General features: G+C 67.9%; 54 protein-coding genes (2 of these 54 running past the window's edge). 20 read left to right on the top strand and 34 right to left on the bottom strand.

The annotated features are described in order from the left end of the window. A protein-coding gene (locus tag SJY11_RS19470) for an HU family DNA-binding protein (protein WP_376988395.1) crosses the window boundary here: on the bottom strand, nt 1-67 show its beginning. It extends 206 nt beyond the left edge of the window; only the first 67 of its 273 coding nucleotides appear in the window; its start codon is at nt 65-67; its stop codon lies beyond the left edge, outside the window. Between the two features lie 284 nt (nt 68-351). On the opposite strand from SJY11_RS19470, the gene SJY11_RS19465 reads away from it, so the two are divergent. Next, entirely contained in the window at nt 352-1,596 is a 1,245-nt protein-coding gene (locus SJY11_RS19465; protein ID WP_376988394.1) for a flavin-dependent oxidoreductase, read from the top strand. A gap of 5 nt (nt 1,597-1,601) precedes the next feature. On the opposite strand, the gene SJY11_RS19460 is transcribed toward SJY11_RS19465, so the two are convergent. The 16 genes from SJY11_RS19460 to xdhA form a co-directional block, all read right to left on the bottom strand. Beyond that, nucleotides 1,602-1,961 (bottom strand): PilZ domain-containing protein, encoded by a 360-nt coding sequence (locus SJY11_RS19460; RefSeq protein ID WP_376988393.1) that lies wholly within the window; start codon nt 1,959-1,961, stop codon nt 1,602-1,604. A 153-nt stretch (nt 1,962-2,114) separates the two neighbouring features. Then, complete coding sequence (locus SJY11_RS19455) at nt 2,115-2,483, bottom strand: PilZ domain-containing protein (protein WP_376988392.1); 369 nt, start codon at nt 2,481-2,483, stop codon at nt 2,115-2,117. A 136-nt stretch (nt 2,484-2,619) separates the two neighbouring features. Then, the gene (locus SJY11_RS19450; protein ID WP_376988391.1) at nt 2,620-2,946 is read right to left on the bottom strand and encodes a PilZ domain-containing protein; all 327 of its coding nucleotides are present in this window, start codon (nt 2,944-2,946) and stop codon (nt 2,620-2,622) included. 113 nt (nt 2,947-3,059) lie between these two features. Continuing rightward, nucleotides 3,060-3,518, bottom strand: a complete 459-nt coding sequence (locus tag SJY11_RS19445) for a cupin domain-containing protein (RefSeq protein ID WP_376988390.1) — start codon at nt 3,516-3,518, stop codon at nt 3,060-3,062. Nucleotides 3,519-3,536: 18 nt separating this feature from the next. Beyond that, a complete protein-coding gene (locus SJY11_RS19440) occupies nt 3,537-4,235 on the bottom strand; it encodes an ABC transporter ATP-binding protein (protein ID WP_376988389.1) in 699 nt (232 codons plus the stop codon). A gap of 126 nt (nt 4,236-4,361) precedes the next feature. Next, nucleotides 4,362-5,111, bottom strand: coding sequence for an ABC transporter ATP-binding protein (locus SJY11_RS19435; RefSeq protein ID WP_376988388.1), 750 nt, complete (start codon nt 5,109-5,111; stop codon nt 4,362-4,364). Then, the gene (locus SJY11_RS19430) at nt 5,104-6,105 is read right to left on the bottom strand and encodes a branched-chain amino acid ABC transporter permease (protein WP_376988387.1); all 1,002 of its coding nucleotides are present in this window, start codon (nt 6,103-6,105) and stop codon (nt 5,104-5,106) included. The genes SJY11_RS19435 and SJY11_RS19430 overlap by 8 nt, the downstream gene beginning before the upstream one ends. Further along, nucleotides 6,102-7,028 carry a branched-chain amino acid ABC transporter permease gene (locus tag SJY11_RS19425; RefSeq protein WP_376988386.1) on the bottom strand — a complete coding sequence of 309 codons (927 nt, stop codon included), beginning with the start codon at nt 7,026-7,028 and terminating at the stop codon, nt 6,102-6,104. Before SJY11_RS19425 ends, SJY11_RS19430 begins: the two co-directional genes overlap by 4 nt. A gap of 176 nt (nt 7,029-7,204) precedes the next feature. Next, nucleotides 7,205-8,374, bottom strand: coding sequence for an ABC transporter substrate-binding protein (locus SJY11_RS19420; RefSeq protein ID WP_376988385.1), 1,170 nt, complete (start codon nt 8,372-8,374; stop codon nt 7,205-7,207). Nucleotides 8,375-8,655: 281 nt separating this feature from the next. Continuing rightward, nucleotides 8,656-9,738, bottom strand: coding sequence for a BMP family ABC transporter substrate-binding protein (locus SJY11_RS19415; protein WP_376988383.1), 1,083 nt, complete (start codon nt 9,736-9,738; stop codon nt 8,656-8,658). Between the two features lie 28 nt (nt 9,739-9,766). After that, a complete protein-coding gene (locus SJY11_RS19410) occupies nt 9,767-10,690 on the bottom strand; it encodes an ABC transporter permease (RefSeq protein WP_376988382.1) in 924 nt (307 codons plus the stop codon). Between the two features lie 169 nt (nt 10,691-10,859). After that, nucleotides 10,860-11,924: an ABC transporter permease gene (locus SJY11_RS19405; protein WP_376988381.1), complete on the bottom strand. Its 1,065-nt coding sequence runs from the start codon at nt 11,922-11,924 to the stop codon at nt 10,860-10,862. After that, nucleotides 11,917-13,476: an ABC transporter ATP-binding protein gene (locus SJY11_RS19400; RefSeq protein WP_376988380.1), complete on the bottom strand. Its 1,560-nt coding sequence runs from the start codon at nt 13,474-13,476 to the stop codon at nt 11,917-11,919. The genes SJY11_RS19405 and SJY11_RS19400 overlap by 8 nt, the downstream gene beginning before the upstream one ends. After that, nucleotides 13,460-14,314: a xanthine dehydrogenase accessory protein XdhC gene (gene xdhC / locus SJY11_RS19395; RefSeq protein WP_376988379.1), complete on the bottom strand. Its 855-nt coding sequence runs from the start codon at nt 14,312-14,314 to the stop codon at nt 13,460-13,462. Before xdhC ends, SJY11_RS19400 begins: the two co-directional genes overlap by 17 nt. 172 nt (nt 14,315-14,486) lie before the next feature. After that, nucleotides 14,487-16,796 (bottom strand): xanthine dehydrogenase molybdopterin binding subunit, encoded by a 2,310-nt coding sequence (gene xdhB, locus SJY11_RS19390; protein ID WP_376989376.1) that lies wholly within the window; start codon nt 16,794-16,796, stop codon nt 14,487-14,489. A 34-nt stretch (nt 16,797-16,830) separates the two neighbouring features. Then, nucleotides 16,831-18,306 carry a xanthine dehydrogenase small subunit gene (gene xdhA / locus SJY11_RS19385; RefSeq protein WP_376988378.1) on the bottom strand — a complete coding sequence of 492 codons (1,476 nt, stop codon included), beginning with the start codon at nt 18,304-18,306 and terminating at the stop codon, nt 16,831-16,833. Nucleotides 18,307-18,587: 281 nt separating this feature from the next. On the opposite strand from xdhA, the gene guaD reads away from it, so the two are divergent. Continuing rightward, complete coding sequence (gene guaD, locus SJY11_RS19380; RefSeq protein ID WP_376988377.1) at nt 18,588-19,943, top strand: guanine deaminase; 1,356 nt, start codon at nt 18,588-18,590, stop codon at nt 19,941-19,943. 64 nt (nt 19,944-20,007) lie between these two features. On the opposite strand, the gene SJY11_RS19375 is transcribed toward guaD, so the two are convergent. From SJY11_RS19375 to SJY11_RS19350, 6 genes are all read right to left on the bottom strand, one after another. Next, nucleotides 20,008-20,865 (bottom strand): D-amino-acid transaminase, encoded by an 858-nt coding sequence (locus SJY11_RS19375; RefSeq protein ID WP_376988376.1) that lies wholly within the window; start codon nt 20,863-20,865, stop codon nt 20,008-20,010. A gap of 107 nt (nt 20,866-20,972) precedes the next feature. Further along, nucleotides 20,973-22,568, bottom strand: coding sequence for a peptide ABC transporter substrate-binding protein (locus tag SJY11_RS19370; RefSeq protein WP_376988375.1), 1,596 nt, complete (start codon nt 22,566-22,568; stop codon nt 20,973-20,975). A gap of 122 nt (nt 22,569-22,690) precedes the next feature. After that, nucleotides 22,691-23,806: an alpha/beta hydrolase family protein gene (locus SJY11_RS19365; protein WP_376989375.1), complete on the bottom strand. Its 1,116-nt coding sequence runs from the start codon at nt 23,804-23,806 to the stop codon at nt 22,691-22,693. Between the two features lie 108 nt (nt 23,807-23,914). After that, nucleotides 23,915-26,212 carry an NADP-dependent malic enzyme gene (locus SJY11_RS19360; RefSeq protein WP_376988374.1) on the bottom strand — a complete coding sequence of 766 codons (2,298 nt, stop codon included), beginning with the start codon at nt 26,210-26,212 and terminating at the stop codon, nt 23,915-23,917. Between the two features lie 261 nt (nt 26,213-26,473). Further along, on the bottom strand, nt 26,474-26,710 hold the full coding sequence (locus SJY11_RS19355; RefSeq protein ID WP_038361355.1) for an Lrp/AsnC ligand binding domain-containing protein: 237 nt from the start codon (nt 26,708-26,710) through the stop codon (nt 26,474-26,476). Between the two features lie 55 nt (nt 26,711-26,765). Beyond that, nucleotides 26,766-27,590 (bottom strand): alpha/beta hydrolase, encoded by an 825-nt coding sequence (locus tag SJY11_RS19350; RefSeq protein WP_376988373.1) that lies wholly within the window; start codon nt 27,588-27,590, stop codon nt 26,766-26,768. A gap of 169 nt (nt 27,591-27,759) precedes the next feature. Between SJY11_RS19350 and SJY11_RS19345 the strand changes: the two genes are divergently transcribed. Genes SJY11_RS19345 through SJY11_RS19335 form a run of 3 tightly spaced genes read left to right on the top strand, consistent with a single transcriptional unit; the run spans nt 27,760 to nt 29,353 of the window. Next, nucleotides 27,760-28,758: an asparaginase gene (locus SJY11_RS19345; RefSeq protein ID WP_376988372.1), complete on the top strand. Its 999-nt coding sequence runs from the start codon at nt 27,760-27,762 to the stop codon at nt 28,756-28,758. A 44-nt stretch (nt 28,759-28,802) separates the two neighbouring features. Further along, nucleotides 28,803-29,030 (top strand): antitoxin MazE-like protein, encoded by a 228-nt coding sequence (locus tag SJY11_RS19340; RefSeq protein WP_376988371.1) that lies wholly within the window; start codon nt 28,803-28,805, stop codon nt 29,028-29,030. Then, nucleotides 29,027-29,353: a type II toxin-antitoxin system PemK/MazF family toxin gene (locus SJY11_RS19335; RefSeq protein ID WP_376988370.1), complete on the top strand. Its 327-nt coding sequence runs from the start codon at nt 29,027-29,029 to the stop codon at nt 29,351-29,353. The genes SJY11_RS19340 and SJY11_RS19335 overlap by 4 nt, the downstream gene beginning before the upstream one ends. A gap of 2 nt (nt 29,354-29,355) precedes the next feature. Here the strand turns inward: SJY11_RS19335 and SJY11_RS19330 are convergent, their stop codons facing one another. From SJY11_RS19330 to meaB, 3 genes are read right to left on the bottom strand one after another with little or no spacing between them, the layout of a single operon-like run. Continuing rightward, entirely contained in the window at nt 29,356-30,747 is a 1,392-nt protein-coding gene (locus SJY11_RS19330; RefSeq protein WP_376988369.1) for a TIGR03808 family TAT-translocated repetitive protein, read from the bottom strand. A 56-nt stretch (nt 30,748-30,803) separates the two neighbouring features. Beyond that, entirely contained in the window at nt 30,804-31,445 is a 642-nt protein-coding gene (locus tag SJY11_RS19325; RefSeq protein WP_376988368.1) for a pyroglutamyl-peptidase I, read from the bottom strand. A gap of 4 nt (nt 31,446-31,449) precedes the next feature. Continuing rightward, on the bottom strand, nt 31,450-32,436 hold the full coding sequence (gene meaB, locus SJY11_RS19320; RefSeq protein WP_376988367.1) for a methylmalonyl Co-A mutase-associated GTPase MeaB: 987 nt from the start codon (nt 32,434-32,436) through the stop codon (nt 31,450-31,452). Between the two features lie 118 nt (nt 32,437-32,554). Here meaB and SJY11_RS19315 point away from each other — a divergent pair, with 118 nt between their 5' ends. The 3 genes from SJY11_RS19315 (at nt 32,555) to SJY11_RS19305 (ending at nt 35,817) form a co-directional block, all read left to right on the top strand. After that, nucleotides 32,555-33,730 (top strand): alpha/beta hydrolase, encoded by a 1,176-nt coding sequence (locus SJY11_RS19315; RefSeq protein ID WP_376988366.1) that lies wholly within the window; start codon nt 32,555-32,557, stop codon nt 33,728-33,730. Between the two features lie 122 nt (nt 33,731-33,852). After that, a complete protein-coding gene (locus SJY11_RS19310) occupies nt 33,853-34,863 on the top strand; it encodes an alpha/beta hydrolase (RefSeq protein WP_376988365.1) in 1,011 nt (336 codons plus the stop codon). A 57-nt stretch (nt 34,864-34,920) separates the two neighbouring features. Further along, entirely contained in the window at nt 34,921-35,817 is an 897-nt protein-coding gene (locus SJY11_RS19305; RefSeq protein ID WP_376988364.1) for an alpha/beta hydrolase family protein, read from the top strand. Between the two features lie 4 nt (nt 35,818-35,821). On the opposite strand, the gene SJY11_RS19300 is transcribed toward SJY11_RS19305, so the two are convergent. Continuing rightward, nucleotides 35,822-36,280, bottom strand: coding sequence for an Lrp/AsnC family transcriptional regulator (locus SJY11_RS19300; RefSeq protein WP_376988363.1), 459 nt, complete (start codon nt 36,278-36,280; stop codon nt 35,822-35,824). 150 nt (nt 36,281-36,430) lie between these two features. On the opposite strand from SJY11_RS19300, the gene SJY11_RS19295 reads away from it, so the two are divergent. Continuing rightward, nucleotides 36,431-37,714 carry a cystathionine gamma-synthase family protein gene (locus SJY11_RS19295; protein WP_376988362.1) on the top strand — a complete coding sequence of 428 codons (1,284 nt, stop codon included), beginning with the start codon at nt 36,431-36,433 and terminating at the stop codon, nt 37,712-37,714. A gap of 108 nt (nt 37,715-37,822) precedes the next feature. Here the strand turns inward: SJY11_RS19295 and SJY11_RS19290 are convergent, their stop codons facing one another. Further along, a complete protein-coding gene (locus SJY11_RS19290) occupies nt 37,823-38,560 on the bottom strand; it encodes a DUF3750 domain-containing protein (RefSeq protein ID WP_376988361.1) in 738 nt (245 codons plus the stop codon). A 129-nt stretch (nt 38,561-38,689) separates the two neighbouring features. Here SJY11_RS19290 and SJY11_RS19285 point away from each other — a divergent pair, with 129 nt between their 5' ends. From SJY11_RS19285 to SJY11_RS19265, 5 genes are all read left to right on the top strand, one after another. Continuing rightward, entirely contained in the window at nt 38,690-39,802 is a 1,113-nt protein-coding gene (locus tag SJY11_RS19285) for a polyamine ABC transporter substrate-binding protein (RefSeq protein ID WP_376988360.1), read from the top strand. A 76-nt stretch (nt 39,803-39,878) separates the two neighbouring features. Further along, on the top strand, nt 39,879-41,033 hold the full coding sequence (locus tag SJY11_RS19280) for an ABC transporter ATP-binding protein (protein ID WP_376988359.1): 1,155 nt from the start codon (nt 39,879-39,881) through the stop codon (nt 41,031-41,033). 192 nt (nt 41,034-41,225) lie between these two features. Next, on the top strand, nt 41,226-42,134 hold the full coding sequence (locus SJY11_RS19275; protein ID WP_376988358.1) for an ABC transporter permease: 909 nt from the start codon (nt 41,226-41,228) through the stop codon (nt 42,132-42,134). Then, complete coding sequence (locus tag SJY11_RS19270) at nt 42,131-42,919, top strand: ABC transporter permease (RefSeq protein ID WP_376988357.1); 789 nt, start codon at nt 42,131-42,133, stop codon at nt 42,917-42,919. Before SJY11_RS19275 ends, SJY11_RS19270 begins: the two co-directional genes overlap by 4 nt. A 138-nt stretch (nt 42,920-43,057) precedes the next feature. After that, the gene (locus SJY11_RS19265) at nt 43,058-43,327 is read left to right on the top strand and encodes a hypothetical protein (RefSeq protein ID WP_376988356.1); all 270 of its coding nucleotides are present in this window, start codon (nt 43,058-43,060) and stop codon (nt 43,325-43,327) included. 60 nt (nt 43,328-43,387) lie between these two features. On the opposite strand, the gene scpA is transcribed toward SJY11_RS19265, so the two are convergent. The 6 genes from scpA to SJY11_RS19235 all read right to left on the bottom strand — a co-directional run bounded on the left by scpA (nt 43,388) and on the right by SJY11_RS19235 (nt 49,557). Beyond that, nucleotides 43,388-45,553: a methylmalonyl-CoA mutase gene (gene scpA, locus SJY11_RS19260; RefSeq protein WP_376988354.1), complete on the bottom strand. Its 2,166-nt coding sequence runs from the start codon at nt 45,551-45,553 to the stop codon at nt 43,388-43,390. Further along, nucleotides 45,550-46,383, bottom strand: coding sequence for a bifunctional hydroxymethylpyrimidine kinase/phosphomethylpyrimidine kinase (gene thiD, locus SJY11_RS19255; protein ID WP_376988352.1), 834 nt, complete (start codon nt 46,381-46,383; stop codon nt 45,550-45,552). Before thiD ends, scpA begins: the two co-directional genes overlap by 4 nt. Then, nucleotides 46,380-46,661 (bottom strand): helix-turn-helix domain-containing protein, encoded by a 282-nt coding sequence (locus tag SJY11_RS19250; protein ID WP_305692395.1) that lies wholly within the window; start codon nt 46,659-46,661, stop codon nt 46,380-46,382. Before SJY11_RS19250 ends, thiD begins: the two co-directional genes overlap by 4 nt. Beyond that, nucleotides 46,661-46,960, bottom strand: a complete 300-nt coding sequence (locus SJY11_RS19245; protein ID WP_376988350.1) for a type II toxin-antitoxin system RelE/ParE family toxin — start codon at nt 46,958-46,960, stop codon at nt 46,661-46,663. Before SJY11_RS19245 ends, SJY11_RS19250 begins: the two co-directional genes overlap by 1 nt. Before the next feature lie 45 nt (nt 46,961-47,005). Beyond that, on the bottom strand, nt 47,006-48,991 hold the full coding sequence (locus SJY11_RS19240) for a methylmalonyl-CoA mutase subunit beta (RefSeq protein WP_376988348.1): 1,986 nt from the start codon (nt 48,989-48,991) through the stop codon (nt 47,006-47,008). Between the two features lie 179 nt (nt 48,992-49,170). Beyond that, entirely contained in the window at nt 49,171-49,557 is a 387-nt protein-coding gene (locus tag SJY11_RS19235; protein ID WP_376988347.1) for a DUF2267 domain-containing protein, read from the bottom strand. 157 nt (nt 49,558-49,714) lie between these two features. On the opposite strand from SJY11_RS19235, the gene SJY11_RS19230 reads away from it, so the two are divergent. The 6 genes from SJY11_RS19230 to SJY11_RS19205 all read left to right on the top strand — a co-directional run. Continuing rightward, nucleotides 49,715-51,256 (top strand): helicase HerA-like domain-containing protein, encoded by a 1,542-nt coding sequence (locus SJY11_RS19230; RefSeq protein ID WP_376988346.1) that lies wholly within the window; start codon nt 49,715-49,717, stop codon nt 51,254-51,256. A 217-nt stretch (nt 51,257-51,473) separates the two neighbouring features. Then, a complete protein-coding gene (locus SJY11_RS19225) occupies nt 51,474-52,865 on the top strand; it encodes a dipeptidase (protein WP_376988345.1) in 1,392 nt (463 codons plus the stop codon). A 4-nt stretch (nt 52,866-52,869) separates the two neighbouring features. Continuing rightward, entirely contained in the window at nt 52,870-53,451 is a 582-nt protein-coding gene (locus tag SJY11_RS19220) for an LOG family protein (protein WP_376988343.1), read from the top strand. 116 nt (nt 53,452-53,567) lie between these two features. Then, nucleotides 53,568-54,524, top strand: a complete 957-nt coding sequence (locus tag SJY11_RS19215) for a restriction endonuclease (protein ID WP_376988342.1) — start codon at nt 53,568-53,570, stop codon at nt 54,522-54,524. Between the two features lie 147 nt (nt 54,525-54,671). After that, nucleotides 54,672-55,067, top strand: coding sequence for a hypothetical protein (locus SJY11_RS19210; RefSeq protein ID WP_376988341.1), 396 nt, complete (start codon nt 54,672-54,674; stop codon nt 55,065-55,067). Beyond that, a protein-coding gene (locus tag SJY11_RS19205; RefSeq protein WP_465247445.1) for a DNA-packaging protein crosses the window boundary here: on the top strand, nt 55,009-55,213 show its start. 1,100 nt of this gene lie beyond the right edge of the window; only the first 205 of its 1,305 coding nucleotides appear in the window; its start codon is at nt 55,009-55,011; its stop codon lies beyond the right edge, outside the window. Before SJY11_RS19210 ends, SJY11_RS19205 begins: the two co-directional genes overlap by 59 nt.

Raw genomic sequence — 55,213 nt, 5'->3', positions numbered from 1 at the left:
CGGAGACGTCCGTCTTCGGCTTGCCGGTCTCATCGGCAATGGCGGCGATCAGTTCATTCTTGGTCATGAAATCCTCCATGGGGAGCGTTGTGGGGCATCACGCGACGCGAAGGGTCGTCCGGCCCGTCCGAAAACGCAGCGCGAAGGCCGCAGGCCACACGATGCGGCTGCGGCTGTTGCCACGACCACCGTCGAAAGGCGATGCCCGCGCGGCTAGATACGCACAGAATTCGCGTTCGTTCCGCGAATTGTGGCGCCGACGCAACCAAAGGGCGTCTCGATCCGGTGTGATTGACAAGGTTGCGCCTGTTATTTCAAGCTTGAAATAATCGAGGGTTCTGGGGAAGCGGCATGAAGGTCATCATCGTCGGAGGCGGCATCGGCGGCCTGACGCTCGCATTGATGCTGCAGGCGCGTGGGATCGGCGCGGTCGTCTACGAGCAGGCCAGCGAGATCCGGGAAGTCGGCGTCGGGATCAACACCCTGCCGCACGCCATCCGCGAACTGGCCGATCTCGGCCTGCTGCCGGCGCTCGACGCCGTCGCGATCCGCACCCGCGAACTGGTCTACATGAACCGCTTCGGCCAGACGGTCTGGCGCGAGCCGCGCGGTCTGCATGCGGGCGCCCCGACGCCGCAGTTCTCGATCCATCGCGGGCGCCTCCAGGCGGTGATCCGCGACGCCGTCGTGGCGCGGCTGGGCGACGGCGCGGTCCGGACCGGCCGACGGCTGCAGGGCTTCATCCAGGACGAGGGCGGCGTCACCGCTCACTTCGCCGATTCGCGTCGGGGCGAGACGGGCGAGACCGCACGCGGCGACATTCTCGTCGCGGCCGATGGCATCCACTCGATGGTGCGTGCCCATTACTTCCCCGACCAGGGGCCGCCGCGCTGGTACGGCGTGCAGATGTGGCGCGGCGCCTGCGACTGGCCCGTCTTCCTCGACGGGGAGAGCATGATCGTCGCCGGCGGCATGGCCGGCAAGCTGGTGCTCTACCCGATCGCCAAGGGCAAGACGGCCCAGACCCGGCTGACCAACTGGGTCGTCAACATCCGCACAGGCGATCCCGCGAAGCCGCCGCCGAAGGAGGCGTGGTCGAAGCCTGGGCGGCTCGAGGACGTGCTGCCCTTCGCGCGCCGCTTCACCGTGCCCGGCGTCGACATTCTCGGGCTGATCCAGGCGAGCCCCGGATTCTGGGATTACCCGATGTGCGACCGGGACCCGTTGCCGCGCTGGACCCATGGCCGCGTCACGCTGCTCGGCGATGCCGCCCATCCGATGTATCCGGTCGGCTCGAACGGGGCGTCCCAGGCGATCCTCGACGCGCGCTGCCTGTCCGATGCGCTGGTCCGTTCGGAGCATCCGCGCCACGCGCTTGCAGCCTATGAGGCACAGCGCCTGCCGGCGACGGCGGAGATCGTGGCGCTGAACCGCAAGGGCGGCCCCGAGCGCGTCATCGACGCCGTCGAGCAACTGGCGCCGAACGGCTTCGACGATGTCGAGCGAGTCCTGAGCTATGCCAAGCGCGAGGCGATCGTGAAGTCCTATGCCGGCAAGGCCGGGTTCTCGCAGGAGCAACTCGCGCGGCGGAGCTGAGCCGTTCAGCCGGCTTCGGTCAGTTGCCGGATGCGGCTCTTCAGCCGGGCGTTGTCCTGTTCGCAGTGCTTCAGGCGTCGCGCCATGTCGAGCGGCACGACTTCGCCGCTGGAAGGGGCCTCGAAGGCGACGCCGACGCGCTCGCCGTCGCGCCATCGGATCCGCGCGACATAGGAGCGCTGATGGCGCGCGATGTCGAGATCGAAGGCGATCGGCAGCGCGATGGAGTCGGAAATCACCAGCAGCGCCCCGTCATCTGAAACATTGCGGACGACACAGTCGAGTGTGCAGTTCTTTTGGTTGAAACTGATGCGACCTCCCAGCAGAGATCGGAGGCGTTGTTTCTTTCGTCGCTCAACAATCATAGTATTAAATTCCCTAACGTCATGTCGATTACTGCGATAAACAGTAACAGCGATCAGGGAATGAAGCCGGCTTAACCTTCTGTTAACCTTAACGCGCCGCGCGGTGGCGACGCGCCTCCTCGACCCGCCGAGTTGGCGGGCGAGTCCCGGCCGTCAGCCGGCTTCGGTCAGTTGCTGGATGCGGCTCTTCATGCGGGCATTGTCCCGCTCGGCCATGCGCAGCCGCATCGCGACGTCGGTTTCCGCAGGGTTTGCGGTCTCCGGAACCGTCTCGGACTCGAAGGAGACGCCGATGCGCGTGCCCGTCCGCCAACGGACATGGGCCCGGTAGCAGCACTGGCGCTGGGCGATCTCGAGTTCGAAATCGGAGGGCAGGAGCACCGAGTCCGGCACCACGATGAGGGCGCCCCCATCGGAGATGTTGCGGACGACGCAGTCCAGGGTCGCGCGCTTCTGGTTGTAGCGCGCTCGCGCGCCCAGAAGAGAGCGCAACCGTGGCGTCTGGCGCCGCTCCGTGGTCATGGCTCGATCCCGGCCGTCTTCATCGGGCGGCCCATGCCGCCTCGAAGTGACCATGCCAGAGTCCGCGCTGCGCTGCAGCAGCTGGCTCGTTCAATGTTTAACGATCAGTCGCCCGGATGCGCGAAAGACGGCGGGCTCAGGCCGGATCGCTGCGGCCAGCCCGGCGGGCACGGGCTTCCGCCAGCGAGATGACCTCGCTCGGCCGGGTCTCCTCGGGCGTCAGGAAGGCGACTCCGACATCGTCGCCGCGCCGCCAGCATTGGCGGACGCGACGGCTGTCGCCGGCCTGGATGTCGAGTTCGAAGGTGTCCGGCAGCTCGATCCAGTCCGCCATCCTCACCATCGCGCCGGTCTGCGAGCGATTGCGCACGGTGCAGGCCAGCACCGACTGCTCGCCGTTGAACACGAGCCGAGCCGGCTGGTGGAGGCGGCTGCGCGCCTGGAGGCGGCGATCGGCGATCATCGGCAGGCTCCCGCAAAAGACCTCCGGGAAATCGGAGGCGTCGTGCCGGTGAAACTGCCGCAAACCGGCCGTCCGTGCAGCCTTTACCCGCGCTTAACCTTACCCCGCACTCGTCAGGCGCCGTCGGGCGGCGGCGGCAGGAAATCGACCTCGTGCTTGGCCGAGAGCGCCACGACATCGGCAGGATTCTGCTCGGCCATGGAGTGGATGCCCCAGAACAGGTCGTAGAGCCGCGCCGTCGGCGCCACCCAGAACAGGCACTTCACGGTGGATTCGCTCTTGTTGAAGAGACCGTGCGGGACATTGCGCGGCAGCCGGATCAGGTCGCCCGGCAGGGCATGGCTCTCGGCCCCGTCGAGGACGAGGTCGAGCCGCCCCTCGAGCATGTAGATGAACTCATCCTGCGTAGTGTGGATATGCGGCGGTACGAAGGTGCCGGGCGGGAAGGTCGCGTGCCAGGAGAAGGAGTCCTCGCTCAGCGACTTCGGCACATAGGTCTGGCCGAGGATGTTCCAGGAAATCGAATCGAGCCCCTCATTGGCCCGGGTCACGCCGGCGGTCAGTGGCTTCATCGCAGATGTCCTCGCTCGTCAGAAATGCAGAAAGCGGTCCTTGACCGCGCTGTCGCTGCGCAGGTCGTCGCTGCTGCCGCGCCAGACGACGCGGCCCTTCTCCAGCACGACATGGCGGTCGGCGATCTTGGCCAGCGCATCGACATTCTTGTCGATCACCAGGATCGACTCGCCCTCGGCCTTGAGCGCGGCAAGGCAGGCCCAGATCTCCTGGCGGATGATCGGCGCCAGACCCTCCGTCGCCTCGTCCAGGATGATCAGCCGGGGATTGGTCATCAGGGCCCGGCCGATCGCCAGCATCTGCTGCTCGCCACCGGAGAGCTGGTTACCGCGGTTGGCGCGGCGCTCCTTCAGGCGCGGGAAGAAGGCGTAGATCCGCTCGATGTCCCAGCGGGCCTTGCCGAAGCGGCTGGCGGCGGTGGCGATCAGGTTCTCCTCGACGGAGAGCGTCGGGAAGATCATGCGCCCCTCGGGCACGAGGCCGATGCCGGCTTGCGCGATCCGGAAGGCGGGCGCGCCTGTCAGGTCACGCCCGGCGACGCTGACCCGGCCGGCCTTGGGCGGGATCAGCCCCATGATCGCGCGGATGGTCGTGGTCTTGCCCATGCCGTTGCGGCCGAGCAGCGTCACCACCTCGCCTTCGCCGATCGCGAGATCGACCCCGAACAGGATCTGCGCCTCGCCATAGCCGGCATCGAGCCCCTCGACGACGAGCATCCTACGTCTCCTCGCTGTTCGTCATTGCGAGGAGCGACAGCGACGAAACAATCCAGGGGGGCGTAGAGCTCTGCCGCCCCTGGATTGCTTCGCTTCGCTCGCAATGACGATTGAGGTGGTTGCTCATCACCTCTCCTCGCCGAGATAGGCTTCGCGGACCGCCGGGTCGGCGCGAACCGCCGCCGGCTCGCCCGAGGCGATGACGCGACCATAGACCAGCACGCTGACGCTGTCGGCCAGTGCGAAAACCGCCTCCATGTCGTGCTCGACCAGCAGCATGGCGTAGCGGCCTTTCAGGCTGGCGAGCAGCGCGATCAGCCGCTCGCCCTCCTCGCGGCCGACGCCGGCGAGCGGCTCGTCCAGCAGGATCGCGGCCGGCTCCAGCGTCAGCGCCATCGCGATCTCGAGCGCGCGCTTCTCGCCATGCGACAGCCGCCCGGCCAGGACATGGGCGCGCTCGGTGAGGCCGACGGCCTCGAGCGCCGCCCAGGCTGGCGCATTCAGCGCCTCGTCCCGGGCCGCGTGGCGAAACAGCGCCAGCGGATGGACCGCCCGCGCCTGCGCCCCGAGCGCGACATTCTCCAGCACCGAGAGCGACGGGATCGTCGAAGTGATCTGGAAGGTCCGGGCGAGCCCCGCCCGGGCTCGCCGTTCGGGCGAGAAGCCCGTGATGTCCTGCCCGCGGAAGCGGATGCTGCCGGTATCGGGCCGCAGCATCCCCGAGATCTGGTGGACCAGTGTTGTCTTGCCCGCGCCGTTGGGGCCGATCAGGGCGTGCAATTCGCCCGGCGAGACCGAGAGGCTGACGCCGTCGGTCACCTTGAGCGCGCCGAAGGCCTTCTGGATGCCGGAGAGGACGAGCACGGGCTCAGTCATCGCGGCCGGCCCCGAGCTTGCGCATCAGCCCGACCAGCCCGCCGCGCGTGAACAGCACGAAGAGCACGATCATCGGCCCGAAGATGACCTTCCAGTGCTCGGTCCAGCCGGCGAGGATGTCCTCGGCGAAGAGGAAGGCGAGCGCCCCGATGATGGCGCCGTGCAGCGAGCCGACGCCGCCGAGCACCACCATGAAGATGAGCTCGCCGGAGCGCGGCCAGGACATGAAGGCCGGGCTGACGAACTCGGTCTGGTTGGCGAGCAGGAAGCCGGACAGGCCCGCGATCAGCCCGCTGATCACATAGGCGACGAGCCGTACCTGCGAGACCTGGAACCCGGTGACGGAGACGCGCGTGGCGTTCTCACGCGCGGCGCGCAGGACACGGCCGAAGCGCGAGGCGACGATCACGCGGACGAGGAGGTAGCACGCCAGGAGCACGCCGAGCACGATGTAGAAGAAGCCGGTGCGGCTGCGGAACGCATCGAAGCCCAGCACCGTGCTGCGCTGGTAGAGCGTCAGCCCGTCGTCGCCGCCATAGGCGGACAGCGCCTGCGCCAGGAAATAGACCATCTGCCCGAAGGCCAGCGTGATCATGATGAAGGTGACGCCGCGCGTGCGCAGCGAGACATAGCCCGTGACCAGCCCGAAGAGACCACAGACCGCCAGCACCACGGGCAGGATCAGCAGGGTCTCCGCCAGACCTTCCGTGATCATGATCCCGGTCGCATAGGCCCCGATCCCGACGAAGGCGGCGTGGCCGAAGGAGACCAGCCCGCCAACGCCGAGGATGAGGTCGAGCGAAAGCGCCGCGATGGCAAAGATCATCGCCCGCGTCACTAGCGTCAGCCAGTGCGAAGGCAGGCCGAGCGCAACCGCGAGCGGCAGCAGCGCCAGCAGCCCGAAGAGCAGGACCGGGATCAGCAGGACACGCCGCGCGGGCAGGGGCAGCGCCCGTGCAGTTGGCCCGGGCAGGGTCGTGGTCGCCTCGCTCATGCCCGGCCCTTCGAGGGCAGGAGCCCCTCGGGTCGGACGAACAGCACGATCGCCATGACGAGATAGATCAGCATCGAGGACAGGGCTGCGCCCGCCGCCCGGGCCGAGGGGGCGCTCATGAACAGCCGCAGCAGGTCGTTCATGAAGGATCGGCCGAGCGTGTCGACGAGGCCGACGATCAGGGCCCCGACGAAGGCGCCCCGGATCGAGCCGATGCCGCCGACGACGATGACGACGAAGGCGAGGATCAGGATGTTGTCGCCCATGCCGGGCTCGACCGAGAGAATCGGGGCCGCCATGGCGCCGGCGAAGGCCGCCAGCATCGTGCCGAAGGCGAAGACGATCATGAAGAGCTTGTTGATGTCGACGCCGAGCGCCGAAACCATGGGCGCATTCGAGGCGCCGGCCCGCAGCAGCATGCCCGTGCGCGTCTTCTCGACGACGAACCAGAGCAGGGCGCCGACGGCGAGCCCTGAGCCGATCAGCGCGAAGCGGTAGGTCGGATAGAGGATGCCGTCGAGCAGCGCGACATTGCCCGACAGGAAGGACGGGACCGGCACCGAGAGCGGCGCGGCACCCCAGAGCATCTTCACGCCCTGGTTCAGCAGCAGGATCAGCCCGAAGGTCGCCAGCACCTGGTCGAGATGGTCGCGGGCGTAGAGATGTCGAAAGACAAGGAACTCGAGCGCGAGCCCGATCACCAGCGCGGCCGCCAGCGCCAGCACCAGCCCGAGCACGAAGCTGCCGGTGATGCCGACGAAGGTCACCGCAAGATAGGCGCCGAGCATGTACTGCACGCCATGCGCCAGATTGATGAAGTCCATCACGCCGAAGACGAGCGTCAGCCCGGCGGCGACCAGGAACAGCAGGATGCCGAGCTGGAGGCCGTTCAGGATCTGGACGATGAGGAGGCCGGTGGTCATGGGATCGGTGGCTCGCTGTGCCCTTGCGATCAACCTCGGCCGTCATTCCGGGCGCAGCGAAGCGGAGACCCGGAATCCATCGTCGAGTACGAGGCCCTTCGATGGATCCCGGATCGGCGCCGCTTCGCGGCTGGTCCGGGATGACGGCGGCGGATGTGTTGGTCCGCTGCGTCAGATCACTTCAGCGCGCAGTCCTTCGCGTGCGGGTCGGCATAGTCGGCGAAGACCTTCGAGACGATCTCGGTCTGGAACTTGCCATCGGCGCGCTTGGCGGCCTTGACCAGGTAGAAGTCCTGGATCGGGTAGCCGTTGGTGTTGAACTTGAACTTGCCGCGCAGAGAGGTGAAGTCGGCCTTCTTCAGGGCGGCCCGGATCTTGTCCTTGTCGGCCGTGCCGCCGGCTGCCTTGATGGCAGAGTCGATCAGCATGGCCGCGTCATAGGCCTGCATCGCGTAGGAACCCGGCACGATCTTGTAGGCCGCCTCATAGGCGCTGACGAATTTCTTGCTCTGCGGGTTGTCCATGTTGGGCGCCCAGGTCATGCCGCCGAACAGGCCAACCGCTGCATCCTGCTGCGCCGGCAGCGTCGATTCATCGACCGTGAAGGCTGAGAGGAAGGGAATTTTGCCCTGAAGGCCGGCCTGCGACCACTGCTTGACGAAGTTGACGCCCAACCCGCCCGGGAGGAAGGCGAAGACCACGTCGGGCTTGGTCGAGGCGATCTTGGCGAGGTCGGAGGCGAAATCCATCGAGGTCAGCGGCGCATAGACCTCGTCGACGATCTCGCCCTTGAAATAGCGCTTGAAGCCGGCGAGCGAGTCCTTACCGGCCTGGTAGTTCGGCGCGATGATGTAGGCGCGCTTGTAGCCCTGGTCCTGGGCATGCTTGCCGAGAACCTCGTGCACCTGGTCGTTCTGGTAGGAGGTGACGAAGAAGTTCTGGTGGCAGCCCTTGCCGGCCATGGTCGACGGGCCGGCATTGGGTGAGATCAGGAAGGCGCCGGAATCCAGCACGGGCTTGGCGATCGCGCCGAGGATGTTCGAAAACACCGGGCCGACCACGAAATCGGCCTTCGCGCTCTCGACATAGCCCTTGACCTTGCCGACCGCGACATCCGGCTTGAGTTCGTCATCGATCACCGTGATCTGCACCGGCACGCCGCCCAGCTTGCCGCCGTTCTGGTCGACCGCGAGCTGGAAGCCGTCGCGCACCTGCTGGCCGAGTGCTGCAGCCGGGCCGGTCAGCACGCTGACGACGCCGATCTTCAGCGGCTCCTGCGCCTGAGCGGAAGCGATGCCGAGTGCGAGCAGGCCGGCGCCGAGCGAAAGCGAGAATTTGAGCGTCATGTCGATGTCCTCCCGGGACGAACGAGAAAGCGACAGCGCGACAGGGGTCCCCTCGACCTCCTTGACCGCGCGATGAGGGCATATTGTTTCAAGCTTAAAATATCTGCAAGGGGGCCGCTGCAAGAATGTTGGACAGCCCCCTCGCCGTCATTCCGGGGCGGCCTGAAAGGCCGAACCCGGAACCTACTACGGGGTCAAACCCGTGCCGATAGCGTTCGCAAACGCTCGCCCGGTCGTGGGTTCCTGGTTCTTCGCTACGCGACGCCCCGGAATGACAGGCCTCACGCCTGCACGCCGTCCACATACCAGTCCATCTTGGACAGGATCGCGTCCGACGCGGTCTCGCCGGCCTTCAGGCGGACCTCGCCCTTCTGGTCCTTCAGCTCCCCGGTGAAAGGGTGGAGCGTGCCGGCGACGATGCCCTTCGTGACCGCGTCGGCGGCGGCGCGCGCAGCCGGCGTCACGGCGTCATTGTAGGGCGCGATCTTGACCATGCCGTCCTTGATGCCGTGCCAGACGTCGCCGCTCTTCCAGCTGCCGTCCATCACCTCCTTGACGCGCTTGATGTAGTAGCCGGACCAGTCGTCGACGATTGCGGTCAGATGCGCCTTGGGCGCGAAGGCCTTCATGTCGGAGGCCTGGCCGAAGGCGAAGACGCCGCGCTGCTCGGCCGCCTGCAGCGCCGCCGCCGAGTCGGTGTGCTGGGTGATGATGTCGCAACCCTGGTCGATGAGCGCCTTGGCGGCGTCGGCCTCCTTGGCCGGATCGTACCAGGTCGAGGCCCAGATCACCTTGGTCCTGAAGTTCGGGTTCACCTTGCGGGCAGCGAGCGTGAAGGCGTTGATGCCCATCACCACCTCGGGGATCGGGAAGGAGGCGATGTAGCCGGCCTGGCCCGACTTCGACATGTGCCCGGCGATCGTGCCGATGACCGCGCGGCCCTCGTAGAAGCGGGCATTGTAGGTCGCGACGTTATCGGCGCGCTGATAGCCGGTCGCGTGCTCGAATTTCAGCTTCGGAAACTGCTTGGCGACCTGGATCGTCGGATTCATGAAGCCGAACGAGGTCGTGAAGATCAGCTGGTTGCCGGCCTGGGCGAGCTGGCGGATCGCGCGCGCGGCGTCGGGGCCCTCAGCGACCTTCTCGATGAAGCTGGTCTTGATCTTCGCGCCGTATTCCTTCTCCAGCGCGAGCCGGCCCTGGTCATGCGTCCAGGTCCAGCCGTGGTCGCCGATGGGGCCGACATAGATGAAGCCGACGCCGAGCGGCGCCTGGGCCCGCGCGCCCGTGCCGAGCAGGGGCAGGGCGGCGGCGCTGGCGCCGGCACCGAAATTGAACCGGCGGCGGGTGATGATCGAGGTCATGAATGTGGTCTCCGGTTGCGGGGCGGCGTCACGACGCCGAGAAAGGCTTGCCGAGACAGGCCGGCGCGTTGAGCCGGCCCGATCTGCGGCCTAGCGACATCATGGTCAGAACCGCGACAGTCGCAAGATAGGGCGTCATCGCAAGAAGCTCGGGCGCGAGCCAGGTGATGCCGGCCGCCTTGGCCTGGAGCTCCAGCGTCATCACCGCACCGAACAGATAGGCGCCGAGCAGCAGGCGGCCCGGCCGCCAGGCGGCGAATACGACGAGCGCGAGTGCGATCCAGCCGCGGCCCGCGGTGAGCCCGTCGGCCCACATCGGTGTCAGCGCCAGCGAGAAATAGGCCCCGCCCAGCCCCGCCAGCGCCCCCCCGAAGGCGATCGCCGCGTAGCGGATGGCGATGACGGGGTAGCCGATCGCATGGGCCGAGGCGTCGTTCTCGCCGACGGCCCGCAGGATCAGGCCAGGCCGCGTCTTGCGCAGGAACAGGCTGACGCCGAGCACCAGCGCGAGCGAGAGATAGACCACCATATCGTGGCCGAAGACGGCGCGCAGCAGGGGATGCTCCGAGAGCGCGGCCGGAAACACCGGGCCGAGCCGCGTGATCGTCCGGCCGACGAAGCCCGCGCCGATCAGCGAGGAGGCGCCGATGCCGAAGATGGTCAGGGCGAGGCCGGTGGCGACCTGGTTGGCCGTCAGCGACAGCGTCAGCACGGCGAACACCATCGCGGTGGCCATGCCCGCCACCATCGCCGCCAGGAGGCCGAGCATCGTGCTGCCGGTGCTGAACGCGACCGCGAAGCCCGCCACCGCGCCACACAGCATCATGCCCTCGACGCCGAGATTGAGGACGCCGGCCTTTTCCGTGACGAGTTCCCCCAGCGCCGCCAGCAGGATCGGCGTCGAGGCGGCGACGAGGGTCATCAGGATCGAGACGAGGATGGCGGTGGTCATGCTCCGCCCCTCGTCATTCCGGGGCGCGCCAAAGGCGCGAACCCGGAAACCACGACCGGGTGAGCGTCTCGTCTTTCGTCCCGCCCAGCCGGGTGGTCTCGCCCGGTCGTGGGTTCCGGGTTCTTCGCTGCGCGAAGCCCCGGAATGACAAGCGTGCGTGCCCGCGCCCTCATGCCGCCCGCACCTTCCAGCCGATGCGGTATTTCACCAGCACGTCGGTTGCCAGCAGCACGAACAGCAGCAGCGCCTGGAACATGCCCGTCGCCGCCTGCGGCAGGCGCACGGTCGTCTGCGCGATCTCGCCGCCGACATAGGTCGCCGCCAGCACGATGCCGCCGAAGACGATGCCGAGCGGGTTCAGCCGGCCCAGGAAGGCCACGATGATCGCGGTGAAGCCGTAGCCGGTCGGGAATTGGGGTGTGAGCTGGCCGAAGGGGCCGGCCGCCTCGAACAGCCCGGCGAGCCCAGCGAGCCCGCCGCCCGCCAGCAGCGTCGCCCAGGTCACCCGGTCGGCGCTGAAGCCGCCATGGCGCGCGGCGGCGGGCGCGAGCCCCACGACCTTGACCGCATAGCCGGCGGTCGTCTTCTCCATCAAGAGCCATGCAACGAGCGCGATCAGGAGCGCAGCAGGGATGCCGAGATGGACGAGCGAGCCCTCCATCATCGCCGGCAGGGTCTGGTCGGCCCCGAACATCCGCGTCTGCGGAAAGTTGAAGCCGTCCGGGTCCTTCCAGGGACCGCGCACGAGGTAATAGAGGCCCTGTACCGCCACGTAGGTGAGCATCAGGCTGGTCAGGATCTCGCTGACCTGCAGGCGGACGCGCAGGAAGGCGGGCACCGCCGCCCAGGCCATGCCGCCGAGCACGCCGGCAAATGCCATCGCGGGCAGGATCCACCAGCCGGTCATCTCATGCGTCGCCAGCGCCACGCCCGTGCCGGCGATCGCGCCCATGATGTACTGGCCCTCGGCGCCGATGTTCCAGACATTGGCGCGAAAGCCGATGGCGAGTCCCAGCGCGATCATCACCAGAGGGGCGGCCTTGACGCCGAGATCGGGCCAGCGCTGCGGCTCGACGAAGGGCGTCACGAAGATGCTCTCCACCGCGTGGAAGCCGTCATAGCCCATCGCCGTGAAGACGATCATGCCGAGCAGCATCGTCAGCCCGATCGCGATCAGCGGGCTGAGCCAGAGCATCATCGTGCTCGGTTCGCGGCGGCGGCGCCATTCAAGCATGGGCCGGCGCTCCCGGCGCCGCCGCCGCCCCATGCACCCCGCCCATCATCAGGCCGATCTCGTCGATCCCGAGGCTGGCGACCGCGCGCGGGGCTGAGAGCCGGCCCTCGTTGATGACGCAGAGCCGGTCGGCGAGTTCGAGCAGCTCGTCGAGATCCTGCGAGATCACCACCACCGCCGAGCCGTTCGCGGCTAGATCGACCAGTTCCTGCCGGATCGCCGCAGCGGCCCCCGCATCCACGCCCCAGGTCGGCTGGCTGACGACGAGCACGGCCGGAGACTGGCCGATCTCGCGGCCCATGATGAACTTCTGGAGATTGCCGCCCGACAGCGAGCGGGCGAGCGCCGCGGTGCCGGTGGTGCGGACGTCGAAGCGCTTGATCACCGAGTCGGCGAAGCGGTTGACGTCTCCCGTGCTGATCAGCCCGAGCGGCGTCAGCGGGAGGCGGTGGCGCGCGGTCAGGATCGCATTGTCGGCGAGCGAGAAATCGGGGACCGCGGCATGGCCGTTGCGCTCTTCCGGCACGCAGCAGAGCCCGAGCGCCCGGCGCGCGCCCGCATCCAGCCGCCCCACGGGCTTGCCGTCGAGCATGATCGCATCCGCCCCGTTCGCTGGCCGTTCACCGGACAGGGCGGTCAGAAGCTCCGATTGGCCGTTGCCGGCGACGCCGGCGATGCCCAGGATCTCGCCGGCCCGCGCCTCGAAGGCCACCCCGCGCAGGTCGGTGCCGAAGGGCGGCTCGCCCGGCAGCGTCAGCCCGGACACCGACAGCCGCACCGGCCCGGCGCCGTCGCTTCCGCCATGCGCGATCTGGCGCAACTCGGCGCCGATCATCAGCTCGGCCATACGGTTCGTGCTCTCGATGCGCGGGTCGCAGGTCGCCACGACCCGGCCAGCCCGCAGGATCGTGGCGGCCTCGCACAGCGCCTTGATCTCATGGAGCTTGTGCGAAATGTAGAGGATCGCGCAGCCCTGCGAGGCGATCTGGCGCAGCGTGCCGAAGAGCTTGTCCACCTCCTGCGGCGTCAGCACCGAGGTCGGCTCGTCCATGATCAGCAGCCGGGGATTCTGGAGCAGGCAGCGCACGATCTCGATGCGCTGGCGCTCGCCGACCGATAGCGTATGGACCTCGCGCTCGGGGTCGAGCGGCAGCGAGTAGCTTTCCAGGATCGCCGCGACGCGGCCCTTCAACTCGTCGCTGTCGCAGGCCTCGTCGAGGCCGAGCGCAATGTTCTCGATCACCGTCATCGCGTCGAACAGCGAGAAGTGCTGGAAGACCATGCCGATGCCCAGCCGCCGCGCGACCTTGGGCGAGGCGATCGCGACCGGCGCGCCATCCCAGGCGATGGTCCCGGTGTCGGCCTGCTGCACGCCGTAGATGATCTTGACCAGGGTCGATTTGCCGGCACCGTTCTCGCCGAGCAGCGCATGGATCTCGCCCGGACGGACGCTGAGGCTGATGTCCTCGTTCGCCTTCACGCCGGGAAAACTCTTGGAGATGCCCGACAGGGCGAGCCGGGGGCGAACCTTCTGGTCAGGCGGTTGCGTCATGGCCGGCCCGTTCCTCCGCTCCGGCTCCGCGGGAAGCCTGTTGTTTCCGAAGCAAACTCCGCACCAGTTCGGCGGCCGTCAAGGCCGCGATGACCTCAGGCCGCTTGTCGTCCACATCGCTTCCGCCGATCGGGCAGGTGAGGCGCGACAGCGCCTCGCGTCGCCCCCCGGTGCGCAGGAAGCCGGCCTCGAAGCGCGCGCGCTTGGTCGCCGAGCCGATCATCCCGACATAAGAGGCATCGCCTCGCTGCAGCGCCGCCTCGGCCAGCCGGTAGTCGAGCGCGTGGCTATGCGTGAGCACGACATGGGCCGCGCCGGTCGGCGCCGTGGCGACGGCCGCGACCGGATCGGCCATGCGGATGCAGGTCACCGCCGCCGGCAGTCCGTCCATCACACCGTCGCGATCGTCGATCAGCGTCAACTGGAAGGGCAAAAGCGCCAGAGCCTGGACCAGGGCCCGCCCGGTATGCCCGGCGCCGAAGACCAGCACGGCCGGGCGCGCCTCGGCCTCGGCCCGCTCGCGCGCCACCTGCATCGCGAGGTCCGCCGATGTCGCGCGCCAGAGCGAAACCTCCACCCGCCCGCCGCAGCACTGGCCCATCTGGGGGCCGAGCGGGATGTCGAGACGGCGTTCGCGCTCGCCGCTCGCGAGCATCTCGCGCGCCGTGTCGATGGAATGAAACTCAAGTTGCCCGCCGCCGATCGTGCCAGCCGCGCCGGTCGCGGATACCGCCATCGCCGCGCCCGCCTCGCGAGGCGTCGAGCCGGCGGCGCGGGTGATCGTCGCGAGAATGACGCCGTCGCGGAGATGCTCCGAGAGGAAGGCGGAGAGGGTCATCTCGGGCTGTCGCTCGGCCGGCGAGGTCCCTCCCTTCCCCCTTGTGGGGAAGGGTTGGGGATGGGGGTGGTGCCGCTTGGCGAGCGCTCACCAGGCGGAGCGACCCCCACCCCTACCCCTCCCCACAAGGGGGAGGGGTTTGTCGAGTGCCAATGTGAGCGAAACGCTCTCATCATCCCGCCTCCGCCCGAACCCGCTCCACCGCCGCCAGCACGCGCTCGGGCGTGGCGGGCGCGTCGAGCCGCGGACACACCCGGTGGCCGCCGACGCTCGCCACAGCGTCCGACAGCGCATGCAGCACGCTGATCGCCAGCATCAGCGGCGGCTCGCCGACCGCCTTGGAGCGGTGGATCGTCGCCTCGCGATTGGGGGCGTTCTCGAGCAGCGTGACGTTGAAGATGCGCGGCCGGTCGGAGGCGACGGGTATCTTGTAGGTTGAGGGCGCATGCGTTTTCAGCACGCCCTTGGCATCCCAGACCAGTTCCTCGGTCGTCAGCCAGCCCATGCCCTGGATGAAGCCGCCCTCGATCTGGCCCTTGTCGATCGCCGGGTTCAGCGATGTCCCGCAATCATGAAGGATGTCGACGCGCTCGACCTTGTATTCGCCGGTCAGCGTATCGACAGCGACCTCGGCCGCCGCCGCCCCATAGGCGAAATAGTAGAAGGGCTGGCCGCGCCCGGCCTTGCGGTCCCAATGGATCTTCGGCGTCGCGTAGAAGCCCGTCGCCGAGAGCTGGACGCGCGCCATATAGGCCGCCTTGACCAGATCGACGAAGGCGATCTCGCGGGCGCCGACCTGCACGAAGCCCGGCCGGAAGGCGATCGCCTCCGGGCTTTCCTGCCAGTGCCGGGCGGCGAATTCGGTCATCCGCGCCTTGATCGTCTCGCAGGCGTCGAGCGCCGCCATGCCGTTGAGATCGGAGCCCGAGGAGGCGGCGGTCGCGGATGTGTTGGGGACCTTGCCGGTTGTCGTCGCGGTGATCTTGACCCGGTCGAGGCCGATCCCGAAGGCGTGGCCCACCACCTGCGCCACCTTGATATAGAGCCCCTGGCCCATCTCGGTGCCGCCATGGTTCAGCATCACCGAACCGTCGGTGTAGACATGCACCAGCGCGCCCGCCTGATTGTACCAGGTGGCGGTGAAGGAGATGCCGAACTTGACCGGTGTCAGCGCGATGCCGCGTTTAACGATCGGGCTTTTGGCATTGGCCTCCCGGATCGCCGCCTGCCTCGCGCGGTAGTCGCAGGAGCGCTCCAGCCGCCCGATCACCTCGCCCGCGATGTTGTCCGTCACCGTCTGGTGGTAGGGCGTCAGATCGCGGCCCGACCCGTCGCCGGGCCTGCCGCCATAGAGGTTGCGCCGGCGCACCTCCAGCGGGTCGAGCCCGGTCGCGAAGGCGACCTCCTCGATGAAGCGGTCGGCCCCGACCATGCCCTGCGGCCCCCCGAAACCGCGAAAGGCGGTGTTCGAGACGGTGTTCGTGAACAGCGGCTCGGAGCGGGCGCGCACCGCCGGGTAGAAATAGCAATTGTCCATGTGGAACAGCGCGCGGTCCGTCACCGGCCCCGAGAGATCCGCGTTCCAGCCGCAGCGCGCCGCATAGACCGCGTCGACCGCATGGATGCGTCCCTCGTTGTCGAAGCCGATCTCGTAATCGACGACGAAGTCGTGCCGCTTGCCAGTGACGATCATGTCGTCGTCACGGTCCGGCCTGAGCTTCACCGGCCGCTTGAGCTTGCTGGCGGCGAGCGCGGCGACGCAGGCGAAGAGATTGGATTGCGTTTCCTTGCCGCCGAAGCCGCCGCCCATGCGCCTGACCTCGACGGTGACGGCATGGGAGGCGACGCCCAGCACCTGCGCCACCATGTGCTGCACTTCGCTCGGATGCTGCGTCGAGGAGAAGACCTGCATGTCCTCCTCTTCGCCGGGGATGGCGAGCGCGATCTGGCTTTCGAGGTAGAAATGGTCTTGGCCCCCGATCGTCATCGAGCCCTTGAGCCGGCGCGGGCTTTCCGCCAGCGCGGCAGCGACATCGCCGCGCTCGAGCTTGAGCGGGTCGGTTACCAGCGTGCCGCCGGCCGCGCGGGCCGCCGCGACGTCGAGCACAGGCGGGGCCTCGTCATAGACCGCCTGCGCCAGCGCAGCAGCCTGCCGCGCCGCCTGGCGCGTCTGCGCGACCACAGCGAAGAGCGGCTGGCCGTGATGCAGGATCGTCTGCGTCGCGAAGACCGGCTCGTCATGGCGATGCGTCGAGGAGATGTCGTTGACGCCGGGAATATCGGCCGCCGTCAGCACCGTGACCACGCCGGGCGCCGCCAGCACGGGCGCGAGATCGAGCGAGACCAGCCGCCCATGGGCGATGCGGCTGAGACCAAGATAGGCGTGCAGAAGCCCCTCTGGCGCCGCGATGTCGTCGATATAGACCGCTTCGCCTGTGACATGGCGGGCAGCGGAATCGTGGATGCGCGGCGCTCCGACCATTGCGGAGGTTTCGCTCTCCAGTCGGCGGCGCGCATCAGCCATGGGCGGCCTCAGCGAGTTGGCCGGCCACGCGCGTCTCGACATCGGGCTGCGTCGTCTCGATCAGGAAGCGCCTAAGCAGGTTGCCCGCGACCGTCAGCCGGTAGCCGGCCGAGGCCCGCATGTCGCTGAGAGGGGTAAAATCGCTGGAAAGCGCGGCGATGGCGGCGCTCACGGCGGGCTCGTCCCAGCGCCGGCCGGTCAGCGCGGCTTCCGCGGCGGCGGCGCGTTTGGGCGTGCCCGCCATGCCGCCATAGGCCAGTCGGGCTTCCGCGATGCGGCCGGCGGAATCGCGCCGCAGCAGGAAGGCGCCGCAGACGGCGGAGATGTCCTCGTCGAAGCGCTTCGAGATCTTCGAGACATGGATGAGCGCATCCGGCCCCGGCCTGGGCACGATCACCGCCTCGACGAACTCGCCCTCGCGCCGGTCCTGCTTGCGGTAGTCGAGGAAGAAGGCTTCGAGCGGGATGTCGCGGCGAGCCAATCCGTCCGGCGCCGCCTTCGCCAGAACCAGCCTCGCTCCCAGCGCGATCAGCGCCGGCGGCAGGTCGCCGATCGGCGAGCCATTGGCGATGTTGCCGCCGATCGTGCCGGCATTGCGGACCTGCTCGCCGCCGAAGCGGCGCATCAGCTCGTCGAGTTGCGGCGAGAGCGACGCCAGCACGGGGCGGACCTCCGCATGGGTCGCCATCGCGCCGAAGACGAGGTGATCGCCCCGATGCGCGATCTCCCGCAGCGCCGCGACGCGCCCGAGCGAGATGACGGGATCGAGCCGCCGCATCCCCTTCGTCACCCAGAGCCCGACATCGGTCGCGCCCGCCACCAGCGTCGCCTGCGGATGGGCGGCCACCAGATCCGCCAACCCCGCGACGCTCGCTGGGGCGAAGAAGCGCCCTCGGGGTCCAGAGAGGGCGAGCGTCTCGTCACCGTCGAGATCGTGCAGCCTCGCGGTGACCGCCTCGTGGTCCGGCCGGTCGTGGCCGTCGGCCGACATGCGCTGCGCTGCCGCGATGATCGGCTCATAACCGGTGCAGCGGCAGAGATTGCCCGCCAGCGCATCCTCGATCCGCGCAACCGATGGCGCATCCTCGTTCAGCCAGAGCGCGAAGAGCGACATCACGATGCCCGGCGTGCAGAAGCCGCATTGCGAGCCGTGGCAATCGACCATCGCCTGCTGCACCGGGTGCAGGCTGCCGTCCGGACGTTTCAGATGCTCGACCGTCAGCAACTGGCAGCCGTCCAGCGTCGGCAGGAAGCGGATGCAGGCATTGATCGCCTCGTAGCGCAGCCGCCCACGATCGAGCCGGCCGACGACGACCGTGCAGGCGCCGCAATCGCCCTCGGCGCAGCCTTCCTTGCTGCCGGTCAGGCGCCGGTCAAGCCGCAGCCAGTCGAGCACCGTCAGCGTCGGGTCGCAGGCGGTGATCTCGACCAACTCGTCGCCGAGGAGGAAGCGGAGCGTGTCACGCATCGTGGACATGCTCCTCGATGCCGAGGATCTCCACCGTCATCCTGGACAAGCCGCGCAGCGGCGCCAGTCCGGGATCCATCGTAGAGTAGCGACGGCGCCTTATGATGGATCCCGGCGCTGCGCTTCGCTCCGGCCAGGATGACGGCGGAGGGAACGCGCGATGATCGAGCAAAGCAAACGACCGGACACAAATCATGCCCTCAGATTAGGCATGATCCCGCTTGGCCGGAAGCTTTGATTTGGTGCAGATGTGATGTGAATCCGAGCCGGAGTGCCAATCCTTGAGCCAGACCAGTCCCCTTCGTGCCCTGCGCGGCCGCCTTTTGTGGTTCGTGGCCGATCCGCACGACGTCGGCGATGCCGCGCATCGTTACGTCGCGGATGGGGTGCTGGTGATCGAGGGCGGGGTGATCCGTGCGGTGGGCCCGGCGGAGGCCATCCTGCCGACCCTGCCGGTGGGGGCGGAGATCACCGACCACCGCCCGCATCTGATCATGCCCGGCTTCATCGACGCCCATCTCCACATGCCGCAGACGCAGGTGATCGCCTCCTATGGCGCCCAGCTGATGGACTGGCTCAACCGCTACACCTTCGTCGAGGAGCAGCGGCTTGCGCAGCAGGGCCACCCGGAGAAGCTCGCGACCTTCCTGCTCGATGAATTGCTGGCCAACGGCACCACGACGGCGGTGATCTACTGCTCGGTCCATACGCAATCGGCCGAAGCGCTGTTTGCTGAATCCGAACGCCGCAACACCCGCATGATCGCCGGCAAGGTGATGATGGACCGCAATGCGCCCGAGGCGCTCACCGACACGGCGCAGAGCAGCTATGCCGACTCGAAGGCGTTGATCGAGCGCTGGCACGGCAAGGGCCGCCAGCTCTACGCCATCACCCCGCGCTTCGTGGTGACCTCGACGCCGGAGCAGATGGCGGCCGCGGGGCGGTTGGCGGCCGAGCATCCCGACTGCCATGTCCAAACCCATATCAACGAGAACCGGGCCGAGATCGCGCTCGCCAACGAACTCTATCCGGAGCCCGGCGACTATGCCGGCATCTACCAGCAATACGGTCTGCTGGGGCCCAGGAGCCTGCTCGGCCACTGCATCCACATGACCGACCGGGAATGGCGCCGTTTCGCCGAAACCGGCAGCGTCGCCGTCTTCTGTCCGACCTCGAACCTCTTCCTGGGATCGGGCCTGTTCGATTGGGCCCGCGCCCGGGCGGAGGGCCTGCCGGTCGCCGTCGCGACCGATATCGGCGGCGGCACCTCCTATTCGATGCTCAGGACGATGTCGGAGGCCTATAAGGTCCTGCAGTTGCAGGGGCAGTCACTCTCGGCTTTCGCGGCCCTGCACGCCATCACGCTCGGCAACGCCAGGGCGCTGAAGCTCGACCATCTGATCGGCTCGCTGGAACCCGGCCACGAGGCCGATATCGTCGTGCTCGACGCGGCCGCCCAGCGCGCCATGGCGCACCGGCTGGAGACGTCGCGCGATCTGGCGGAGGAGCTGTTCGTGCTGGTCACGCTCGGCGACGAGCGCAACGTCGTCGCGACCTATGTGATGGGGGAGCGGGTCAATGCTCCGTCATTCTCGGGCGGAGCGCTCGGGTCCGATCGTCGATCGGCCCAAGCGTAAACTCCGCGCAGACCCGAGAATCTCCGGCAAGAGATGCTCGGGTCAGGCCCGAGCATGACGCGCTTCACCCCAGCACGCCGCCCTTGCGGGCGAAGTCGATATAGATTTCGCGCAGGCGCAGCGCGGTCGGGCCCGGGGCGCCGTTATGGATGCTGTGGCCGTCGATCGTCGTGACCGGCATGACGAGGCTGGTCGCCGACGTGATGAAGGCCTCCTCGGCGTCCAGCGCCTCGGCCAGCGTGAATTCGCGCTCCTCGAAGGCGAAGCCGGTCTCTTCGATATAGGCCAGCACGGCCTTGCGGGTGATGCCGGGCAGGACTTTGTGCGAGAGCGGCCGCGAGATCAGCGTCTTGCCCTTGACGATCCAGGCGGTGGAGGAGGCGCCCTCGGTCACCACGCCGTCCTCGATCATCCAGGCCTCCTGCGCGCCGCTTTCGGCCGCGAACTGCTTGGCCAGCACGGGAGCGAGCAGGTTGACGCTCTTGATGTCGCGCCGGGCCCAGCGCAGATCCGGAGTCGAGACCACCTTGATGCCGGTCTTCGCCGCCGGGGCGTTCACGAAGTTGCGGGCCTGGGTGAACATCACCAGCGTCGGCATCACGTCCTTCGGGAAGGGGAAGTCGCGATCGGCCGCGCCGCGCGTGACCTCGAGATAGACGCCGCCCTCGTCAAGCGCGTTGCGGCGGATCAGTTCCTCGTGGATCGCCACCAGCTCAACGGTCGACCAGGGCAAAGCGAGCCGGATCTCGCCGCACGAGCGCGCGAGCCGCGCCAGATGCGCCTCGCAATCGACCAGTTTGCCGCCGATCACCGCCGAGACCTCGTAGATGCCGTCGCCGAAGATGAAGCCACGGTCGAAGACCGAGATCTTGGCGTCCTCCTCGGGGAGATAGGCGCCGTTCACATAGACAATGCGGGACATCGGTCGGTTCTCGCCAGCGGGTTTCCAACACCATCGCTCCTAGCCGAGACGCAGGCCGGGCGCGAGGGGTGAATCCCGGCGTCGATGCGGGGGCAGCCCCGCTTCTGTCAGGGGCGAAAGCTCAGGAAGCGCGACGGGATCGCGCCCTGCGGGTTCGGCGCGAAGCCGGCGAGCCGGTTCGAGACCAGGTTCCTGTGGGAGTAGTGCAGCACCGGGATCCAGGGCTGGTCGCGCACGATCAGGCTGTCGGCCTCGCGCAGGATCGCGGCGCGCCTGGCGAGATCGGCTTCGCCGGCCGCGAGCGTCATCAGCGCGTCGAACTGCGGATCGGCATAGCGCCCGACATTGAAGCCGGTGTTGTCGCTTCGGAACAGGAAGAGGAAGCTCTGCGGATCGGAATAGTCGCCGATCCAGCCATAGCGGGCGACGTCGAAATCGCCGCCCTCGCGCAGATGCGCGAAATGCGCCGCGCTGTCGGTCTCGATGAGGGAGGTCTCGATGCCGATCGCCGCCCATTGCTCCGCGATCGCCGCAATGGTGCGCCGGTTGTTGTCGCTGCGGTTGTAGCGCAACTCGAGCCGCAGCGGTATGCCGGGCCCATAGCCCGCGGCCGCCATCAGACGCTTCGCCTCGTCTTCGCGCTCGAGCGGGGAGGCGGCCTTGAAGTCGAGTTCGGCGCGCTCGCCGTAATTGCCGATATGAGGCGGGATCACGCCATAGGCCGGCAGCATCGTGCCGGCCCAGACGCGCTCGGCGATGAATTCCCGGTCGATCGCGAGCGACAGCGCCCGGCGCAGCCGCGCATCGGAGAAGGGGGCCTTGGCCGTGTTCAGCACCAGGAACCAGGTGCCGAGCGCCGGCGAGACGCGGAGCTGCGCGCCCAGCCGCCCGCGCAGGGCCGCGATCTCGTCCGTGGGGATGTCGGTCGTCAGGTGCAGTTCGCCGGCCAGGAAGCGCCGCGCCGCGACCGCAGCATCCGAGATGGGATAGGAGATCACCGTCTCGATGCGGACACCGGCGGCGGCGTGGAAGGAGGGGTTGCGGCCCAGCCGGATGTGCGAGCTGGGCACGAACTCCTTCAGCACATAGGGGCCGTTCGACACCCAGTCGGCCACGCGCGCCGCCAGCCGGCCGGGCCGGTCCGCGGTCGCTGGGTGGACCGGCAGGGCGGCCTGATGCGCCAGCAGTTCGAGCAGATGGGGCGTCGGGCGCTCCAGCCGGATTTCAAGCAGCCCGGGCTCCGGCGCCGACACGCCGAGATCCTCGACGCGCATGCCCTCGGCCCCTTTGTGGATGCGCTCGGCATGGAGGATCGGATAGAAGAGCGGCGCGTAGGGCGCGCCCGAGCGCGGATCGACCATGCGCCGCAGCGAGAACACGAAGTCGGACGCCGTCACCGGCTCGCCATTCGACCAAAGCGCGTCCCGACGCAGGGTGAAGCGCCAGAGCAGCCCGTCCTCGCTCGTCGTCCAGCTCTCGGCCACGCCCGGCGCAATCTCGCCCTTCATCGTGTGGATGACGAGACCCTCATAGAGATCGCGCAGCAGATGCGTTTCGGTGACGCTCGTCGTCCGCAGCGGATCGAGACTGCCGGGATCGCCGTCATGGCTGCGGTGGAGCATGCCCTGAGCAAGCGCCGCCCCCGCTGTCGCGAGGGCGAGCCCAATCGCGAGCCCGAAAGCGAGGCTCCGAAGTCCCGGCATCAGAAGCTCTCCCTGCTGCAACGGGCGAGACGGGCAGGGCCCGCTGGACCGCAGTAGAGCCCGGCTCGTCTGCGCCGCCAAGAGGGTGAGACGGATCGGCGCACGGCCGCCCCGCCGCTCCGTCACTCCAGCATGAACCGGTCGTTCTCGAAGGCGATCACGCAATCGGTTGCCAGCACCCCACAGTCGCGCAGTGCATTCGCCTTGGCCCTCTCCAGATCGGTGGTGCCGAACCAGTAACGGAACTGCTTCTTGCTGCGGCTCAGCGCCATCGCCCGCTCGCCGGGGCCCGAGAAATAGCGCTCGAAGACATCGAGCCGCGTGCTCAGGCCGAGCTTGGCATGGAAGGAGCGGCCGCGATCGCGGGGAATCGTCGGCAGGTCCCAGGCGCGCAGCGAGGCATCCATCTCGCGCAGCCAGAGATGCCTCGCCTGTCCGTGGAGGAACGCCATGTGGCCGCGCGGCTTGAGCTCCGGCAGGTCGATGAAGCGGACATCGGCCCCGGCATCGAGCGCCGCCTTGCGCATCCGCGCGACCAGAGCCGGCGGGAAGAGCTCGTCGTTGCGGGCATAGATCCAGAGTTGCGGCGCCGCGTCCGGCCCCTGCCAGGCGCTCATGGCCGCGACCAGCGCGTCCTGGCCGCGTTCGGTGCAGGCCTCGAGATTGAGCCCGCCGGCGACGTTGACGATGCCGCGCAGGCCCGCCGGCTTGCGGCGCATCAGGGCCAGTGCGGTGGCGCCGCCAGCCGATTCTCCGAGCAGGATCACCCGCTGCCCGTCGACATCCGGCCGCGCCTGGAGAGCGCGCAGCGCGCCCTCGATGTCATCAGCATCGTCTCCGAAAGCGCCGGCGATATCGGGGGACGGGCAGGAGGTCAGCGACGGCAGCGGTCCGTCCGACTGGCCGGCACCGCGGCGCATCACCACGGCGGCGAGCCAGCCCCGGCGGGCGAGATCACGCGCCAGCGTCGCGTAGCGGGCCGCCCGCAGGTCGCCCATGCTGAGCGAACTGCTGCTGCGGCCGTGGGTGATGATCGCCAGCGGCAGCGGCCCCGTCACGCCCTCCGGCCGGACGATCAGGCTTTCCAGCCGGACCTCGCGCCCTTTCGCCTGGATGCGGAGGAAGCCATTCTCCTGTCGCAGTGATGCGCCGACCGGCACGTCCTGGGCGGAGGCGTAAGGCACGGGCCAGACCGCCACGAAGGCCCCCAGCAGACAGAGCGCGCGCAGGATCTTCACGATGTTCAAGGCCCGTTTCCCCCGACCCGCACGGCGCGTCCCCGAGGGCCGGCACCGCCGCGATCATGGCAGAGCCGGTGTCCCGGCCGCAACGGCGACAGGCGGGTCTCAGCCGGCCGCGACCGCCGCCCGCTCCTGCGCCTCGACCACCGCCACTGCGGTCATGTTGACGACGCCGCGTGCGGTCACCGAGCCGGTGAGGATATGCACGGGCTTGGCCGCGCCGATCAGGATCGGCCCGACCGGCAAGGCGTCTGCCAGCACCTTCGCGAACTGATAGGCGATGTTGGCGGCGTCGAGATTGGGGAAGATCAGCACATTGGCGACGCCCTTCAGCCGCGAGGAGGGCAGCACCCGCTCGCGCACCATCGCCAGCAGCGCGGTGTCGGCCTCCATTTCGCCGTCGCATTCCAGATCCGGCGCGCGCTCGCGGATCAGGCCGAGCGCCTTGCGCATCTTGAGCGCCGAGGGCGTGTCCGCCGCGCCGAAATCCGAATGCGACAGCAAAGCGATCTTGGGCTCGATGCCGAAGCGGGCGACATGGCTCGCCGCCAGCACCGTCATGTCGGCGATCTCCTCGGCGCTGGGATCGTGCTTCACATGGGTGTCGGCGAGGAAGAAGGCGCCCTTGTTGGTGATGATCAGCGTCATCGCCGAGATGTCGCAGACGCCGGGCGCCAGCCCGATGATGTCCTTGATGTGCCGCAACCGCGACATGAACCGGCCCTCGAGGCCGGTGATCATCGCATCCGCCTCGCCGCGCGCCACCGCGAGCGCGGCGATCACCGTGTTGTTGGTGCGCACCAGCGAGCGTGCCGCCTCGGGCGTGATGCCGCGCCGGCCGGCGATGTCGAGATAGGTCTGGACGTAATCGCGATAGCGCGGGTCGTCCTCGGGGTTGATCACCTCGCAGTCGATGCCGGGCCGGATCGACAGGCCGAAGCGCTGCACGCGGCTTTCGATCACGCTGGGGCGCCCGATCAGGATCGGGATCGCCAGCCCTTCTTCGAGTGCGACCTGCGCGGCCCTCAGCACGCGCTCGTCCTCGCCCTCGGCATAGATCACGCGCTTGGGGTCGGCCTTCGCCTGGGCGAAGAGCGGCTTCATGATGAAACCGGAGCGGAAGACGAAGCGCGAGAGTTCCTCGCGATAGGCCTCGATATCGGGCAGCGGCTTGCGCGCCACGCCGGTCGCCATCGCCGCCTCGGCGACGGCCGGCGCGATCCGGATGATCAGTCGGGGATCGAACGGGTTGGGGATCAGAGAGGTCGCCCCGAAGGTCGAGGATTCGCCGCCATAGGCGCGCGCCGCGATGTCGGACGTCGCCTCGCGCGCCAGCGATGCGATGGCGCGCACGGCGGCGAGCTTCATCGCCTCGTTGATCGTCGTCGCCTGCACGTCGAGCGCGCCGCGGAAGATGTAGGGGAAGCAGAGGACGTTGTTGACCTGGTTGGGATAGTCCGAGCGCCCGGTGCAGATCATCGCGTCGGGCCGCACCGCCAGCGCGTCCTCGGGCGTGATCTCGGGATTGGGGTTGGCGAGCGCCAGGATCAGCGGCTTGGGACCCATCGCTTTGGCCATCTCGGGCTTCAGGACGCCGGCGGCCGAGAGACCCAGGAACACGTCGGCGCCGGGGATCACCTCCGCGAGCGTGCGGGCGTCGGTCTCCTGCGCATAGACCTCCTTCCAGCGGTCCATCAGGGTGTTGCGGCCCTTGTGGACGACGCCTTCCAGGTCGGTGACCCAGATGTTCTTGCGCTGCGCGCCGAGCTCGACCAGCAGGTTGAGGCAGGCCAGCGCCGCGGCACCCGCGCCGGACACGACGATCTTGACGTCGCCGATCTTCTTGCCCGACAGGTTGAGCCCGTTGAGGATCGCGGCCGAGACGATGATCGCCGTGCCATGCTGGTCGTCATGGAAGACCGGGATGTTCATCCGGGCCTTGAGCTGCTCCTCGATCTCGAAGCATTCCGGGCCCTTGATGTCCTCGAGATTGATGCCGCCGAAGGTCGGCTCCAGCGCCGCGACGACCTCGACGAATTTCTCGATGTTCTTCTGCTCGACCTCGATGTCGAAGCAGTCGATCCCGGCGAATTTCTTGAACAGGACCGCCTTGCCCTCCATCACCGGCTTGGAGGCGAGCGGGCCGATATCGCCCAGTCCCAGCACGGCGGTGCCGTTGGTGATGACGGCGACGAGGTTCTGCCGCGAGGTCAGCTCGGCGGCCTGAGAGGGATCGTCGACGATGGCCTCGCAGGCGGCAGCGACGCCCGGCGAATAGGCGAGCGCGAGGTCGCGCTGGTTGCCGAGCGGCTTGGTCGCCTGGATCTCGATCTTACCGGGGCGTGGCAGGCGGTGATAGACGAGCGCGCCGGAGCGAAGATCTTGGGACAGGTTGCTCTTCATCGCGGCGGCTCCGGCGGCGCAGGCTCAATGTCAGGAGCAGCCGAGGTCGCGCGAATGGGGCGAGGTCGTCAAGCGCGGTGGATGCATTAATCGCAGGCATGGATCGCGGCTTGCGGTCTTGCCGGGGGGCTGGGGCTGGCCGGCACGCTTGAATCAGGCTGTGAAGACGCTCGCGCGGCGGTTGAGCCGATCGATTCAAGCCGTTGGCTTGAATCATCTTCCCGGGTCGCCGACCATGGCGCGGCGGCGCCGCGACCCGGCTCAGAACGCCTTGAAGGTGATGATCGTGTGGGTGTCGGCGATCTCGGGGATCGACTGCACCTTCTGGGCGACGAAATGGCCGATATCGACGTCCGCGGCGACATGGAACTTCGCCAGGATGTCGTAATTGCCCGCCGTCGAGTAGATCTCCGAGGCGATCTCGCGGTCGGCGAGTTCGCTGGCGACCTCATAGGTCTTGCCGAGCTTGCATTTGATCTCGACGAAGAAGGTCTGCATCACGGGCTCCGGAGTGTGGCCGAGGGCTCTCGATAGAACCTCACAGCCCTTCAGATCAAGCGCCGGCGAGTTCGGCGATGCGGCGGATCATGATGCTCTCGGGATCGGCGAGGCCGGCGATCACCGTGAAATGGTTGGCGCCGACGATCTCCTCATAGCGCGTCTGCACGCCCGACAGGCCCCAGACATCGACGATACGGCGGCTCTGCTTGAAATACTCCTCACTCTCCTCGCCGCCGACCACGGCATCCATGACCAGCCCGGAGGGCGCGGGCCAGAACAGTGGGCTTTCGCGTTCGGCCGCCTCGAAGCTCAGTCCGAGCGCGCCGTTGATGCTCGTCTCCGTCAGCGGCTTGAGATTGTAGAGTCCGGAGATCCCGTAGGCCGCCGGCACGAGATGCTCCGGCAGATCGTCCTCGACGCCGGCCCAGTTGGTCGCGAGCAGGCAGGCGGCGAGGTGGCCGCCCGCCGAATGCCCCGTCGCGACCACCGGCAGAGAGAAGCGCCGCCACAGGGCGGCCGCCGCCTGCTGCATCTCCCAGACGATATGGCCGACCTCGACCTGCGGGCAGAGGTCATAGCCGACGACCGCCACCGGCACGCCCCGACCGTTCAGCCCGCGCGCCATATGCGAGAAGAAGCTCCGGTCGAGCGCCTGCCAGTAGCCGCCATGGATGAACAGGACGATGGCATTGCCGCTGCGCGTCTCCGGCTTGAACAGGTCGTAGCGCTGGCGCTCGCTCTCGCCATAGGAAACGCCCAATTCGCACAGGGCCTCGGCGCGATAGGCCTCGGCATCGCGGGCCCAGCTCGCGATCACCTGCGGATGCTCCGGCACGCGGGCGCGGTTGTTGTACTGGATCTCGTAGTCGCCCGACATTCCCTCGCTCCGGTTCGCCCGATCTGCGGATGCAGCCCCCTTTCGGGAGCGCGTCACCTTCCGCTTGGCAGGTGTCGCCACTGTGCGCCATCGCTTTTGACAGGTCGAGCCGTGGGCGGCACAAGGCTGCGCGCGTCTCGTGCAGGACGCTGTCGCAGTGGAGACGACGATGGACAACCCGATCCTGGCCGAGGTGACGCGCGGCGGCACGGTCGAATCGCGCCATCGCGGAGCCGCCATTGTCGTCGACGCCGATGGCGGCGTGGTCTTTTCCACCGGCGATGTCGAGCGCCCCGTCTTCCCGCGCTCGGCGGTGAAGGCGATCCAGGCGCTGCCGCTGCTCGAGAGCGGCGCCGCCGACCGCTACGGCCTGACCGAGGCCGAGATCGCGCTTGCCGTCTCCTCCCATTCCGGCGAGCCGCTGCACGCCGAGACCTCGCTGGCGATGCTGGCAAAGGCTGGGCGCGAGGCCGGCTGCCTCGAATGCGGCGCGCATTGGCCGATGAACGAAAACGCCGCGCGTGCGCTGGCCCGGGCCGGCCAAGAGCCGAGCGCGCTCAACAACAACTGCTCCGGCAAGCATGCTGGCTTCGTCTGCCTTGCCTGCGGGATCGACGAAGACCCGGCGGGGTATGTGAAGGCCGGCCATGCCGTGCAGAAGGCCGTGCGCGGCGCCCTCGAAGCAGTCACCGGAGCCTCTCATTCGTCCGAGCTGATGGGCACCGATGGCTGCTCGATCCCGACCTATGCCGTGCCTCTGAAGGCGCTGGCCCTCGGATTTGCCCGCTTCGGCACCGGCCGGGGTTTCGGCTCCGAGCGTGCGAAGGCCGCCGCCCGCATCCGCAAGGCCGCCGCCGCCCACCCCTTCATGGTCGCGGGCACCGGCCGCTTCGACACCCGCGCCATGGAACTGCTGCGCGAACGCATCTTCATCAAGACCGGCGCCGAGGGCGTCTATTGCGGGGCCCTGCCGGAGCTGGGCTATGGCATCGCGCTCAAATGCGACGATGGTGCCGGTCGCGCGGCGGAGGTCGTGATGGCCGACTTGATCGCGCGCTTCCTGCCGATGGCCGAGGCTGAGGTCGCCGCCTTCGCCCCGCTGCGCGAGAGCGTGATGACGAACTGGAACGGCATCGAGGTCGGCCGGGTGAGGGCGGCGCGGGTTTGACCGGCGAAAGGTCGCGCATTACCTTTCGTTGAAAGGAGACCGCCATGCCGCGTCCCGCCTTGAAGGATGGCCTGAGCAAGCAGGCCCGCTACCGCGCCGCCAAGAAGGCGGCGGGGTTGAAGGAGATCCGAGTCTGGGTGCCTGACCGCAACAATGCTGAGTTCATGGCGCGCCTCAAGCGCGACATGGATGCCGTCAGGAACAGCGAGAGTGAAGCGGAGGTGATGGCCTTCATCGAGGCGATCACTGATTGGCCGCCATACGAGGGATGACGCGCGGCGACGTCATAACCGTGGCTATCTCGGGCGATTTTGGAAAGCCTCGTCCGGCTGTTGTCGTTCAGAGCGACGACCTCTCGGCGATCGACACCACAATGGTCGCCATGATGACGACGACCGACGACCTTGTTTCGACGTTCCGTATCCCGATCGAACCGTCAGCAGAGAACGGTTTGCGGAGTAAGAGCATTCTCATGATGGACAAGATCATGGTGGTCTGGCGCGTCAAATGCGGGCCCGTCATAGGCCGTTTGCAGGCGGAGCAGATGGCTCAGGTCGATACCTGCATTGCCCTTGTGTTTGGCCTGAATCGTTGAACTCACCCGACCGCATTGTTCTCAACCCGCACGCCGCCAGCCCGTGCATCGGGCGCCTTCGTCAGATCCCCGGTGACGGCCTTCCCGTATTCGGTCCCGACGACGGCGCCGCGGCTCGCTTTGGCGATGACGTTGCCGGAGATCACCGCGTTGCGCTGCTTGGGCACGAGCGAGACGGAGATGCCGATGCCGGTTCGGCGCACCATGTTGCCGGTCGCGACGAGATTGCGCATGCCCCAGGACCAGCCCAGCGAGATGCCGATCTCGCTGGCATCCTCGATCACATTGCCGGTGACGGTGGCTTCGGCCTCGACATGCACGCCCATGCCGCCGATCGGCTCCTTGACGCCCGGATAGAGACCCCTGCGGGCGCGGCGGACGATGTTGTTGGCGAAGACGCTCAAGCGGCCGCCATGGTCGAGATTGGTGATGTTCGCGCCTTGTGCGCAATCCTCGACGAGGTTGTTGGCGATGACCGCGCCCTCGAAGGCGAACTCCGAATAGAGCCCGACCTCGCCGCAGCGCCGCCCCTGGTTCCCGAGAATCTGGACGCTGGCGCCGGAGTTGTTGCGGATGAAGGTCAGCGCGCAATCGCGCAACTGGTTGCCCTCGATGATGACGCCGCCGGCCCGATACAGGCTGATGCCGTTGCCGTTGGGGCCGTCGCCACCGGCATCGGCGCGGACGCGCTCGACGCGGTTGCCGCGCACGAAGGAGCGCTCGTCGCCCGCCTGGCCGCGCCAGAGCTGGATGCCGTTGTTGCCGCAATCCTCGACGGAGTTGCGCTCGATGCGAAGCCCCCGCGAGTCGAGGGAAAACAGCGCCGATTCCCGCATGGTGCGGAAGCTGCTGCTCTCGATGTCGCCGCCTGTGCGATGGATCACGAGCCCGACCGACCCGGCATCGGCAAAGGCGCAGTCGCGGATCTGGAGGACCTCGACATCCTCGGCCGTCAGCAGGCCCTGGCGGCCGGCCGCGCGCAGGCTGAGCCCGTCCAGCGTCACGCCGGTCAGCGACGATCGCTGGGTGCCACGTGCCTCGAGCAGCGGGCCGGGCTGCGCCGCCACCAGCGTCGTCGCGCCCGGCACGCCGATCAGGCTCGCTCCTTCCGGCAGTCTGACGCGGCCGATGCGGTAGCGCCCCGGCGCGATCACGAGCGGAACCTGGCGCCGCGCGGCCTCGGCGAGGGCGCCCTGCAGGCGCTGCGACTGATCCTCGGTGGCGCCCGGACGAAAGCCGAAATGGGTGGCCTCCAGGCCGAGCCCGCCGAGGGGCACTGGTTTCGCTGCGCGTGAAGACTGGCCGAGCCCGGGAGCGGCCGCGAGCGAGCCTGTCCCGAAAACGGCCATGGCCAGCAGTGAACGCCGCGAGATCGCGAGAGGGGTTTGCGCCATGACCGCGGCGGTTCAAGCGCCGTGCCGGCCGCGCCTGTGCCGTTCCGGCACGCCGATCAGCCGGCCCTGCGGCCCTGGCGCGCGAGCGCGGCCCCGATCTCGGCGAGGCTCGCCACCAGCACCGCCCGGGCTGGACGAAAGCCCGCGACGCGCTTTGCTGGGCGGGACCCGGGCGCCGGCCGCAGCCAAGGCACATGGATGAAGATGACCGGTACGCCGCTGCTGCGGTTGGGCCGGAGGGCGGCCGCATAGCAGGCGTCGCAGAGATAGCGCCCGGCCGAGGGGGAGAGCGCGCTGCGCAGCCCGCGGCGGCGCAGAGCCGCCAGCGCGGCCTGGGGATGGGCCGTCGTGCGCAGGGGAAGGGCAGCCGGCACCGGCCTTGCGGTTGGAGTCGCCCCGCTGACGTCGGGATGGAGCGGGCTGGCATGCCCGCGGCCGAAGAGTTCGACCCGGATCTTGCGGGCGCGTGCGGCCAGCCCGAGCATCAGGATCGCCCGGGGGCGAGAATCCGCGAGATGGGCGCGCAGCCGCGGCAGCCCTCCGGCATAGCTCGTCTCCAGGATCAGGGCGTCGGCTGCGAAACCGGCGGCCCGCAGCCGCTTCGTCACGGCCCGCGCCAGAGCGGTCGTCGGATTGACCCGCACCCGCGGGAAGGGGCCAAAGCCCGTGACCAGAATGTCGGGGCGCGCTTGTGTCATCGGCTCAGAGTCCCAGCGCCTGCGCGATGTCGTCGGCCGCCAGCGTCGGCGCCAGCGTGCCCGCCGCGACGGCGGCTTCCAGCGCGGGCGTCGCGGCCTTCAGCGCGGGGTCGTCGCGCAGCTTCGCCTTGAGACGGTCCTCGACCATGGCCCACATCCATTTCACATCCTGCCGATGACGCTTGTCGGCGATGAGCCCCTTGGCCTCATGGCGGTCGCGGTGATCCTCGATCCTGGCCCAGAGCGCGTCGAGCCCGTCCCCGGTCAGGCCCGAGATCGTCACCACGGGCGTCGACCAGAGGGGAGAAGCCGGCGCCAGGATGTGCAGCGCGGCCTGATACTGGGCCGCGGCGGCGCGCGCGGCGGTCGCACCGGCCCCGTCCGCCTTGTTGACCGCGATCATGTCGGCGAGCTCGATGATGCCCTTCTTGATGCCCTGCAACTCGTCGCCGGCATTGGGCAGCATCAGGACCAGGAAGAAATCGGTCAGCTCCGCCACGGCCGTCTCCGACTGGCCGACGCCGACCGTCTCGACCAGGATGACGTCGAAACCCGCCGCCTCGCAGAGCAGCATGGTCTCGCGTGTCCGCGCCGCGACGCCGCCCAGCGTTCCCGAGGAGGGCGAGGGGCGGATATAGGCGGCCGGATCGACCGCGAGCCTCGCCATGCGCGTCTTGTCGCCGAGGATCGAGCCGCCGCTGCGCGTCGATGACGGATCGACCGCGAGCACGGCGACCTTGTGTCCGCGTCGGGTCAGAAAGCTGCCGAGCGCGTCGATCGTCGTCGACTTGCCGACGCCGGGCACGCCGGTGATCCCGACCCGAATGGCGCCGCCGGTCCGCGGCAGGAGCGCCTGGATCAGCTCGCTGGCCTGGCGGCGATGGTCCTGCCGGCGCGATTCGACCAGCGTGATCGCCCGCGCCAGCGCCGCCCTGTCGCCGGCGAGCAGCCCGGCGACCAGTGCGGTGACAGGAGCGGAAGGATCGGCCATAAGCTCCCCTAGCAAGGCCGAGGGTCCAGCGACAAGGTTTCGCCGGTCGGCCTTCCCGTCATCGTGAGGCGCGTGGTCGTCTCGAGGGTGCATCGCGCATGAGGAGAGCTGCCGGGCGATGATGACGATGCGTCCCGCGATGCGGCTTCGGGTTCTGGTCTGGGCGGTCCTCGCGCCGCTGGCGCTGGGCGCCTGCGGAACACCGCGTGTGCTCCAGATCAACCCGGCAGCCAGCGCCCCCGCGGACATCGCGGGCAAGGTCGAGATGTTCGTCGCGACGACGCGCGAGGCCTCCTCCGAGCCTGTGTATTTCAATGGCGAGCGGGGGCCGCGGCTGGCCTTCGCGCGCCTGGATTTCACGGTCCCGAGGGCCCACAAGACGGGCGAACTCGAATTGCCCGATTCGGGGCCGAGCGATCCGGCCAAGCATTTCGCCGTCACCAATGTACAGCGGCTGGACCTCGCTCCCATCGTCGCCGATGTCCGCCGCGAAATCCTGAAGCGGCCTGCGTCCCAGCGCGACGTGCTGATCTTCGTGCACGGGTTCAACACCAACTTCGCCGATGCCGCCTATCGCTTTGCACAGATCGTCCATGATTCGGGCTTCAAGGGCGTGCCGGTGCTGTTCACCTGGCCGTCGCGCGGCCAGTTGCTCGCCTATCCCTATGATCGCGAGAGCGCCTATTACTCGCGCGACTTCCTCGAACTGAATCTTCGGGCGATCGCACGCGATCTCGGCACGACGCGCATGGACATCCTGGCGCACTCGATGGGCACGTTGCTGACGCTGGAGTCGCTGCGCCAGGCCTCGATCCGGGGCGACGGCACCTTCGGCGGCAAGCTGCGCGACGTCATCCTGGCGGCGCCCGACGTCGATCTCGACGTGTTCAAAACCCAGATGCGCGAGATCAAGCGTCCGGTCACCGTCTTCGTCTCGGCGGATGATCGCGCGCTCGATTTTTCCCGCCGCTTCGCCGGTGACAAGACGCGGTTGGGCGCTGTTTCGGCCAAGGACACGCAGATCATCGCCGAGCTCGAGAAGCTCGGCGCGCGCATCATCGACCTCTCGGAAGTGGCGTCGGGCGACCCGCTGAACCACAGCAAGTTCGCCTCCTCGCCGAAGGTCGTGCAGATGATCGGCCAGCGACTGCAGGCAGATGGCGGCATCGCCACGGCGGGTCCCCAGCTCGGCGACCGGCTCGGCGACATCGCGGGCGGCGTCGTCGGAACCGTCGGATCGACCGTGGGGCTGGTCGTGACCGCGCCCGTGACCATCATCTCGGGTGGCCGCTGAGCCACGGTCGCGGTGCAATGGCTCGTGATCGAGGTGATCGCCGTATTCTGGCCGCGTTAGCCTGTCGTTAAGGGGGCGCTGGCCAACTCGGCCCCCTCATCATCGACTGGATGCCCGACACGATGCTTGGTTTACGGCACGCATATTCTTGCCGTCGGGCGGCGCTGGCTGCGCTGCTCGCACTCGCGCTCTCGGCCTGTGCCCAGAGCGAGGTCGCCGTCTCGCCGTTCTCTGAGCCGACCCGGGCCGATGCCTCGGCGCTGGGCAAGGAGCCCGAGCTGCTCGTGGTGACGACGCGCAAGCCGGCAGGCCCGCGACAGCCCTTCTTCGGCTCGGATCGCGGCTCGCTGACCTTCGCGGAAGCGCGCCTGTCGCCGCCTGCCGACGGGATTTCGGGTCGCGTCTCCTCGGCCGTCAGCGGCGACTGGGCGGTGCTGGGCCTCGACAGCCAGACCTCTGCCGATGCGGGGCGCGCCTTCGCCCAGGCCGCGACCGGCCGCGACGTGCTGCTGTATGTGCACGGCTACAACGAGACCTTCGAATCCGCGGCGCGCAGCGCCGGCCAGCTCTCCCATTCGCTCGAGTTCCAGGGCCGAACCGCGATCTTCTCCTGGCCGTCCGGCGGCAAGCTGTTCGACTACGCCTATGACCGCGAAAGCGCGCTCTGGTCTCGCGACGGCTTCGTCAAGGCGCTGCAGGCCCTCGTCGCCAATCCGACGGTCGGCCGCATCCACATCGTCGCGCATTCGATGGGCACCTTCCTGACGCTGGAAGGGCTGCGCGAACTGCGCGATTCCGCCGATGTCTATTCCCGGATCGGCTCCGTCGTCCTCGCTTCGCCCGACATCGATATCGACGCCTTCGAGCAGACGGTCGGCAAGCTCGGCCCGCTCGCCCGCCGCATGACGCTGATCATCGACCCGGGCGACCGGGCGCTGGCGCTCTCGGCCCGCATCGCCGGCGGCGTTGCCCGCGCCGGAGCGGCCGATCGTGCCCGCCTGGAGGCACTCGGCGTGCGGGTCGCGGACACCTCCGGCCGCGGCTGGAGCATGCTGCGGCACGACCTCTTCCTGTCCGACAGCGAGGTCACACAGGTCGTCCGCCGGGCCATGGATCGCGGCAAGGGCGCCTGAGCGCCTTGCCCGGCCGGGCGGTCCCGCGCAAACTCCGCGCCGGGGAGGCATGGAGCGATGGCGATGGTCGGCCGGGCTTTGGTGGCGATGCTCCTGCTGGCCTGTGGGCCGCAGATCGCCGCGGCGCATGACCTCACGCCGTTCCAGGAGGCGGGGCGCAGCCATGTGATCCACGAGGACGTCTCGCCCGCCGGCGCCGAGACGATCAATGTCGAAACCTATGTTCCGGCGGCCTGCACGGGGAAGCCCTGTCCGCTGCTGATCGCGATCCACGGCCTCGAGCGCAATGCCGAGCGTGCGCGCGACAACTGGGTCGAGGCGGCCGAGCGTTACGGCCTGCTGATCGCCGCGCCGTATTTTGACCGGGAGCGGTTCCCGACGCGGCTCTTCCAGCAGGGCGGCGTGCGCGACGAGACGGAGCCGGCCCGCTGGGTCTATGCCGGCATCGAGCGCTTCTTCGACCGGGCCCTCGCCAGCGGCCGGGTCGCGGGAACGCGCTATGTTCTGTTCGGGCATTCCGCCGGCGCCCAGTTCGTCCACCGCATGGCGCTGCTGATGCCGGCGGCGCGCTTTTCGACCGCGGTCAGCGCCAATGCCGGCTACTACACCATGCCCCTGCGGGGCGAGGCGGCCGGTTTCGCCTATCCCTATTCGCTGGACGGCACGCCTGCGACCGACGCCTCGCTCTCGGCCGCATTCGCTAAACCGCTGCTGCTGATGCTCGGCGAAAGGGACGACGACCCCGCCCATCCCCAGCTGAACCGCAGCCGCGGCGCGCAGGCTCAGGGCCCGAACCGGCTGGCGCGCGGGCAGCATTTCATGGCGGTGGCAGCCACGGAGGCGGCGCGGTTGAAGGTTGAGAGCCGCTGGCGCGCGATCGTCGTGCCAGGCGTCGGCCACGATTCGCGGCGGATGGCTTCCGCCGCGGCAGAGGCCCTCTTCGCGGGGCGTTAGCCGCTCAGAGCGGTGGCAGGCCGATGCGCTTCTTCACCGTCGCCAGCGCGAAATTCGACTCGACCGACTGGATGCATTTCAGCCGCGTCATCTTCTGCTTCAGAAAGCGCTCATAGCCCTCGATGCCGTCGGTCAGCACCCGCAGCAGATAGTCCTGACTGCCGGTCATCAGATAGCATTCGGTCACCTCGTTCCAGCCTTCGACCGCTTTCTCGAACTCGGCGATGTGCTCCTGCGTCTGCTGCGACAGCCGCACCGAGACGAAGACGCTGAAGGGCAGGCCATAGGCCTTGGGATCGACGGTTGCGGAATAGCCCTGGATGACGCCGCTTTCCTCCAGCCGCTTCAGGCGCCGCAGGCACGGCGTCGGCGACAGGCCGACCCTTTCCGACAGCTCCTGGTTGGTGATGCGGCCGTCCTCCTGGAGAACGGCGAGCATGCGGCGATCGACGCTGTCGAGCATGGACTGCTCCTCATGAAAAGAAATTTGGCAGAATGATGCTGAAATGAAATCCTAGACAGTCGAACCCATCCAAGCAATCGTTGGCGGAGCGACTTATCTTCAGGCGAACGGATCAGCGCCGCCCGGCCGCGGTGCGAAAGGGAGATCGTCATGAGCGAAGACAACTACCACAAGGACCGGATCGCCAACCGCAAGTTGCATCCCGAGACGCTGATGATGGGCTTCGGCTATTCGCCGGCCATGTCGGAGGGCTCGCTGAAGCCGCCGATCTTCCTGACCTCAACCTTCGTTTTCGCCAACGCCCAGCAGGGCAAGGATTTCTTCGACTTCACCTCCGGCCGTCGCCAGCCCAAGACGGGCGAGAAGCCCGGACTGGTCTATTCACGCTTCAACCACCCGAACATGGAGATCCTCGAGGATCGCCTGGCGATCTGGGACGAGGCGGAAAAATGCGCGGTCTTCGCCAGCGGCATGGCCGCCATCGCGACGACCTGCTTCGCCTTCCTGCGGCCGGGCGACACCATCATCCACTCCCGCCCGCTCTATGGCGGCACCGAGACCCTGCTGAAGAACCAGATGGGCGCCTTCGGCGTCACGCCGTTCGGCTTCACCGACGGGCTCGACATCGCGCAGATGCGCGAAACCGCCAGGGCCGCCGCCGCCAAGGGCCGCGTCGGCATGATCCTGGTCGAGACGCCGGCCAACCCGACCAACGGGCTGGTCGATCTCGCCGCCTGCAAGCTGATCGCCGACGAGCTCGAAGCCTCGCAGGGCCACCGCCCGCCGGTCGTCGTCGACAACACCATGCTCGGCCCGAAATACCAGAAGCCGCTGAAGCAGGGCGCCGATCTCTCGCTGCTCTCGCTGACGAAATATGTCGGCGGCCATTCCGACCTCGTCGGCGGCTCGATCAGCGGTTCCGAGGCGCTGGTGCGGCAGGTCAAGAGCTGGCGCGGCTCGCTGGGCACGCAACTCAACCCCAACTCCTGCTGGATGCTGATGCGCTCGCTGGAGACGCTCGACATCCGCATGAGCCGCGCCAACGAGAACGCGCGGCTGGTCGCCGACTACCTCTCCGCCCATCCGAAGGTCGCCAAGGTACATTATCTCGGCGACCTCAAGGACGGCGACCCGCGCAAGGCGGTGTTCGACCGGCAATGCACGGCGGCCGGCTCGACCTTCGCCTTCGACGTCGTCGGCGGCGAGAAGGAGGCCTTCGCGCTGCTCGACAATCTCCAGATCATGAAGCTCGCCGTCTCGCTCGGCGGCACCGAAACGCTGGTCTCGCACCCGGCCGCGATGACGCATTCCGGCGTTGCCAAGGAACTCCGCGAAGAGATCGGCCTCACCGACGCGCTGATCCGCATCTCGGTCGGCATCGAGAACATCGAGGATCTGATCTCGGATCTGGCGCAGGCGCTGGAGGCGGTGTGAGGGCCGACCACGTCATGCTCGGGCGAAGACCCGAGCATCTCTCGCAAGCTTGTCCTGCATGAGATTCTCGGGTCTGCGCTTCGCTACGCCCGAGAATGACGTCTGATCCTATACCCCGACCCGCCCCCAGCCCGGCAGCTTCAGCGCCGGGCTGCGCAGGTCGAGGCCGGCCACCAGCCCGAGCAGGTTGATCTCGACGCCCTCAACCCAACCGATTGTCACGCCGGCGAGCCCGTAGACCGAGGCCTGGATGCCAGTGCGGCTCGGCGTCAGCCCGGCGAACAGGCCGTCCTCGCGAAAATCCTTGCCGATCGCGGTGGGCGGCAGGGCCCGCGCCAGTTCCGGCACCTCGGCCATGACATGCTGGACGAAGCTGTTGGAGTTTGGCCCCGGCCAGGCCTGGTAAGTACCGGGCGTCGCATAAGCATAGCTCTTCACGGCGTCCCGGATGCGCGGGATCAGGCGCTTGGCCGCCGCGCCGCGGATTTCGGCGACCGGCTCCGGCAGGTTGCCGTACCAGCGCCCGTCGGCCTCGCGATGATTGACGCGCACCGGCGTGCCCCAGCCGACGACGTCGAAGCGCGTATAGGCGCTGGCGCCGGCCTCCTTCACCACCACCCAGGAATGATGCGCGAAGACGCCGCGCCAGCGCCCGACGCGGGCGGCGAAGACATGGACAGTGGCTTCCGGCTCAGTGGAGGCTGCGGGCAGGAGCTTGGCGCTCGACCAGTCGGCCCGGCGCCAGTCCTCCGCCATCCCCTGCATCGACCACCAGGCGGCGTGGGTCGCCAGCGGGACGATGAAGACAAGCAGGAACAGCAAAGGCAGGAGGCGGGAAGCGCGCATCAAGGCAATATGTGGCAACCGTATTGCATCGCAAGATCGATCGACGCGGTGCGGGATCACAACGGCTTGAGACGTGGCGCCAAGCTGGTAGCTTCTGCACCGCTCGCCTGGAGAGGAATCGAACGCATCATGATGGCTGGTCGCTGGTTCAAGGGTATCGTCTCGGGTCTCGCGCTGGGCCTGTCGCTGGCCGTTGCGGGGCAGGCTGCCGCGCAGGGCAAGGAACTGCGCATCTACAACTGGTCCGACTATGTCGATCCCGAGGTACTCGACGCCTTCAAGAAGGAGACCGGGATCACGGTGGTCTACGACACCTTCGACCAGATGGAGACGGTCGAGACCAAGCTCCTCGCCGGCAAGACCGGCTACGACCTGATCGTGGTCACCGCCTCCTTCCTGCCGCGCCACATCCCGCTCGGCCTCTATGCGCCGGTCGATGCCGCCAAGATGCCCAATCTGAAGAACGCCTGGCCCGAGATTCAGGGGCGGCTGGCCAAATACGACCCCGGCAACAAGCACGCCGTGAACTACATGTGGGGCACGACCGGGATCGGCTACAACGTCGCCAAGATCAGGGAACGGCTCGGTGCCGATGCCGTGATCGACAGCTGGAAGATCCTGTTCGATCCCGAGCAGCTCAAGAAGCTGTCGAACTGCGGCGTGCATGTGCTGGATGCGGTCGAGGAGATGTTCCCCGCCGCGCTGCGCTATCTAGGCCTCAATCCCGATTCCAAGGCCGAGGCCGACCTGAACAAGGCCGGCGAGCTCCTGCGCAGGATGAGGCCCCACATCCAGAAGTTCCACTCCTCGGAATACATCAACGCGCTCGCCAACGGCGACATCTGCCTGGCCGTCGGCTATTCCGGCGACGTGCTGCAGGCGAAGAAGCGTGCGGAAGAGGCCAAGAACAAGGTCGAGATCGCCTATTCCATTCCCAAGGAAGGCGCGCTGATGTGGTTCGATTCCTTCGTGATCCCGAAGGATGCGGCCAATCCCGACGCCGCGCTCGCCTTCATCGACTTCGTCAACCGCCCCGCCATGGCGGCGAAGAATTCCGACTTCATCCAGTATGCCAATGGCAACATCGCCTCGAAGCCGCTGCTCTCGGCCTCCGTGCGCGACAATCCCGGCATCTATCCGCCCGATGCGGTGATGGCGCGGCTCTACACGATCACGCCTTACGACCAGAAGTCGCAGCGGCTGGTGAACCGGCTCTGGACCCGGGTGAAGACCGGCAAGTGAGCAGACCGGCAAGTGAGCGGACGGGCAAAGTGAGCGGACGGGCGTGAGCGAGCAGCGGGGGCGAGGGGCGGTCGCCATGCGCAAGGTATCGCCCGGCAGCGTGCGCCGCGCCTTCCAGCCCTGGAACGACCCCGCTGCGCAGCCGCTCGTCGAGTTCCGCGCCGTGACCAAGCGCTTCGGCGGCGTCACCGCCGTCGCCGATGTCTCGCTCTCGCTCTACCCGCGCGAGTTCTTCGCGCTGCTCGGCCCCTCGGGCAGCGGCAAGACCACGCTGATGCGGATGCTGGCGGGTTTCGAGACGCCCGACGAGGGGCGGATCCTGCTCGATGGCGTCGACATCACCGCCGTGCCGCCGCATCTGCGGCCGGTCAACATGATGTTCCAGTCCTATGCGCTGTTTCCCCATCTCAGCGTCGCCGACAACATCGGCTATGGCCTCAGGCGCGAGGGGCTGCCGCGGGTCGAGATCGACCGGCGCGTCGCCGAGATGCTGGCGCTGGTCAAGCTGGAGGGGCTGGGCAAGCGCCGCCCGGACCAACTGTCCGGCGGGCAGCGCCAGCGCGTCGCGCTCGCCCGCGCGCTCGCCAAGCGCCCGAAGCTCCTGCTGCTCGACGAGCCGATGGCGGCGCTCGATCGCAAGCTGCGCGAGGCCACCCAGTTCGAGCTGATGGACATCCAGAGCGAGCTCGGCACAACCTTCATGGTCGTCACCCACGATCAGGACGAGGCCATGACCATGGCCGACCGCATGGCCGTGATGGACCATGGCCGGCTCGTCCAGATCGGCCCGCCCGACGTGATCTACGAGGCGCCCCTGAGCCGCCACGTCGCGGAATTCGTCGGCGACATCAACATCCTCGAGGGCCGCATCGAATCCGTCGATGGCGATCTCGTCGGCGTCGCGACGCCGCTGGCGGGCCGCGTCGAACTCGACGAGGAGGCGCCGGCCCTGTCGCCGGGGGAGCCGGTCCTCGTCGGGCTGCGGCCGGAGAAGATCGCGCTGAGCCATGACGAGCCGGCCCAGGGCTCCAACAAGGTCCGCGGCGAAATCTGGGACATCGGCTATCTCGGCGACATGACCATGGTTCAGGTCATGATCGGCGGTGACGACGGCCAGCTCCTGAAGGTGTCCCTGACCAACCGCTCGCGCCGCATCGAGCGCCCTTTCGCTTGGGAGGATGCGGTCTGGCTGTCCTGGGACATCGAGGCCGGGCTGGTGCTGAAGCCGTGAGCGGGCGGTGGAACGCGACCTGTCCCCTTCCCCCGCTTGCGGTGGGGAAGGGTTAGGGATGGGGGGCCGTAAAGCCCGAGCCTTGGCCTGGATCGTTTCGCTGAGCGGCACTGCCCCCCACCCTGACCCTCCCCACCGCAAGCGGGGGGAGGGGATGCACTTTGTGTGGCTGTCTCACCCTCTGGTTGACCCATGAGCGGTAAATCTCGCAGAGGCGCCCGTCTGGTCATCGCCGTTCCCTATCTCTGGCTGGCGCTCTTCTTCCTCGCGCCGTTCGTCATGGTGCTGCGCATCGCGCTGTCGGATGCCGCAACCGCGCTGCCGCCCTATGCCCCGCATTTCGAGGGCTTCGCGGCGCTGCGTGACTTTCTGGCCGGGCTCGATCTCGAGAATTTCGGGCTGATCTTCGAGGATCCGCTCTACTGGCAGAGCTATCTCTTTTCGCTGCGCATCGCAGCGCTGACGACGCTGATCGCGCTCGCGATCGGCTATCCGCTTGCCTATGCGATGGCGAGCGCCCCGGCGCGTTGGCGCGCCATCCTGCTCGTGCTGGTGATCCTGCCGTTCTGGACCTCCTTCCTGATCCGGGTCTACGCCTGGATCGGCATCCTGCGGCCCGAGGGGCTGCTCGACATGGCGCTGGCGGCGCTCGGCCTGAGCGATCAACCGCTGCGCCTGCTCAACACCGAGACCGCGGTCCTGATCGGCATGGTCTATTCCTACCTGCCCTTCATGGTGCTGCCGCTCTACGCGACGCTGGAGAAGCTCGATCGCAGCCTGCTGGAGGCCGCCGCCGATCTCGGCGCGACGCCGCTCAGGGCCTTCCTGACGGTGACGCTGCCGCTCTCGCTGCCCGGCATCCTGGCGGGCTCGGCGCTGGTCTTCATCCCCGCCATCGGCGAATTCGTCATTCCAGACCTCCTCGGCGGGCCTGACACGACGATGATCGGCAAGGTGTTGTGGACCGAGTTCTTCTCCAACCGCGACTGGCCGCTGGCCTCGGCGGTTGCGGTCGTGCTGCTGGTGGTGCTGGTCCTGCCGCTGGCGCTGCTGCAGCGCGCGCGGCTGGCGCGGGCAGGCGAGGGGGGAGGCGCGGCATGACCCGGCTCGGCCCCGGCCTCATCCTCGCGCTCGTCGCGGGGTTCGCCTTTCTCTACCTGCCGATCCTGGCGCTGATCGCCTATTCCTTCAACGCCTCGCGGCTCGTCACCGTCTGGGGCGGCTTCTCGACACACTGGTACCGGACGCTGCTCGCCAACGAGCCCCTCCTGTCGGCTGCCTGGCTCAGCCTGCGCCTCGCCTTCGTCTCGGCCACTCTCGCCACCGCGCTGGGGACGCTGGCGGCGCTGGCGCTGGCACGGCATGGCCGCTTCCGCGGGCGCCTGCTGTTCTCCGGCATGGCGCTGGCGCCGCTGGTGATGCCGGAGGTGATCACCGGCCTCTCGCTGCTGCTGCTCTTCGTGGCGGTGGATGTGGAGCGCGGCTTCTGGACGGTGACGATCGCCCACGCCACCTTTGGGCTGGGCTTCGCCTGCATCGTCGTGCAGGCGCGCCTCGTCGGCTTCGACCGCTCGCTGGAGGAGGCGGCGCGCGATCTCGGCGCCACGCCGCTGGTGACCTTCTGGACGGTGACCTTACCCTTGATCGCGCCGGCGGTGGCGGCGGCCTGGCTGCTCGCCTTCACGCTGTCGCTGGACGACCTCGTGATCGCGAGCTTCACCACCGGGCCGGGCGCGACGACCCTGCCGATGCGGCTCTATTCGGCGGTCAGGCTCGGCGTCTCGCCCGAAATCAATGCCGCCTGCACCATCCTGATCGGATTCGTCGCCATGGTGGTGATCGCGGCCTCGCTGCTGCTGAAGCGGCGTCAGGCTCTGGCGGGCTAACGACCACGACCCGGCTGCCTCGGAGGCCATCCCGCTAAACGGCGCGTGAACGGCGGCCTCAATCCCCGTTCAGATGCGATCCGCCATGGTCGTGGTCGAGGCGAGGGGATGGCCCGAGCCCGCATCAGGACAAGGATCATGGCCCGCACATTCGTCGTCGCCGCGCTGACCGGGCTTTCCCTCGGTTTCGCCGTCTTCGCTGCCGGCAGCATCGCGGCTCCGGCCTCGGCCGAAGCCTTCGGGGGCCGCTACGAGGAGCGCTGGGGTCCGCCCCGGCATGGCTGGCGGCCGCCGCCGCCCGTCTTCCACGGCTACTGGGGCCGGCGCCGCTGGCATCACCAAGACGCCTACGGCTTCCGCCCGCCGCCGCCCCGCTACGGTTACGGCTATGGTCACGGCTGGCGCTAGTGTCGCGCAGCGACGCCCGTGATCATGGGACAGGCGCGGCCCGCCGGCCGCGCCTGTCTTTTATTCGGCCGCCGTGCGCTGGACATAGCCCAGCCGGCCGTTGAGGTCCTCGAGCAGCTTCTCGGCCGCATCGGCGATGACCGTGCCGGGCGGGAAGATCGCCGAGGCGCCGGCCTCGATCAGCGCCTCGAAATCCTGCGGCGGAATGACGCCGCCGACCACGATCATGATGTCCGGCCGCCCCGCCTTGGCGAGCGCCGCCTTGAGCTCGGGCACCAGTGTCAGATGGCCTGCCGCGAGCGACGACACGCCGATGATGTGGACGTCGTTCTCGACCCCCTGGCGCGCCGCCTCGTCAGGCGTGGCGAAGAGCGGGCCGATGTCGACGTCGAAGCCGAGATCGGCGAAGGCCGAGGCGATGACTTTCTGGCCGCGGTCATGCCCGTCCTGCCCCATCTTGGCGACGAGGATGCGCGGGCGGCGGCCATCGGCCTCCTCGAAAGCCTGCGTCATCATCTGCACGCGCATGACCGCAGGGTTCATCGTGCCGACCTCCCGCTTGTAGACGCCCGAGATCGACTTGATCTCGGCCCGGTGGCGCCCGAACACCTGCTCCATCGCCAGCGAGATCTCGCCGACGGTGGCCTTGGCGCGCGCCGCCTTCACCGCGAGGTCGAGCAGGTTGGCCTCGCCCTTTGTCCCCTCGGTCAGGGCGGCGAGCGCGGCCTGGACCTCGGCCTCGTTGCGCTCGGCCTTGAGGCGCTTGAGCTTGTCGAGTTGCTGCGCGCGCACCGAGGCGTTGTCGACCTTGAGCACGTCGATCGAGGCTTCGTTCTCCGGCTTGAAGCAGTTCACGCCGATGATCGCCTGCAGCCCGCCATCGATGCGCGCCTGGGTCTTGGCGGCGGCCTCCTCGATGCGCAGCTTCGGGATGCCGGCCTCGATCGCCTTGGCCATGCCGCCCAGCGCCTCCACCTCCTGGATATGGCCCCAGGCCTTGGTCGCCAGTTCCGCCGTCAGCCGCTCGACATAATAGGACCCGCCCCACGGGTCGATGATCCGGGTCGTGCCGCTCTCCTGCTGCAGCAGGATCTGCGTGTTGCGGGCGATGCGGGCGGAAAAGTCGGTCGGCAGCGCCAGCGCCTCGTCGAGCGCGTTGGTGTGCAGCGACTGGGTATGGCCCTGGGTCGCCGCCATCGCCTCGATCATCGTGCGCGGCACGTTGTTGAAGACGTCCTGGGCCGTCAGCGACCATCCGGACGTCTGGCAATGGGTGCGCAAGGGCAGCGACTTCTCGCTCTGTGCGCCGAAATCCTTGACGAGCTTCGCCCAGATCAGCCGGCCGGCGCGCAGCTTGGCGACCTCCATGAAGAAGTTCATGCCGATCGCCCAGAAGAAGGACAGGCGCGGCGCGAAGGCATCCACCCCAAGCCCCGCGCGCTGGCCGGCGCGGATGTATTCGACGCCGTCGGCGAGCGTATAGGCGAGCTCGAGGTCCTGCGTCGCTCCGGCCTCCTGCATATGGTAACCGGAGATCGAGATCGAGTTGAACTTCGGCATGTTGGCCGAGGTGTAGGCGAAGATGTCGCCGATGATCCGCATCGAGGGCGCAGGCGGGTAGATATAGGTGTTGCGGACCATGAACTCCTTGAGGATGTCGTTCTGGATGGTCCCCGAGAGCTTGGCGGCTGGAACCCCCTGTTCTTCCGCCGCGACGATATAGAGCGCCAGCACCGGCAGAACCGCCCCGTTCATCGTCATCGAGACGCTCATCTGGTCGAGCGGGATGCCGGAAAACAGCGTGCGCATGTCGTAGATCGAGTCGATCGCGACGCCGGCCATGCCGACATCGCCGCCGACGCGCGGATGGTCTGAGTCATAGCCGCGATGCGTTGCCAGATCGAAGGCGACGGAAAGGCCCTTCTGCCCGGCGGCGAGATTGCGCCGGTAGAAGGCGTTGGAATCCTCGGCCGTGGAGAAGCCGGCATATTGCCGGATCGTCCAGGGCTGGTTGACATACATCGTCGGGTAGGGTCCGCGCAGATAAGGCGCGATGCCCGGCATGGTGTCGATGAAGGGCAGGCCGTCGCGATCCTCCGGACCGTAGGCCGGCTTGACCGGGATACCTTCGGGCGTCAGCCAGGCCTCGCCAGCCGGCAACGCGTGGGAGGCGGGGCCTGTGCCGTCGGCATAAGCCAGCGTCGTGAAATCCGGGATGGCTGTCATGGCTGTCTCCCGTCCTGACGATCCCACCACTGGTGGAAATGATGCACCGGTCCGTGGCCATGGCCAACCGGAACCTCGTCGGCCGCTGCGATCGCCGCCGAGATATAGGTCTTGGCATGGCCGACGGCTTCCGGCAGCGAAAGCCCTTTCGCCAGCCCCGAGGTGATGGCCGACGACAGGGTGCAGCCCGTGCCATGGGTGTTGCGCGTGGTCAGGCGCGGCGCGGCAAAGCGCTGGCGGCTGCCGCCCGCGAGCAGCAGCAGGTCGCTGCTGCTGTCGCCGCCGCCATGCCCGCCCTTGATCAGGACGTTGGCGGCGCCCAGCGCCGCGAGCGCATCCGCCTGCCGCTCGACGGCGTCCTCGGTTTGCGCCTCGCTCGTGCCGAGCAGGGCTGCCGCTTCCGGCAGGTTCGGCGTGATCAGCGTCGCCAGCGGGACAAGATGGCGGTGGATCGCGGCGACGGCCTCGTTTTCGAGCAGCCGCGCGCCCGAGGCCGCGACCATCACCGGATCGAGCACGATGTTGCGCGCCTTGTGGCGTTTCAGCCCCTCCGCCACGGTCTCGATCAACTCGGCCGTCGCCAGCATGCCGATCTTCACCGCCGCGACATCGAGATCCTCGAAGACGGCGTCGATCTGCTGCGCGACGAAAGCCGCCGGAACGGCATGGATCGCGCTCACGCCTCTGGTGTTCTGCGCCGTCAGCGCGACGAGGACGCTGGCGCCATAGACCTGATGGGCAGCGAAGGTCTTGAGATCGGCCTGGATGCCGGCGCCGCCGCTCGAATCCGAGCCGGCGATGGTCAGGGCGATGGGGTGGCGTGTGCTCACTCGGCGGCTTCCAATGTGATACGGAGCTTGGTGCCGGTCGCTTTGGCGTAACGCTCCAGCGTCCGGGTTGAGGGTTTGCTGCGACCGCTTTCGAGCCGGGCTATGACCGATTGCGTCGTGCCCATGCGCTGAGCCAGCTCTTCCTGCGTCAGCCCGGCGCGGCTGCGCGCGCGCGCCAGCGAGGTCAGCAAGGCAAATTCCTCCTCCAGCGCGTCATATTCGCGCTTGAAGTCGGGGTCCTTCATCTGTTCGAGACCCCATTCGCGAACGCTCTTCATCAAACCTCCTTGGCGCGCATGCGCGCTATCCGAAGTTCCTTGGGCGGCGTTTTCTCGGTCTTCTTGACGAAAACCCGGACAATCACCACCCGCTTGCCCGTTGCCGTGACATAGATCGCGCGAGCAATGCCATCCCGCCCCGTCAGCCGCAGTTCCCAGAGCTTCTCGCCCAATGGTTTGACCCATCCGGCGGGCAGGGCATTCAAACCTTCGTCTTCGATGACATCGGCATAGCGAAACAGTCGGGCCCGGATGTCGTCGGGCAAAGCGTCGGCCTCGTTTTGGACGACAGCGTTCAAGAATTCGAAACTCCAGCCCGACCGTGTCGTCATAGCAAAAAAGCGCTAATCAGACAAGGTTGGCAGCGAGATCGCGAGAGCCTCCGTCAGCACCGCCACCGCATCGCAGCCTGCATAGACGAACGACCTCACTCCCGCATTGTTCAGCGCCGCCTCCAGGTCGCCGGGCCGGCCTGCGAGCCAGACGGTCGCGCCCGCCGCCGTCAGCGCCTGCGCGGCAGCAGCGCCCTCGGCCGCATAGGCGGCGTCCGATCCGCAGAGGCAGGCGAGATGCGCGCCCGAGGCCGTAAAGGCGGCCGTGAGCGCGGCGAGATCGGTGCCGCCACCCTGCGCGAAGCCGTCGCCGACCGGGGCGGCGAGACCGCCCGCCTCGAACAGGTTGCGCGCGAAGCCGGCGCGCGCCGTGAAATCGGCGACCGGCCCGAGCGACGCCAGGAAGACGACCGGCTTTACGGCCGCCGCATCGGCCCGGTCACGCAGCGCCTCAAACGGTTCCGCCAGCCGCAGCGAGGGAAGGGCCTTCGCCCGCAAGCCGTCCTGCGGCGCGATCAGGCCCTCCTGGCGTTCTGCGCCCGCGGCGAGCCGAGCGATCAGGGCCTCCGGGTCGGGCACGGCCCCCGGCCTGCCTCTGGATTTGGCGATCGTGACCGGAGCCACATCCAGCACGGCGACCGCGGACTCCGTGAGGTTCGGGAACTCGCTCGTGCCGGTGATCGGCTCGCGCCGCGTCGCGATCGCTTTGGCGCGCGCCTCGCGCTGGCGTCCGAGCGCAGTCTGGACCGTCCCGGCGGTCAGCGCCGCGATGATGCCCGGCAGGCCGTCCGTCGTCTCCCGCTCGATCGCCTGCATCTGCGCCCAGCCCTGCTCGCACAGGGCCTGCGTCAGCGTCTCGAAGCTGCCGGAGCCCGCGGCGGGGTCGGCGACGCGCCAGAGATTGGCCTCCTCCAGCAGCACGAGCTGGGTGTTGCGGGAGATGCGGCGCGCGAAGCCGTCGGCGAGGCCGAGCGCCGCCGTGAAGGGCTGAACCGTCACGCCATCCGCACCGCCGATTCCCGCCGAGAAGGTCGCGACGGTGCCGCGCAGCAGATTGACCCAGGGGTCGCGCCGCGTCAGCGAGCGCCAGGCGGTCTCGGCATGCAGGACCATCGGCGCGGGCGTCAGCCCGCAGGCGCCCTGGATGCGGGTCCAGAGCAGGCGGGCTGCCCGCAGCTTGGCGATCGTCAGGAACTCGTCAGTGTCCGCGACCAGCGTGAAGGAGATCGCGTCGCGTGCCTCCTCCAGCGAGAAGCCTGCGGCTTCCAGCGCGCGCAGATATGCGATGGTGCTCGCCAGGCCATAGCCCAGTTCCTGCGCCTCGCTCGCCCCGGCCTCGTGCCAAGGCCGGGTGTCGACCGTGACGAAGGGGCCCTTGAAGCCGCGCGCCTTGAGCGCCCGGATGGTCGCGGCGAGCCGGCGCCCGACCTCGGACCAGGAGGCCGCGAGCCCGCCGGTGCCGGCGAAGACCCCGATCGGGTCCATGCCGAAATCGATCGACAGCGCCTCGGGCGACAACCCGCGTCTCTCGACCAGTGCTGCCAGCAGCAGCGCGTTGACGCGCCCCTCAGGGGCGGGGTCGAGCCGCAGCTGGATCAGGTCGAGCATTGCGCCGTCGAGAGCGGCATCGAGAGCAGCGACATCCTTCGCCACAAGCCCGTAGCCGCGCGCGGCGCGGGATCCGGCGAAGGCGATCGTCAGCGCGTTCGCACCACCCTCGAGATCGGCCAGAGCCAGCTTTTGCGCCTCGGCCGGAGCGGGATGGTCGAGCCGGGCCGTAACATGCCAGCGGCCGGCCTCAGCGCGCAGCGGCCGGTTGGCAGGAGACGCCGCCGCATAAAGCGGCTCGATCCGGATGCCGTCGGCCGTTCTGGCCACCAGGCGCTTCTCGAAATCGCCGCCCTTCAGCACCTTGTCGACCGCCGCGCGCCAGGCGTCCAGCGTCGGGGACGGGAAGGCCGCCATGAAGGGCGGCGTGGGGTCCGGGGCCGAAGTCATGCGAAGCTGTCCTCGTCATCAGCCGCTGGGCGGCTGCGCGGCGGTGATTGCCATGCAGGACGCCGCGCCGCCATTCCTACTTCGTCGCAACGCGGCTGCGCAAACCCGCGCCGGCGAGGGCGCAAACGACAACGCCGCCTCGCGGCGGCGTTGTGAGGTTCATATTGCGGCGGGGCGGCTCAGACGAACTGGCCGAGCCCCGGAATGGCGCCGACGATCGCGCCCATCGTGTCCTCGCCCGCCTTCTCGCGGCCCACGGCGAACATTTCCTTCGAGACGGACTGGATCTGGCCCATCGAGAGACCGGCGCCCATCAACTGGCCGCCGAGCGCCATCACGCCGCCGCTGCCGCCCATCATGCCGCCGACCATGCCCATCAGGCCGCCCTTGGCGCCGCCCTCGGCCGCGGCCAGTTCCTGCGCGCCGGGCAGGGCGGCCATCAACTCGCCGATCTCGGCCGGAGGCCCCTCTTTCTGCAGGAAGGCGAGGATGATGCCGATCGCTTTGCGGGCGAGATCTTCGCTCAGCCCGGAGGCCGCGATCACGCGGGAAATCAGTTCATCCATGATGTCGATCCTGTCGGTTGCGGCGCGGATGGCCAGATGGTTCACATATCAACGATTAAGCGGATGCGATAGTCCGGCGACCGGACGGGCTTCCGCCGGCGACCGCCATTCGCTACATCCTTGGCCCTGACCCATCGACAGCACAACAGGCAGGCCCATGGCGGATGACGGCGCGATTCTGATCGGCAAGAGCTGGAAGCCGGAAACCCTCCTGCTCAAGCTCGCCAACCGCCACGGCCTCGTCACCGGCGCCACCGGCACCGGCAAGACTGTGACGCTGCAGGTGCTGGCCGAGGGCTTCGCCCGCGAGGGCGTTCCCGTCTTCGCGGCCGACATCAAGGGCGACCTGTCGGGGATCGCCGCGCCCGGCGATTCCAAGCCACCCTTCGTCAAGCGCGCCGAAGAGATCGGCGTGAAATACGAGCCCGACCAGTTCACGACCGTGTTCTGGGACGTCTTCGGCGAGCAGGGGCACCCCGTCCGCGCCACGATCTCCGAGATGGGGCCGCTCCTGCTGGCGCGCCTGCTCGATCTCAACGAGACGCAGGAGGGCGTGCTCAACATCGCCTTCCGGATCGCCGACGAGCAGAAGCTGCTGCTGCTCGACCTCAAGGACCTGCGCGCGATCCTCGGCTTCATCGCCGAGAACGCCAAGGACCTGACGACCAAATACGGCAACGTCACCTCGCAGACGGTCGGCACGATCCAGCGCGCGCTGCTGGTGCTGGAAAACCAAAAGGGCGACCTGTTCTTCGGCGAGCCGGCGCTGGAAATCTCCGACCTGATGCGGACGGACCGCTATGGCCGCGGCATCGTCAACATCATGGCCGCCGACAAGCTGATGGCCAATCCGCGGCTCTATGCGACCTTCCTGCTCTGGCTGCTCTCGGAGCTGTTCGAGCAGCTTCCCGAGGTCGGCGACCTCGACAAGCCCAAGCTCGTCTTCTTCTTCGACGAGGCGCATCTGCTCTTCAACGGCGCGCCCAAGGCGCTGCTGACGGCGGTCGAGCAGGTGGTGCGGCTGATCCGCTCGAAGGGCGTCGGCGTCTATTTCGTCACGCAGAACCCGCTCGACATCCCCGAGACCGTGCTGGCCCAGCTCGGCAACCGCGTCCAGCACGCGCTGCGCGCCTTTACCCCGCGCGACCAGAAGGCGGTCAAGGCGGCCGCCGAAACCTTCCGCCAGAACCCCAAGATCAACACCGCCGAGGCGATCATGCATCTGGCGGTCGGCGAGGCGCTGATCTCGACGCTCGAGGGCCGGGGCTCGCCCACGGTCGTCGAGCGCACGCTGATCGCCCCGCCCATGGCGCAGGTCGGCCCCTGTTCGCCGCAGGTTCGCCAGCAGGCGCTGAGCGAGTCGGGCTTCAAGGGCAAGTACGACACCATGGTCGACCGCGAGTCGGCCTATGAGGAGCTGATGAAGCGCAAGGAACTGGCGCCGGAAGAGGGGCCCGTCGAGGCCTCGACGACGGGTGGGGGCGGCATCCTCGACACGATCGGCGGCTGGCTCGGCGGCGGCGCGCCGCAGCAGCGGCCGAAGACCGGCCCCGGCAGCCGTGGCGGTGCCCTGCCGCAGAGCATGGCCGAGAAGGTCCTGACCTCGGCCGCGCGCTCGGCTGCGACCACGATCGGCCGCCAGGTCGGCACCGCGATCCTGCGCGGCGTGCTCGGCAGCATGATGGGCGGGAAGCGGTAGCAAGTCGTCATGCTCGGGCTTGACCCGAGCATCTCGCAAACCAGCCCATCTGGTCATGAGATTCTCGGGTCTGCAGCTTCGCTGCGCCCGAGAATGACGTGCGCATTCGCATCGATGCCATGTCAGGACGAGGCTGACGCCGCCCCCGCGCCTTGCCATGATGGCGTCACCTGAATCGGCTCTGCCTCCCCGCATGAGCCCAGCCCTGCCGAGTGCCATGTCAAAACTCCCCGCGATCCTCGCCCGCCTCGACGCCGATCTCGACGCCTCGCTGGCGCGCCTGTCCTCCTGGCTCGAAATCCCCTCGATCTCGACCGATTCCGCCTATGCGGCCGACAGCCGCCGCGCGGCGGAGTGGCTGGCGAAGGACCTGGAATCGCTCGGCTTCACCGCCGGCCTGCGCGAGACGCCGGGCCACCCGATCGTGCTGGCACACCGGCCCAAAGCGGGCGCGCCGCATGTGCTGTTCTACGGCCATTACGACGTCCAGCCGGTCGATCCGCTGGAGCTGTGGGACACCAAGCCCTTCGCGCCGGTGATCAAGGAGATCGAGCCCGGCCGGAAGGTCATCGTCGCGCGCGGGGCCTGCGACGACAAGGGCCAGGTCATGACCTTCGTCGAGGCGCTGCGGGCGACGCTCAGTGAGACCGGCGACCTGCCGATCGGCGTCACCGTCATGGTCGAGGGCGAGGAGGAATCGGGCTCCGTCAATCTGCCGGCCTTCGTCCGCGACAATGCCGCCGAGCTGAAGGCCGATTTCGCGCTCGTCTGCGACACCGGCATGTGGGACCGCCAGACCCCGGCCATCACCGCCTCGCTGCGTGGCCTGGTCTATCAGGAGGTGACGATCACCTGCGCCGACCGCGACCTGCATTCCGGCCTGTTCGGCGGTGCGGCGGCCAACCCCGTTCATGTGCTGGCGAAGATCGTCGCCGCGCTGCACGACGAGGACGGGCGCATCACGCTGCCGGGCTTCTATGACGGTGTCGAGGAGCCAACGAACCAGCAGAAGGCCGACTGGGCCGACCTCAACCTCACAGAGGACGAGTTCCTGGGCCAGATCGGCCTGAAGCACTCGATCGGCGAGACGGGCCGCATGCTGATCGAGCAGATCCAGTCCCGCCCGACCTGCGACGTCAACGGCATCTGGGGCGGCTATACCGGGGAGGGCACCAAGACGGTGATCGCCGGCAAAGCCTCGGCAAAGGTTTCCTTCCGCCTCGTCGGAAAGCAGGATCCCGAGACCATCGCCGCCGCCTTCCAGGCCTTCGTTCGCGAGCGGCTGCCGGCCGATGTCAGCGCTGAATTCGTCGCCCATGGCGCCTCGCCCGCCATCGCCGTGCCCGTCGAGTCGCAGTCCCTGCGCCAGGCGCAGGATGCGCTGACTGAGGAATGGGGCCGCAAGGCGGTCACCATCGGCTCGGGCGGCTCGATCCCCGTCGTCGGCGATTTCAAGCGCCTGCTCGGCATCGACACGCTGCTCGTCGGCTTCGGGCTCGACGACGACCGCGTGCATTCGCCCAATGAGAAATACGACCTTTCCTCCTTCCATAAGGGCCAGCGCTCCTGGGCACGCATCCTGCAGGCGCTGGCAACGAAGGGGGCCTGAGCCGATGAAATCCGTCTGCGTGTTCTGCGGGTCCAACCCCGGCAATGATCCCGTCTATGCCGAGGGCGCCCACGCCATGGGCGCCGAGATCGCGAGGCGCGGCATGGTGCTGGTCTATGGCGGCGGCGCGGTCGGGCTGATGGGCATCGTCGCCGATGCGGCGCTCGCCGCCGGCGGCGAGGTCCATGGCGTCATTCCCCGCGCGCTGCGGGAGAAGGAGGTCGGCCATCACCACCTGACCCGGCTCGAGATCGTCGAGACCATGCATATCCGCAAGGCCCGCATGGCCGAGCTGTCGGAGGGCTTCATTGCCATGCCCGGCGGCATCGGCACCTTCGAGGAGCTGTTCGAGATCTGGACCTGGGCCCAGCTCGGCATCCACGACAAGCCGCTGGCCTTCCTCAATGTCGCTGGCTTCTACGACCCGCTGGCGACCTTCCTCGACAACACGGTGGAGGCCGGCTTCCTGAAGCAGACCCACCGCGCCATGACGATCACCGACACCCAGCCCGCGACGCTGCTCGACCGGATGGAGCAATATGTGCCGGTGGTGACGTATAAATGGGTGGAGAAGGAGGAGGTGTGAGGCGAGGAAGCGCCGTTATCCCCGCCAAAATATGTTCCGGGCTCTTCCAGAGTTTTGTTTTGGGTGCCATGAAAGCTTTCTGCCGAACGTTAATGTGATTTCGTCCGGAAGGTCGGATGTCTCTTTCACTCGCTCAGAGCCAAATCATAACCGAGATGGCAAATCTGGTAACAGATTTCCTACCTGCTTCATTTAACAATACGACGTCATTTCCAATTGCCGCAAGAAATGCGGGCGTTGAGAGGCATTGGGCTTATACAGGAGGCAAGCGGGGCTCCGTCGCGCGGATGTTTAAGGCGTGTTACAATGAGCACCCTCACAAGCTTCTCGCCGTTATCAAGCAAATTGTTGACTTGGGCTTAACATATCGAATTCGATCAGACAAAGGGCCTATTTCGAGAATAGAAATTGAGAAGCTTAACGAACTACTTCTGCAGTTGAATTTGAAGATTGTCTCGCTGAACGATGTCGGGTTCTTATCTCGTTTACCGGCTGAACCGAGAACTCAAAAGGACGCGGCCCCAGCGCCCACACCCGCCAGCCAGCCGGTATCGATGAAGCCAAAGACCGTTGATGAAGCGGCATGTGCCGCCCTTCTCGACGGTTTGATGGCTATGGCCAAATTGAAGCCTCAAGATAGAGGTTACGAGTTTGAGAAATTCTTGAATAATCTCTTCTCACTCCATGGCATGGAGCCTAAGAAGCCATTCCGCAATCGAGGCGAACAAATCGACGGGAGCTTCGTTCACCGGCACGATACTTTTCTTCTAGAAGCCAAATGGCAGTCGCGTGAAGTTGCGGTTCGCGATTTATATACGTTTGCAAGCAAGGTTGAAACTAAGGCTGCATGGGGCCGAGGTTTGTTCATCAGTGAATCAGGCTTTACCGATGACGGTCTTTATGCTTTCCGGCAGGGCAAGCCTACGTCAATCGTTTGCATGAACGGGTTCGACTTATATCTGTTGTTGAAGCACCGGTTGAACCTGGAGGAGGTTCTCGATCTCAAAAAGAGGCACGCGGCTGAAACTGGCGCTGCCTTTGTATCGGTCGACAAGCTCTACCCATCACTCTGATCAATCGTATCAATAGGAAAATATCCCTTGACAGCGTCACGCTGATCCGCTAGACATCAGGAACGCTCACGAAGTGTGACCAGACGCCAAGCCGCCGCGCTCATCCGCCGGCGGCTTTCGCATGTCGGGCCCTGCGAGGTTTTACCCATGTCCGATCCCGAGGAAGACGCGCCGGCGCTGCCGGTCGCGAAGGGCAAGCGTCTGTCCGTGGCCCGCAAGGCCGTGGTGACGCGGCTCTGGCGCGCGGCGCAGCGCCAGCTCGACGCGCATGAGGCGCGGCTCGAGGAATTGCCGAAGGGTGCAGCGGCCAGCGAATCCGAGGCCAAGGCGCTCGCTGTGCTGGCCCGCACGGTCCGCGAACTGGTGGCGCTCGACGCGGCGGCGCCCGGCCGGGAGGACAGATCCACCGATGAACTCTCGCCCGCCGCCGGACTGCGCCACGTCGCCGAGCTCCGAAAGGAGCTTGCACGACGTCTTGAAGTCCTTGCCGCCGGAGAGACGGATCCCGCTGTTGCGGCAACTCCTGTCGACGGCGACGCCTGACCAATACGAGGTGCTGATCGTCGAATGGACGATCTGGGCGCGGCCGGACCAGATGCCGCCGCCGCCCCCGATCCGGGGTGTCTGGCTGGTGCTCGGCGGCCGTGGCGCGGGCAAGACCCGCACCGGCGCCGAATGGGTCAAGGGCA

Source organism: Allobosea sp. R86505 (assembly GCF_042466375.1).
Classification (GTDB): Bacteria; Pseudomonadota; Alphaproteobacteria; order Rhizobiales; family Beijerinckiaceae; genus Allobosea.
This window is presented reverse-complemented; position numbering and strand designations above follow the sequence as displayed.

Bases quoted from the DNA above. Each gene is read 5' to 3' on its own strand.
- SJY11_RS19465 (WP_376988394.1), top strand. From the start codon at position 352: ATGAAGGTCATCATCGTCGGAGGCGGCATCGGCGGCCTGACGCTCGCA.
- SJY11_RS19460 (WP_376988393.1), bottom strand. From the start codon at position 1,961: ATGATTGTTGAGCGACGAAAGAAACAACGCCTCCGATCTCTGCTGGGA.
- SJY11_RS19455 (WP_376988392.1), bottom strand. From the start codon at position 2,483: ATGACCACGGAGCGGCGCCAGACGCCACGGTTGCGCTCTCTTCTGGGC.
- SJY11_RS19450 (WP_376988391.1), bottom strand. From the start codon at position 2,946: ATGATCGCCGATCGCCGCCTCCAGGCGCGCAGCCGCCTCCACCAGCCG.
- SJY11_RS19445 (WP_376988390.1), bottom strand. From the start codon at position 3,518: ATGAAGCCACTGACCGCCGGCGTGACCCGGGCCAATGAGGGGCTCGAT.
- SJY11_RS19440 (WP_376988389.1), bottom strand. From the start codon at position 4,235: ATGCTCGTCGTCGAGGGGCTCGATGCCGGCTATGGCGAGGCGCAGATC.
- SJY11_RS19435 (WP_376988388.1), bottom strand. From the start codon at position 5,111: ATGACTGAGCCCGTGCTCGTCCTCTCCGGCATCCAGAAGGCCTTCGGC.
- SJY11_RS19430 (WP_376988387.1), bottom strand. From the start codon at position 6,105: ATGAGCGAGGCGACCACGACCCTGCCCGGGCCAACTGCACGGGCGCTG.
- SJY11_RS19425 (WP_376988386.1), bottom strand. From the start codon at position 7,028: ATGACCACCGGCCTCCTCATCGTCCAGATCCTGAACGGCCTCCAGCTC.
- SJY11_RS19420 (WP_376988385.1), bottom strand. From the start codon at position 8,374: ATGACGCTCAAATTCTCGCTTTCGCTCGGCGCCGGCCTGCTCGCACTC.
- SJY11_RS19415 (WP_376988383.1), bottom strand. From the start codon at position 9,738: ATGACCTCGATCATCACCCGCCGCCGGTTCAATTTCGGTGCCGGCGCC.
- SJY11_RS19410 (WP_376988382.1), bottom strand. From the start codon at position 10,690: ATGACCACCGCCATCCTCGTCTCGATCCTGATGACCCTCGTCGCCGCC.
- SJY11_RS19405 (WP_376988381.1), bottom strand. From the start codon at position 11,924: ATGCTTGAATGGCGCCGCCGCCGCGAACCGAGCACGATGATGCTCTGG.
- SJY11_RS19400 (WP_376988380.1), bottom strand. From the start codon at position 13,476: ATGACGCAACCGCCTGACCAGAAGGTTCGCCCCCGGCTCGCCCTGTCG.
- xdhC (WP_376988379.1), bottom strand. From the start codon at position 14,314: ATGACCCTCTCCGCCTTCCTCTCGGAGCATCTCCGCGACGGCGTCATT.
- xdhB (WP_376989376.1), bottom strand. From the start codon at position 16,796: ATGGTCGGAGCGCCGCGCATCCACGATTCCGCTGCCCGCCATGTCACA.
- xdhA (WP_376988378.1), bottom strand. From the start codon at position 18,306: ATGCGTGACACGCTCCGCTTCCTCCTCGGCGACGAGTTGGTCGAGATC.
- SJY11_RS19375 (WP_376988376.1), bottom strand. From the start codon at position 20,865: ATGTCCCGCATTGTCTATGTGAACGGCGCCTATCTCCCCGAGGAGGAC.
- SJY11_RS19370 (WP_376988375.1), bottom strand. From the start codon at position 22,568: ATGCCGGGACTTCGGAGCCTCGCTTTCGGGCTCGCGATTGGGCTCGCC.
- SJY11_RS19360 (WP_376988374.1), bottom strand. From the start codon at position 26,212: ATGAAGAGCAACCTGTCCCAAGATCTTCGCTCCGGCGCGCTCGTCTAT.
- SJY11_RS19355 (WP_038361355.1), bottom strand. From the start codon at position 26,710: ATGCAGACCTTCTTCGTCGAGATCAAATGCAAGCTCGGCAAGACCTAT.
- SJY11_RS19350 (WP_376988373.1), bottom strand. From the start codon at position 27,590: ATGTCGGGCGACTACGAGATCCAGTACAACAACCGCGCCCGCGTGCCG.
- SJY11_RS19345 (WP_376988372.1), top strand. From the start codon at position 27,760: ATGGACAACCCGATCCTGGCCGAGGTGACGCGCGGCGGCACGGTCGAA.
- SJY11_RS19340 (WP_376988371.1), top strand. From the start codon at position 28,803: ATGCCGCGTCCCGCCTTGAAGGATGGCCTGAGCAAGCAGGCCCGCTAC.
- SJY11_RS19335 (WP_376988370.1), top strand. From the start codon at position 29,027: ATGACGCGCGGCGACGTCATAACCGTGGCTATCTCGGGCGATTTTGGA.
- SJY11_RS19330 (WP_376988369.1), bottom strand. From the start codon at position 30,747: ATGGCGCAAACCCCTCTCGCGATCTCGCGGCGTTCACTGCTGGCCATG.
- SJY11_RS19325 (WP_376988368.1), bottom strand. From the start codon at position 31,445: ATGACACAAGCGCGCCCCGACATTCTGGTCACGGGCTTTGGCCCCTTC.
- meaB (WP_376988367.1), bottom strand. From the start codon at position 32,436: ATGGCCGATCCTTCCGCTCCTGTCACCGCACTGGTCGCCGGGCTGCTC.
- SJY11_RS19315 (WP_376988366.1), top strand. From the start codon at position 32,555: ATGATGACGATGCGTCCCGCGATGCGGCTTCGGGTTCTGGTCTGGGCG.
- SJY11_RS19310 (WP_376988365.1), top strand. From the start codon at position 33,853: ATGCTTGGTTTACGGCACGCATATTCTTGCCGTCGGGCGGCGCTGGCT.
- SJY11_RS19305 (WP_376988364.1), top strand. From the start codon at position 34,921: ATGGCGATGGTCGGCCGGGCTTTGGTGGCGATGCTCCTGCTGGCCTGT.
- SJY11_RS19300 (WP_376988363.1), bottom strand. From the start codon at position 36,280: ATGCTCGACAGCGTCGATCGCCGCATGCTCGCCGTTCTCCAGGAGGAC.
- SJY11_RS19295 (WP_376988362.1), top strand. From the start codon at position 36,431: ATGAGCGAAGACAACTACCACAAGGACCGGATCGCCAACCGCAAGTTG.
- SJY11_RS19290 (WP_376988361.1), bottom strand. From the start codon at position 38,560: ATGCGCGCTTCCCGCCTCCTGCCTTTGCTGTTCCTGCTTGTCTTCATC.
- SJY11_RS19285 (WP_376988360.1), top strand. From the start codon at position 38,690: ATGATGGCTGGTCGCTGGTTCAAGGGTATCGTCTCGGGTCTCGCGCTG.
- SJY11_RS19280 (WP_376988359.1), top strand. From the start codon at position 39,879: ATGCGCAAGGTATCGCCCGGCAGCGTGCGCCGCGCCTTCCAGCCCTGG.
- SJY11_RS19275 (WP_376988358.1), top strand. From the start codon at position 41,226: ATGAGCGGTAAATCTCGCAGAGGCGCCCGTCTGGTCATCGCCGTTCCC.
- SJY11_RS19270 (WP_376988357.1), top strand. From the start codon at position 42,131: ATGACCCGGCTCGGCCCCGGCCTCATCCTCGCGCTCGTCGCGGGGTTC.
- SJY11_RS19265 (WP_376988356.1), top strand. From the start codon at position 43,058: ATGGCCCGCACATTCGTCGTCGCCGCGCTGACCGGGCTTTCCCTCGGT.
- scpA (WP_376988354.1), bottom strand. From the start codon at position 45,553: ATGACAGCCATCCCGGATTTCACGACGCTGGCTTATGCCGACGGCACA.
- SJY11_RS19250 (WP_305692395.1), bottom strand. From the start codon at position 46,661: ATGAAGAGCGTTCGCGAATGGGGTCTCGAACAGATGAAGGACCCCGAC.
- SJY11_RS19240 (WP_376988348.1), bottom strand. From the start codon at position 48,991: ATGACTTCGGCCCCGGACCCCACGCCGCCCTTCATGGCGGCCTTCCCG.
- SJY11_RS19235 (WP_376988347.1), bottom strand. From the start codon at position 49,557: ATGGATGAACTGATTTCCCGCGTGATCGCGGCCTCCGGGCTGAGCGAA.
- SJY11_RS19230 (WP_376988346.1), top strand. From the start codon at position 49,715: ATGGCGGATGACGGCGCGATTCTGATCGGCAAGAGCTGGAAGCCGGAA.
- SJY11_RS19225 (WP_376988345.1), top strand. From the start codon at position 51,474: ATGTCAAAACTCCCCGCGATCCTCGCCCGCCTCGACGCCGATCTCGAC.
- SJY11_RS19220 (WP_376988343.1), top strand. From the start codon at position 52,870: ATGAAATCCGTCTGCGTGTTCTGCGGGTCCAACCCCGGCAATGATCCC.
- SJY11_RS19215 (WP_376988342.1), top strand. From the start codon at position 53,568: ATGTCTCTTTCACTCGCTCAGAGCCAAATCATAACCGAGATGGCAAAT.
- SJY11_RS19210 (WP_376988341.1), top strand. From the start codon at position 54,672: ATGTCCGATCCCGAGGAAGACGCGCCGGCGCTGCCGGTCGCGAAGGGC.